The sequence below is a fragment of the Brevundimonas sp. 01N35 genome, assembly GCF_056399785.1.
Genome location: NZ_JBFTRZ010000003.1, coordinates 280,368 through 324,494, shown reverse-complemented (window position 1 = coordinate 324,494; position 44,127 = coordinate 280,368). Strand labels below are relative to the sequence as shown.

58 protein-coding genes and 1 pseudogene (1 of these 59 cut by a window edge) are annotated in these 44,127 nt (G+C 65.7%); 51 read left to right on the top strand and 8 right to left on the bottom strand.

What is annotated here, in order from left to right; all coding sequences use genetic code 11:
* The 4 genes and pseudogenes from tuf to AC1DJ5_RS04850 all read left to right on the top strand — a co-directional run.
* Window positions 1-891 (top strand): annotated as a pseudogene (gene tuf, locus AC1DJ5_RS04865) (elongation factor Tu); the annotation flags it as partial.
* Window positions 892-1,201: 310 nt separating this feature from the next.
* On the top strand, window positions 1,202-2,353 hold the full coding sequence (locus tag AC1DJ5_RS04860) for a GNAT family N-acetyltransferase (protein WP_477019851.1): 1,152 nt from the start codon (window positions 1,202-1,204) through the stop codon (window positions 2,351-2,353).
* A 14-nt stretch (window positions 2,354-2,367) separates the two neighbouring features.
* Window positions 2,368-3,276: a transcriptional regulator gene (locus AC1DJ5_RS04855; protein ID WP_477019850.1), complete on the top strand. Its 909-nt coding sequence runs from the start codon at window positions 2,368-2,370 to the stop codon at window positions 3,274-3,276.
* 101 nt (window positions 3,277-3,377) lie between these two features.
* A complete protein-coding gene (locus AC1DJ5_RS04850) occupies window positions 3,378-4,274 on the top strand; it encodes a GIN domain-containing protein (protein ID WP_477019849.1) in 897 nt (298 codons plus the stop codon).
* Between the two features lie 153 nt (window positions 4,275-4,427).
* Here AC1DJ5_RS04850 and AC1DJ5_RS04845 read toward each other — a convergent pair whose 3' ends face one another.
* Window positions 4,428-5,177 carry a porin gene (locus tag AC1DJ5_RS04845; protein ID WP_441456058.1) on the bottom strand — a complete coding sequence of 250 codons (750 nt, stop codon included), beginning with the start codon at window positions 5,175-5,177 and terminating at the stop codon, window positions 4,428-4,430.
* Window positions 5,178-5,774: 597 nt separating this feature from the next.
* Here AC1DJ5_RS04845 and rpsJ point away from each other — a divergent pair.
* The 31 genes from rpsJ (at window position 5,775) to AC1DJ5_RS04690 (ending at window position 22,640) form a co-directional block, all read left to right on the top strand.
* Complete coding sequence (rpsJ, locus tag AC1DJ5_RS04840) at window positions 5,775-6,080, top strand: 30S ribosomal protein S10 (protein ID WP_105563630.1); 306 nt, start codon at window positions 5,775-5,777, stop codon at window positions 6,078-6,080.
* A gap of 23 nt (window positions 6,081-6,103) precedes the next feature.
* A complete protein-coding gene (gene rplC / locus AC1DJ5_RS04835) occupies window positions 6,104-6,850 on the top strand; it encodes a 50S ribosomal protein L3 (RefSeq protein WP_477019848.1) in 747 nt (248 codons plus the stop codon).
* Window positions 6,850-7,488, top strand: coding sequence for a 50S ribosomal protein L4 (gene rplD / locus AC1DJ5_RS04830; protein ID WP_441456056.1), 639 nt, complete (start codon window positions 6,850-6,852; stop codon window positions 7,486-7,488). The genes rplC and rplD overlap by 1 nt, the downstream gene beginning before the upstream one ends.
* Window positions 7,488-7,793: a 50S ribosomal protein L23 gene (locus AC1DJ5_RS04825; RefSeq protein ID WP_105563633.1), complete on the top strand. Its 306-nt coding sequence runs from the start codon at window positions 7,488-7,490 to the stop codon at window positions 7,791-7,793. Before rplD ends, AC1DJ5_RS04825 begins: the two co-directional genes overlap by 1 nt.
* 4 nt (window positions 7,794-7,797) lie before the next feature.
* Window positions 7,798-8,634, top strand: a complete 837-nt coding sequence (gene rplB / locus AC1DJ5_RS04820; RefSeq protein ID WP_441456055.1) for a 50S ribosomal protein L2 — start codon at window positions 7,798-7,800, stop codon at window positions 8,632-8,634.
* A gap of 2 nt (window positions 8,635-8,636) precedes the next feature.
* Window positions 8,637-8,915: a 30S ribosomal protein S19 gene (gene rpsS / locus AC1DJ5_RS04815; protein WP_105563635.1), complete on the top strand. Its 279-nt coding sequence runs from the start codon at window positions 8,637-8,639 to the stop codon at window positions 8,913-8,915.
* Window positions 8,916-8,918: 3 nt separating this feature from the next.
* Entirely contained in the window at window positions 8,919-9,299 is a 381-nt protein-coding gene (gene rplV, locus AC1DJ5_RS04810) for a 50S ribosomal protein L22 (protein WP_409020433.1), read from the top strand.
* On the top strand, window positions 9,299-10,042 hold the full coding sequence (gene rpsC / locus AC1DJ5_RS04805) for a 30S ribosomal protein S3 (protein ID WP_114818615.1): 744 nt from the start codon (window positions 9,299-9,301) through the stop codon (window positions 10,040-10,042). The genes rplV and rpsC overlap by 1 nt, the downstream gene beginning before the upstream one ends.
* A gap of 6 nt (window positions 10,043-10,048) precedes the next feature.
* A complete protein-coding gene (rplP, locus tag AC1DJ5_RS04800) occupies window positions 10,049-10,489 on the top strand; it encodes a 50S ribosomal protein L16 (protein ID WP_441456054.1) in 441 nt (146 codons plus the stop codon).
* Window positions 10,486-10,683 (top strand): 50S ribosomal protein L29, encoded by a 198-nt coding sequence (rpmC, locus tag AC1DJ5_RS04795; RefSeq protein ID WP_105563639.1) that lies wholly within the window; start codon window positions 10,486-10,488, stop codon window positions 10,681-10,683. The genes rplP and rpmC overlap by 4 nt, the downstream gene beginning before the upstream one ends.
* A 10-nt stretch (window positions 10,684-10,693) precedes the next feature.
* The gene (rpsQ, locus tag AC1DJ5_RS04790; RefSeq protein ID WP_105563640.1) at window positions 10,694-10,936 is read left to right on the top strand and encodes a 30S ribosomal protein S17; all 243 of its coding nucleotides are present in this window, start codon (window positions 10,694-10,696) and stop codon (window positions 10,934-10,936) included.
* A gap of 19 nt (window positions 10,937-10,955) precedes the next feature.
* On the top strand, window positions 10,956-11,324 hold the full coding sequence (gene rplN / locus AC1DJ5_RS04785; protein WP_021698481.1) for a 50S ribosomal protein L14: 369 nt from the start codon (window positions 10,956-10,958) through the stop codon (window positions 11,322-11,324).
* A gap of 1 nt (window position 11,325) precedes the next feature.
* Window positions 11,326-11,634, top strand: a complete 309-nt coding sequence (rplX, locus tag AC1DJ5_RS04780; RefSeq protein WP_441456053.1) for a 50S ribosomal protein L24 — start codon at window positions 11,326-11,328, stop codon at window positions 11,632-11,634.
* On the top strand, window positions 11,634-12,194 hold the full coding sequence (gene rplE, locus AC1DJ5_RS04775) for a 50S ribosomal protein L5 (protein WP_441456052.1): 561 nt from the start codon (window positions 11,634-11,636) through the stop codon (window positions 12,192-12,194). The genes rplX and rplE overlap by 1 nt, the downstream gene beginning before the upstream one ends.
* 19 nt (window positions 12,195-12,213) lie before the next feature.
* A complete protein-coding gene (gene rpsN / locus AC1DJ5_RS04770; RefSeq protein WP_105563643.1) occupies window positions 12,214-12,519 on the top strand; it encodes a 30S ribosomal protein S14 in 306 nt (101 codons plus the stop codon).
* 15 nt (window positions 12,520-12,534) lie between these two features.
* Entirely contained in the window at window positions 12,535-12,933 is a 399-nt protein-coding gene (rpsH, locus tag AC1DJ5_RS04765; RefSeq protein WP_114818612.1) for a 30S ribosomal protein S8, read from the top strand.
* Window position 12,934: 1 nt separating this feature from the next.
* Entirely contained in the window at window positions 12,935-13,468 is a 534-nt protein-coding gene (gene rplF, locus AC1DJ5_RS04760) for a 50S ribosomal protein L6 (RefSeq protein WP_441456051.1), read from the top strand.
* Window positions 13,469-13,471: 3 nt separating this feature from the next.
* A complete protein-coding gene (gene rplR / locus AC1DJ5_RS04755; RefSeq protein ID WP_441456050.1) occupies window positions 13,472-13,828 on the top strand; it encodes a 50S ribosomal protein L18 in 357 nt (118 codons plus the stop codon).
* 12 nt (window positions 13,829-13,840) lie between these two features.
* Window positions 13,841-14,446, top strand: coding sequence for a 30S ribosomal protein S5 (gene rpsE, locus AC1DJ5_RS04750; protein WP_441456049.1), 606 nt, complete (start codon window positions 13,841-13,843; stop codon window positions 14,444-14,446).
* Window positions 14,447-14,451: 5 nt separating this feature from the next.
* Window positions 14,452-14,646 carry a 50S ribosomal protein L30 gene (gene rpmD / locus AC1DJ5_RS04745; RefSeq protein WP_441456048.1) on the top strand — a complete coding sequence of 65 codons (195 nt, stop codon included), beginning with the start codon at window positions 14,452-14,454 and terminating at the stop codon, window positions 14,644-14,646.
* 159 nt (window positions 14,647-14,805) lie between these two features.
* Window positions 14,806-15,399 carry a 50S ribosomal protein L15 gene (gene rplO / locus AC1DJ5_RS04740; RefSeq protein WP_441456047.1) on the top strand — a complete coding sequence of 198 codons (594 nt, stop codon included), beginning with the start codon at window positions 14,806-14,808 and terminating at the stop codon, window positions 15,397-15,399.
* A 147-nt stretch (window positions 15,400-15,546) separates the two neighbouring features.
* A complete protein-coding gene (gene secY, locus AC1DJ5_RS04735) occupies window positions 15,547-16,923 on the top strand; it encodes a preprotein translocase subunit SecY (RefSeq protein ID WP_477019847.1) in 1,377 nt (458 codons plus the stop codon).
* Window positions 16,924-16,947: 24 nt separating this feature from the next.
* Window positions 16,948-17,508, top strand: coding sequence for an adenylate kinase (locus tag AC1DJ5_RS04730; RefSeq protein ID WP_477019846.1), 561 nt, complete (start codon window positions 16,948-16,950; stop codon window positions 17,506-17,508).
* A 63-nt stretch (window positions 17,509-17,571) separates the two neighbouring features.
* A complete protein-coding gene (locus AC1DJ5_RS04725; RefSeq protein ID WP_441456044.1) occupies window positions 17,572-18,288 on the top strand; it encodes a TonB family protein in 717 nt (238 codons plus the stop codon).
* A gap of 113 nt (window positions 18,289-18,401) precedes the next feature.
* Window positions 18,402-19,148: a hypothetical protein gene (locus AC1DJ5_RS04720; protein WP_477019845.1), complete on the top strand. Its 747-nt coding sequence runs from the start codon at window positions 18,402-18,404 to the stop codon at window positions 19,146-19,148.
* A 109-nt stretch (window positions 19,149-19,257) separates the two neighbouring features.
* Window positions 19,258-19,626, top strand: a complete 369-nt coding sequence (rpsM, locus tag AC1DJ5_RS04715) for a 30S ribosomal protein S13 (RefSeq protein ID WP_114816471.1) — start codon at window positions 19,258-19,260, stop codon at window positions 19,624-19,626.
* A 14-nt stretch (window positions 19,627-19,640) separates the two neighbouring features.
* Window positions 19,641-20,030 carry a 30S ribosomal protein S11 gene (gene rpsK, locus AC1DJ5_RS04710; protein WP_441456042.1) on the top strand — a complete coding sequence of 130 codons (390 nt, stop codon included), beginning with the start codon at window positions 19,641-19,643 and terminating at the stop codon, window positions 20,028-20,030.
* Between the two features lie 85 nt (window positions 20,031-20,115).
* Window positions 20,116-21,135 (top strand): DNA-directed RNA polymerase subunit alpha, encoded by a 1,020-nt coding sequence (locus tag AC1DJ5_RS04705; RefSeq protein ID WP_441456041.1) that lies wholly within the window; start codon window positions 20,116-20,118, stop codon window positions 21,133-21,135.
* A 118-nt stretch (window positions 21,136-21,253) separates the two neighbouring features.
* Window positions 21,254-21,673 carry a 50S ribosomal protein L17 gene (rplQ, locus tag AC1DJ5_RS04700; RefSeq protein ID WP_441456040.1) on the top strand — a complete coding sequence of 140 codons (420 nt, stop codon included), beginning with the start codon at window positions 21,254-21,256 and terminating at the stop codon, window positions 21,671-21,673.
* A gap of 79 nt (window positions 21,674-21,752) precedes the next feature.
* Entirely contained in the window at window positions 21,753-22,130 is a 378-nt protein-coding gene (locus AC1DJ5_RS04695) for a DUF4180 domain-containing protein (RefSeq protein ID WP_477019844.1), read from the top strand.
* A 39-nt stretch (window positions 22,131-22,169) separates the two neighbouring features.
* Window positions 22,170-22,640 carry a GNAT family N-acetyltransferase gene (locus tag AC1DJ5_RS04690; protein WP_477019843.1) on the top strand — a complete coding sequence of 157 codons (471 nt, stop codon included), beginning with the start codon at window positions 22,170-22,172 and terminating at the stop codon, window positions 22,638-22,640.
* A 44-nt stretch (window positions 22,641-22,684) separates the two neighbouring features.
* Here the strand turns inward: AC1DJ5_RS04690 and AC1DJ5_RS04685 are convergent, their stop codons facing one another.
* Window positions 22,685-23,548 carry an ABC-2 transporter permease gene (locus AC1DJ5_RS04685; protein ID WP_477019842.1) on the bottom strand — a complete coding sequence of 288 codons (864 nt, stop codon included), beginning with the start codon at window positions 23,546-23,548 and terminating at the stop codon, window positions 22,685-22,687.
* Window positions 23,538-24,473 carry an ABC transporter ATP-binding protein gene (locus AC1DJ5_RS04680; RefSeq protein WP_477019841.1) on the bottom strand — a complete coding sequence of 312 codons (936 nt, stop codon included), beginning with the start codon at window positions 24,471-24,473 and terminating at the stop codon, window positions 23,538-23,540. Before AC1DJ5_RS04680 ends, AC1DJ5_RS04685 begins: the two co-directional genes overlap by 11 nt.
* A gap of 99 nt (window positions 24,474-24,572) precedes the next feature.
* Between AC1DJ5_RS04680 and AC1DJ5_RS04675 the strand changes: the two genes are divergently transcribed.
* Both AC1DJ5_RS04675 and AC1DJ5_RS04670 read left to right on the top strand, forming a co-directional pair.
* The gene (locus AC1DJ5_RS04675; protein WP_477019840.1) at window positions 24,573-25,814 is read left to right on the top strand and encodes an alkaline phosphatase family protein; all 1,242 of its coding nucleotides are present in this window, start codon (window positions 24,573-24,575) and stop codon (window positions 25,812-25,814) included.
* 142 nt (window positions 25,815-25,956) lie between these two features.
* On the top strand, window positions 25,957-27,345 hold the full coding sequence (locus AC1DJ5_RS04670) for a trypsin-like peptidase domain-containing protein (protein WP_477019839.1): 1,389 nt from the start codon (window positions 25,957-25,959) through the stop codon (window positions 27,343-27,345).
* A 159-nt stretch (window positions 27,346-27,504) separates the two neighbouring features.
* Here the strand turns inward: AC1DJ5_RS04670 and AC1DJ5_RS04665 are convergent, their stop codons facing one another.
* Together AC1DJ5_RS04665 and AC1DJ5_RS04660 are read right to left on the bottom strand one after the other, a co-directional pair.
* On the bottom strand, window positions 27,505-27,918 hold the full coding sequence (locus AC1DJ5_RS04665) for a VOC family protein (RefSeq protein ID WP_477019838.1): 414 nt from the start codon (window positions 27,916-27,918) through the stop codon (window positions 27,505-27,507).
* A gap of 29 nt (window positions 27,919-27,947) precedes the next feature.
* Entirely contained in the window at window positions 27,948-28,367 is a 420-nt protein-coding gene (locus AC1DJ5_RS04660) for a VOC family protein (protein WP_441456032.1), read from the bottom strand.
* Window positions 28,368-28,453: 86 nt separating this feature from the next.
* Here AC1DJ5_RS04660 and AC1DJ5_RS04655 point away from each other — a divergent pair, with 86 nt between their 5' ends.
* The 4 genes from AC1DJ5_RS04655 (at window position 28,454) to AC1DJ5_RS04640 (ending at window position 31,639) form a co-directional block, all read left to right on the top strand.
* Window positions 28,454-29,764, top strand: coding sequence for a replication-associated recombination protein A (locus AC1DJ5_RS04655; RefSeq protein WP_477019837.1), 1,311 nt, complete (start codon window positions 28,454-28,456; stop codon window positions 29,762-29,764).
* Between the two features lie 119 nt (window positions 29,765-29,883).
* Window positions 29,884-30,327, top strand: coding sequence for a hypothetical protein (locus AC1DJ5_RS04650; RefSeq protein WP_477019836.1), 444 nt, complete (start codon window positions 29,884-29,886; stop codon window positions 30,325-30,327).
* Window positions 30,328-30,338: 11 nt separating this feature from the next.
* On the top strand, window positions 30,339-31,067 hold the full coding sequence (locus AC1DJ5_RS04645) for an RluA family pseudouridine synthase (protein ID WP_477019835.1): 729 nt from the start codon (window positions 30,339-30,341) through the stop codon (window positions 31,065-31,067).
* Window positions 31,068-31,144: 77 nt separating this feature from the next.
* The gene (locus AC1DJ5_RS04640; protein WP_477019834.1) at window positions 31,145-31,639 is read left to right on the top strand and encodes a CC0125/CC1285 family lipoprotein; all 495 of its coding nucleotides are present in this window, start codon (window positions 31,145-31,147) and stop codon (window positions 31,637-31,639) included.
* Window positions 31,640-31,713: 74 nt separating this feature from the next.
* Here AC1DJ5_RS04640 and AC1DJ5_RS04635 read toward each other — a convergent pair whose 3' ends face one another.
* Window positions 31,714-32,250 carry a hypothetical protein gene (locus tag AC1DJ5_RS04635; protein WP_441456027.1) on the bottom strand — a complete coding sequence of 179 codons (537 nt, stop codon included), beginning with the start codon at window positions 32,248-32,250 and terminating at the stop codon, window positions 31,714-31,716.
* 257 nt (window positions 32,251-32,507) lie between these two features.
* On the opposite strand from AC1DJ5_RS04635, the gene AC1DJ5_RS04630 reads away from it, so the two are divergent.
* The 8 genes from AC1DJ5_RS04630 to AC1DJ5_RS04595 all read left to right on the top strand — a co-directional run bounded on the left by AC1DJ5_RS04630 (window position 32,508) and on the right by AC1DJ5_RS04595 (window position 40,769).
* Complete coding sequence (locus tag AC1DJ5_RS04630) at window positions 32,508-35,501, top strand: TonB-dependent receptor domain-containing protein (RefSeq protein WP_477019833.1); 2,994 nt, start codon at window positions 32,508-32,510, stop codon at window positions 35,499-35,501.
* A gap of 120 nt (window positions 35,502-35,621) precedes the next feature.
* On the top strand, window positions 35,622-36,020 hold the full coding sequence (crcB, locus tag AC1DJ5_RS04625) for a fluoride efflux transporter CrcB (RefSeq protein WP_477019832.1): 399 nt from the start codon (window positions 35,622-35,624) through the stop codon (window positions 36,018-36,020).
* The gene (locus AC1DJ5_RS04620) at window positions 36,017-37,012 is read left to right on the top strand and encodes an RluA family pseudouridine synthase (protein WP_477019831.1); all 996 of its coding nucleotides are present in this window, start codon (window positions 36,017-36,019) and stop codon (window positions 37,010-37,012) included. The genes crcB and AC1DJ5_RS04620 overlap by 4 nt, the downstream gene beginning before the upstream one ends.
* On the top strand, window positions 37,009-38,490 hold the full coding sequence (locus AC1DJ5_RS04615; protein ID WP_477019830.1) for a putative 2OG-Fe(II) oxygenase: 1,482 nt from the start codon (window positions 37,009-37,011) through the stop codon (window positions 38,488-38,490). The genes AC1DJ5_RS04620 and AC1DJ5_RS04615 overlap by 4 nt, the downstream gene beginning before the upstream one ends.
* Window positions 38,487-39,164 carry an HAD-IA family hydrolase gene (locus AC1DJ5_RS04610; protein WP_477019829.1) on the top strand — a complete coding sequence of 226 codons (678 nt, stop codon included), beginning with the start codon at window positions 38,487-38,489 and terminating at the stop codon, window positions 39,162-39,164. The genes AC1DJ5_RS04615 and AC1DJ5_RS04610 overlap by 4 nt, the downstream gene beginning before the upstream one ends.
* A 9-nt stretch (window positions 39,165-39,173) precedes the next feature.
* Window positions 39,174-39,938 (top strand): ATP12 family chaperone protein, encoded by a 765-nt coding sequence (locus tag AC1DJ5_RS04605; RefSeq protein WP_477019828.1) that lies wholly within the window; start codon window positions 39,174-39,176, stop codon window positions 39,936-39,938.
* 79 nt (window positions 39,939-40,017) lie between these two features.
* Window positions 40,018-40,473, top strand: a complete 456-nt coding sequence (locus tag AC1DJ5_RS04600; protein WP_477019827.1) for a hypothetical protein — start codon at window positions 40,018-40,020, stop codon at window positions 40,471-40,473.
* Window positions 40,470-40,769 carry a transcriptional regulator gene (locus AC1DJ5_RS04595; protein WP_441456019.1) on the top strand — a complete coding sequence of 100 codons (300 nt, stop codon included), beginning with the start codon at window positions 40,470-40,472 and terminating at the stop codon, window positions 40,767-40,769. The genes AC1DJ5_RS04600 and AC1DJ5_RS04595 overlap by 4 nt, the downstream gene beginning before the upstream one ends.
* Before the next feature lie 2 nt (window positions 40,770-40,771).
* Here AC1DJ5_RS04595 and AC1DJ5_RS04590 read toward each other — a convergent pair whose 3' ends face one another.
* Entirely contained in the window at window positions 40,772-41,539 is a 768-nt protein-coding gene (locus AC1DJ5_RS04590; RefSeq protein WP_477019826.1) for a pseudouridine synthase, read from the bottom strand.
* A gap of 311 nt (window positions 41,540-41,850) precedes the next feature.
* On the opposite strand from AC1DJ5_RS04590, the gene AC1DJ5_RS04585 reads away from it, so the two are divergent.
* Window positions 41,851-42,345: a hypothetical protein gene (locus tag AC1DJ5_RS04585; protein WP_441456017.1), complete on the top strand. Its 495-nt coding sequence runs from the start codon at window positions 41,851-41,853 to the stop codon at window positions 42,343-42,345.
* A 28-nt stretch (window positions 42,346-42,373) separates the two neighbouring features.
* Here the strand turns inward: AC1DJ5_RS04585 and AC1DJ5_RS04580 are convergent, their stop codons facing one another.
* On the bottom strand, window positions 42,374-43,000 hold the full coding sequence (locus AC1DJ5_RS04580) for a DUF938 domain-containing protein (protein WP_477019825.1): 627 nt from the start codon (window positions 42,998-43,000) through the stop codon (window positions 42,374-42,376).
* Window positions 43,001-43,209: 209 nt separating this feature from the next.
* Between AC1DJ5_RS04580 and AC1DJ5_RS04575 the strand changes: the two genes are divergently transcribed.
* Window positions 43,210-44,127: the 5' end (the start) of a phosphoenolpyruvate carboxykinase (GTP) gene (locus AC1DJ5_RS04575; protein WP_477019824.1), read on the top strand. Its footprint extends 939 nt past the window's final position; 918 of the gene's 1,857 nt are visible here — the first part of the coding sequence; its start codon is at window positions 43,210-43,212; its stop codon lies off the right edge, out of view.

Sequence of the window (44,127 nt, the reverse complement as noted above, 5' to 3'; positions counted from 1 at the left end):
ATGGCCAAGGAAAAGTTCGAACGTAACAAGCCGCACTGCAACATCGGCACGATCGGCCACGTTGACCACGGCAAGACGACGCTGACGGCTGCGATCACGATGACGCTGGCGAAGGCCGGCGGCGCGAAGGCGATGAACTACGCCGACATCGACGCCGCCCCGGAAGAAAAAGCCCGCGGCATCACGATCAACACCTCGCACGTGGAATATGAGACGGCCAACCGTCACTACGCCCACGTCGACTGCCCCGGCCACGCCGACTACGTGAAGAACATGATCACGGGCGCCGCTCAGATGGACGGCGCGATCCTGGTCTGCTCGGCCGCTGACGGCCCGATGCCGCAAACGCGCGAGCACATCCTGCTGTCGCGTCAGGTCGGCGTTCCGGCTCTGGTGGTCTTCCTGAACAAGGTCGACATGGTCGACGACGAAGAGCTGCTCGAGCTGGTCGAAATGGAAGTTCGTGAACTTCTGTCGTCCTACCAGTTCCCGGGCGACGACATCCCGGTCGTCAAGGGTTCGGCTCTGGCCGCCGTTGAAAACCGCGACGCCCACATCGGCGAAGAGCGCGTGCTGGAACTGATGGCCGCCGTCGACGCCTACATTCCGCAGCCGGAACGTCCGGTCGACATGCCCTTCCTGATGCCGGTCGAAGACGTGTTCTCGATCTCGGGCCGCGGCACCGTGGTCACGGGTCGCGTCGAGCGCGGCATCGTCAAGGTCGGTGAAGAAGTCGAAATCGTCGGCATCCGTCCGGTCCAGAAGACGACCTGCACGGGCGTCGAAATGTTCCGCAAGCTGCTGGACCAGGGTCAAGCCGGCGACAACGTGGGCGTGCTGCTGCGCGGCACCAAGCGTGAAGACGTCGAGCGCGGCGGCGTGGTGTCCAAGATCATCGCCTAAGCGATTGATCCGGGTCTTCGGACCCGAACAGTGCTGGCCTCAAGCAGCGCGCAAGCGCGATAGGCCTGCATAGAGCAAGCGTAACAGAGCGGCCCTCGGAGAAATCCGGGGGCCGTTTCTGCGTGCGGTGATCGGCGGCGGTCAAAGCCGGCTATCCCTTCCTGGGACAAGACGTTGGCGAAGGTCTGCGCTACGTCAGAAGGCGTTCACCATGGCGGTAAACCCTGCCGCAAGGGCACAGGTGCACAAGGGGGGGGCTGGAATGGATCTTGCTGTCCCTTCGCCCAAAGAGAGCCCCATGTCCGCTGCACTGACCCTCGAGATCCGCGCCCTTGACAGCCTGACGGGTGAGGAGCGCGCGCAGTGGAACGCCTGGGCCGCCGCGGATCCCGACCTGGCCAGTCCCTATTTCCGCGTGGAGTTCGCCGAGATCGCGGGGCGGGTCAGCCCGGGGGCGGCCCTGGCGCTCTTCCGTCGGCGCGGCGAGGTGGTCGGCTATTTTCCACATCAGCGGAGGGGCGGCGCAGTCCAGCCGATCGGCGCGCCCATGAATGACTATCATGGGGTCATCGGTCCACGCGACGCGCGCCCGACCCTGGGCGAGGTCGCCGGACTGCTCGATGGGGCCCGCTTCAGCGTCAACGGCTGGGTGGGGCCGGCGCCGGGGGCGCTGATGTCCGAAAGCTTCCGAACCACCATCCCGGAGGACGGCGGCTATGACGCCTGGTACGCCGCCCGCCGCCAGGCCTTCGGCAAATACTTCAAGGACAAGGAGCGCGCCCGGCGCAGCATGGCGACCGAGTTTGGACCCGTCGAGGCGCGGATCGGTCTGCGCGACGGGGCTCTGCTCGACGACCTGATCGTCCTGAAGCGCGAGCAGTATCGGCGGACCGGGCGGCACGACATCTTCGCCTGCGGCTGGACACGGGATCTGCTGCACGCGCTGATGGCGACGGATGGCGATGATTTCGGCGCCTCGATCGCGGTCCTGACCGCCGGGGGACGGGTGTGCGCGATGGAGTATTCGCTGCACGCCGGGCAACGGTTGCACTTCTGGTTCCCGGCCTATGTCCCGGCGCTGGCGCGGTGCTCGCCCGGCATCATGCTGAGCATGGAGACCATCCGTATGGGCGCGGAGCACGGCTATCGCGACTTCGACTACGGATTCGGCGGCGAGGCCTACAAGCGCTACTTCTGCGACACGGTTCAGCCCGTGGCGGAGGCGACGATCCTGAGGCCCGGGCTGTCGGCGGCCTTGGGCGGCGCCGCCGCCTCGCTGCTGAATCTGGCGGGGGCGGAGCGCGGCGCGCGCCTGCGCGCCAGCGTACGTCGGCGCTGGAACGCCATCGAGGCGTGCGAGACGAACAGCCTCGACCGCTTGCGGGGCGCGGCGACGGCCGCCCGGGCGGCCTTGTCCAAGGCGAAGGGCCGCGCGGGGGCCGCGTCATGAGGACAGAGAACTTCATGTCCCGGCGAGGCACCCGCTATCCCGGCCCGATCGGCGAGGCGGCGACCCACCCCCATGGTTTGATCGCGCAAGGGTTCGCCGAGGACGAAGCCCTGGCGGCGTTGCTGGACCGCTATCCGGCCGACCTGTTCGACATCAACCTCTACGACTACGACGACGAGGGGCAGGTTTCGCTGCGCACGGGCGCGCGGGGGCGGCTGGACGGCGGGCAACTGTTGGAGGCCATCCAGCAGGGGCGGCTGTGGGTCAATCTTCGCGGCGTCGAGACCGGCTGGCCGGAACTGTGGGCGGCGGCGATGGCCGAGTACCGCCAGATCCAACGGGCCTATCCGGGGCTGAAGGCGGTCAAGACCGCCGGCCAACTGATCCTGTCCTCGCCCAAGGCGGGGGCGCCCTATCACTTCGACGCGGCGGGCGTGGTGCTGTTCCACCTGCGCGGGCGCAAGCGGGTCTTCGTCTATCCGGGCGACGAAGCGCATCTGCCGGAGCGCAGCATGGAGCAGGTGGTGGCGCGCCAGACGACCGAGGAAGTCCCCTACAGCCGGGCCTTCGAGGACGATGCGCGGATCATGGACCTGGAGCCCGGGCAGGCGCTGACCTGGCCCCTGTATGCACCGCACCGGGTCGAGAATCTGGAGCGGTTCTGCGTCTCGCTGTCGATGGATTTCCAGACCTGGCCGTCTCGCTTCCGCAACGGCGCGCTCTACACCAACGCCGTGATACGCAGCCGGGGCGGTTCGCCCCGCTTCACCGAGCGGATGGGGCAGGGGGAACTGGCGGCGCGATGGGCGGCCTCGCTGGCCTTGCGCCGCATAGGGGCGTTGAAAAGCCGGATCGCGCATTTCGAGCGCGACTTTGAACCTGAGGTCGGGGCGGTCGACGGGGCAGGCGCGTTGCAGGGCTGATCGCGAAGCCCATTCTTACAACGACTTCATGACCTCGATTTAAAATGACTTGAGACCCGCTCGGGACCACCTTCAGCGCACAACTGGAGAGGGACACCGTTATGAAGATCGCCGTTTACGTCGCCGCCTCGGCCGCCGTTCTGAGCGCCCTGGCCGCGGCCCAGCCCGCCGCCGCGCAGGACGCCGAGATCCGCAACGCGGTGGCCCGCGTCATCGTCATCCCGGAGGACCGATCGGACATCGCCGTCGAGATCACCCGCGGTTCGGCGGACCTGCCGCAACTCACCGTTGAACGCCGGGGCAACAAGGTCCGGGTCGATGGCGGCCTGGGCCGTCGCCGCGGTCTGTTTCAGATCAGCAACGACAGCATCCGCAACTGCAACAGCGGCCCAGCCGACGGGCGCCAGCCCGGCGAGGGCGCGACGGTCGAGGTGAACGGGATGGGCCGTATTCGCCTTGAAGACGCGCCGCTGATCGTGCTGCGCACGCCGCGCGACGTGGACGTCAGTGCGGGCAGCGGGGTCTATGGAGCGATCGGTCGGGGGGCGCGGTCCGTCGACCTGGGCTCCGGCGGTTGCGGCACCTGGACCGTGGCCAATGTTGATGGTCGGCTTGAGATCGGCCTCGGCGGGTCCGGCATTGTGCGCGCAGGCGCCTCCCGTTCGCTGGAGGCCTCGGTCGGCGGGTCGGGCTCGATCCTTGCGGGCGTGACAGGTGACCTGGAGGCCAATGTCGGCGGCTCCGGCAATATCGTCGTCGCGGCCGTGAACGGCGCGGCTGACGTGTCCATCGGCGGCTCGGGCGACGTGACGATCCGCGGCGGTCGCGCCACGAAGCTGGAGGTGGCCATCGCCGGATCGGGCAATGTCAGGTTCGACGGAACCGCGAACAGTCTGGAGGCCTCCATCGCCGGTTCGGGCGATGTGCGCGTCGCCGAAGTGACCGGGCCGGTGTCGCGCTCGATCGTGGGTTCGGGCGAGGTGCGCATCGGACGCTGATCCGATCCCTTGCTGCGAGAGAAGGCCCGGGAGCGTGGAACCCCCCGGGCCTTTTTCGTGTCCGCAGCGGACCGCGCCGCCCCAAGAAAAAGCCCCGGCGGATTGCTCCGCCGGGGCTTCGTTCCGACCGGAGTCGGCAGGTATCCGTAGGGCTTAGAAGCCGCGGATGACCGGCAGGCCGGCCAGGGTGCGGCCCAGGTTGGCGCCGGCGCGGTCCAGCGACTGCAGGGTGCCGCCGAAGTTGTAGCGAGCGCCGATCATGAAGACGTCCGAGTCGACATCGACGTTGGCGAAGTCGGTCGAGACGCGCTGATACGTGCCGTGGACGCTGAACGGGCTGTTGGCGAACTGGTACTCGGCGCCGGCGCCGTAGGCCCAGACGTCGGCTTCGCCCAGATCGGCGTCGATGTTGCTGTACGAGACGCCAGCGTTCAGGCGCAGCGACGGGTTGACGTAGTAGGCAGCGTCGCCGCCGAAGGTCCAGGCGTCAGCGCCGTCCAGGTCGGTGTAGGACACCAGGCCCGTCAGGGTCGCGTTGGCCAGGTACTTCTGCACTTCAGCGCCGACCGTGAAGGTGTTGTCGTCGCCGAGGTCCGTGACGCCGACGAAGCCGCCGGCGCGCAGGTCCGAACCGAAGGTCTTGGTCAGGTGAGCAGCAGCAGCGGCCGTCGTGTCGTCGCCGAACTTGCTGTCAGCGTAGTTGACGGCGCCGTTGACGGTCACGGTCCATTCCGGGGCGACCTGGAAGGCGCCGACGCCGTCCAGTTGAGCGCCATCGGTCTTGAAGCCTTCGGTGTCCGTGTGGACGTAGCCGATGCCGGCCGAGCCGACGGCTTCTTGAGCGAAGGCGGGAGCGGCGATCAGGGTGGCGGCGGCGACCGAGGCGAGGAAGACGGTTTTCATTATGATTATCCTTTTTTTCGTACCGCCGGGTTCGCACCGCAGCGGTACGGCAGAGATAGGCCCCCATTCGCCGCTTTGCTGTAACGAACTTGTCATCTTTCAGCGGTTTGAGGCCGATGTTGCCGATGTGTGACGCATTGCGACATGTTTGTGTTGCTGGGCGGGGCGGAATGAGGCCAAGCCTTACGGGGGCGGTCATGTGGCCCCGCTTTCGCCGCAAGGGTTAAGCGAAGGCCATGAGCGCGACGGCTGCTTGCCTCTATATAATGCGCCCGCACGCCGCCTTCGTCCGGGTGGCGGCCTGGAGTCCCAAACCCCCGCTGCGCCGTGGTTTCAGCGCTTGACGGAAACGGAATCGGAGGGCATAAGCGCCCCTCTTGTTGGACCGGCTGTGCATCTTCGGGTGCAGACGCGGTTCGCAGGAACGACCTAAGTTACTGTTCTTTGCAGCATTCTTGGGATTTTATGGCCTTCGCGGAGTTCTGCGTGGGCCAATCGTTTTTGCGGATTTGCGTTCCTTGGGGCTCTGCCCGAGGCTTCGGTCTTTGAAATGGTTCACAGGGACGCGGTTCCGACCGCTTGGGAATAACAACCGATATGGATCAAAGCATCCGCATCAGGCTCAAGGCCTTCGATCATCGCGTCCTCGACTTTTCGACGCGCGAGATCGTCAACACCGCCAAGCGCACCGGGGCGACCGTTCGTGGTCCGATCCCGCTGCCGACCCTGATCGAAAAGTTCACCGTGAACCGCTCGCCGCACGTCGATAAGAAGTCGCGTGAGCAGTTTGAAATCCGCACGCACAAACGCGTGCTCGACATCATCGACCCCACCCCGCAAACCGTGGACGCGCTCATGAAGCTCGACCTGTCGGCCGGTGTGGACGTCGAGATCAAGATTTAAGAAAGAAAGAGGCGGGATCCGACATGCGTACGGGCGTGATCGCCAAGAAACTGGGTATGACGCGCGTCTTCGCTGAAGACGGCGCGCACATCCCGGTCACGGTTCTGCAGCTTGATGGCTGTCAGGTCGTGGGTCAGCGCACTCAAGAGCGGGACGGCTACGTCGCCCTGCAACTGGGTGCCGGAACCAAGAAGGCAAAAAACACCAACAAGGCTCAGCGCGAAGTTTTCGCCAAAGCCGAGGTTGAACCCAAACATTACGTGACTGAATTCCGCGTTGACGCGGAAGGTCTGCTGGACGTGGGCGCCGAACTTTCGGCTGATCACTTCCTGGCGGGTCAAAAGGTCGACATCCAGGGCGAGACCATCGGTAAGGGCTTCGCCGGCGCTATGAAGCGCTGGAACTTCGGCGGCCTGCGCGCCTCGCACGGCGTGTCGGTGTCTCACCGTTCGCACGGTTCGACCGGCCAGCGTCAGGACCCGGGTAAGACCTTCAAGGGCAAGAAGATGGCCGGCCACTACGGCCAGGAAGTCGTCACCCAGCAGAACCTCACCGTCGTCCGCGTGGACGCCGAGCGTGGCCTGATCCTGATCAAGGGCGCTGTCCCGGGTCACGACGGCAGCTACGTCAAGGTTCGCGACGCCGTTAAGAAGGCTCGTCCGGCTGAAGCTCCCTTCCCGGGCGCCGTCAAGCCGACGAAGGCTGCTCAACCCGCCTCGACCCCGGCTGAAGCGCCGGCCGTTGAAGCGACCGAAGGCGGTGAAGCGTAATGAAACTCTCTGTCATCAAGCTCGACGGCAAGGCCGCTGGCGACGTGGAACTGTCGGAAGCCGTCTTCGGCATCTCCGACATCCGCGGCGACCTGCTGGCTCGTTACGTCAACTGGCAACTGGCCAAGCGCCGCGCCGGTACGCACAAGGTTCAAACCCGCAACGAGAACTCTCGTACGGGCAAGAAGATGTACAAGCAAAAGGGCACCGGCGGCGCTCGTCACGGTTCGCGCCGTGCCCCGCAGTTCGTCGGCGGTTCGCGCGCCTTTGGTCCGGTTGTCCGTGACCACGGCTACTCGCTGCCGAAGAAGGTCCGCGCCCTGGCTCTGCGTCACGCGCTCAGCTCGAAGGTCAAGGCCGGCGATCTGATCGTCGTCGACAGCGTTTCGATCACCGAAGCCAAGACGGCCTCGCTGCGCGAGACCTTCGGCAAGCTCGGTTGGACCAAGGCTCTGATCATCGCTGGTCCGGAAGTCGAAACCAACTTCGGCCTGGCCGCTCGCAACATCCCGAACATCGACGTGCTGCCGAACGCCGGCCTAAACGTCTATGACATCCTTCGGGCCGACAAACTGGTGCTGACCAAGGCCGCCGTTGAGGCGATCGAGGCGCGCTTCGCTGAGAAGGAAGCCGCATAATGGCCGCCGCTCAACCCACCGCCAAACACTACGACACCATCCTGGCTCCGATCATCACGGAAAAAGCCACGATCCTGTCGGAGCAGAACAAGGTTGTGTTCCGCGTCGCCGGCACGGCGACCAAGGACGAGATCGCTGCTGCGGTCGAAAGCCTGTTCAAAGTCAACGTCCTCAAGGTCAACACCCTGGTTCAAAAGGGCAAGACCAAGCGCTTCCGGGGCATCCTGGGCCGTCGCGTGGACATCAAGAAAGCGATCGTGACGCTGGCCGATGGTCAGTCGATCGACGTCACGACGGGGCTCTAAGAAGATGGCTCTGAAGCATTACAATCCGACGTCGCCGGGCCGCCGCGCCCTGGTGCTGGTCGACCGGTCCGAGCTCCACAAGGGCCGTCCCGAGAAGTCGCTGACCGAAGGCCTGACGAAGTCCGGCGGTCGTGGTGCAGGTGGTCGTATCGCTGTCCGCTTCCGCGGCGGCGGCGCCAAGACCCTGTATCGCAAGATCGACTTCAAGCGTCGCAAGTTCGACGCCATCGGTACGGTCGAGCGTCTGGAATACGATCCGAACCGCACGGCTTTCATCGCTCTCGTGACCTACGAAGACGGTGAAAAGACCTACATCATCGCGCCGCAACGCCTTAAGGCCGGCGACACGGTGATCGCGGGCGAAAAGACCGACGTGAAGCCGGGTAACGCCATGCCGCTCCGTTCGATGCCGGTGGGTACGATCATCCACAACATCGAAATGAAGCCGGGCAAGGGCGCTCAGCTGGCCCGTTCGGCCGGCGCCTATGCTCAGCTGGTCGGCCGCGATCAGGGCTACGCCCAGATCCGTCTCGGCTCGGGCGAACTGCGTATGGTTCTGGACGGCTGCATGGCCACGGTGGGCGCGGTTTCGAACCCCGACCACATGAACCAGAACCTCGGCAAGGCCGGTCGCGTTCGTCACATGGGCTGGCGTCCGCACGTTCGCGGCGTCGCCATGAACCCGATCGACCACCCGCATGGTGGTGGTGAAGGCCGGACCTCTGGTGGTCGTACCCCGGTTACGCCGTGGGGCAAGGACACCAAGGGCACCCGCACCCGCAAGAACAAGGCTACGGATAAGTACATCATCCGTACTCGCCACGTGAAGAAGGCTCGCTAAGAATGGCCCGCTCCTCCTGGAAAGGCCCGTTTGTCGACGGGTATCTGCTCAAGAAGGCCGACGCCGTTCAAACGTCGGGCCGCAAGGATGTGATCAAGACCTGGTCGCGTCGTTCCACCATCCTGCCGCAGTTTGTCGGTCTGACCTTCGGCGTCCACAACGGCCAAAAGCACGTGCCGGTGATGGTCAACGAAGACATGGTCGGCATGAAGTTTGGCGAGTTCGCCCCGACCCGGAGCTTCCCGGGTCACGCGGCGGACAAGAAGGCCAAAAGGAAGTAACTGATGGCCAAGTCCAACAACCCCCGCCGCGTCGGCGCCACCGAGGCTCGCGCCAAGCTGGTCAACGTTCGCATCAGCCCTCAAAAGCTGAACCTGGTGGCCGCATCGATCCGCGGTCTGCCGGTTCAGAAGGCGCTGAACGAGCTTGAATTCAGCCGCAAGCGCATCGCCACCGACGTCCGCAAGGTTCTGTATTCGGCCGTTTCGAACGCCGAAAACAACCACAACCTCGACATCGACAATCTGATTGTCGCTGAAGCGTTCGTGGGCAAGAACCTGGTGATGAAGCGTTTCGCGAGCCGCGCTCGTGGTCGCTCGTCGCGCATCCTGAAACCGTTCAGCGAGATCACGATCGTGGTCCGTGAAGCCGGCGAGGCCGCCTGATGGGACAGAAAATCAATCCGGTCGGTCTGCGCCTCGGCGTGAACCGCACGTGGGACAGCCGCTGGTTCGCCGGCGGCGCCGACTACGCCCGCCTGCTGCACCAGGACCTGAAGCTGCGCACGTGGCTGAAGGAGCGCCTGCTCGCTGCCGGCGTCTCGCGCATCATCATCGAGCGTCCGCACAAGAAGTGCCGCGTGACGATCTACGCCGCCCGTCCGGGTGTCGTGATCGGCAAGAAGGGCGCTGACATCGAGAAGCTCCGCAAGGACATCTCGGCCCGCACTGAAGGCGAAGTTCACCTGAACATCGTCGAAGTCCGCAAGCCGGAAACCGACGCGCAGCTGATCGCTGAGAACATCGCGCAACAACTGGAACGCCGGATCGCTTTCCGTCGCGCCATGAAGCGTTCGATGCAGTCGGCGATGCGTCTGGGCGCCAAGGGCGTTCGGATCAATGTCGCCGGTCGTCTGGGCGGCGCTGAAATCGCTCGTATGGAATGGTACCGCGAAGGTCGCGTGCCGCTGCATACCCTGCGCGCCGACATCGACTATGGCTTCTATGAAGCCAAGACGACCTACGGCATCATTGGCGTGAAGGTCTGGGTCTTTAAGGGTGAAGTGCTCGAGCACGACCCGATGGCTCAGGACAAGCGCTGGGCCCTGGAAGCCTCGGGTCCGTCGTCCAACGAAGGCCGTGGCGGCCCCCGCGGTGATCGCGGTCCGCGCCGTGGTCGTGAGGGCTGATAGGCCATGTTGCAACCGAAAAAGACCAAGTACCGCAAGGCCTTCAAGGGCCGCATCCATGGCGCTGCCAAGGGTGGTTTCTCGCTGACTTTCGGCTCCTACGGCCTGAAGACGGTGGAACCGGAACGCATCACTGCACGTCAGATCGAGGCGGCTCGCCGCGCGATCACGCGTCAGATGAAGCGCCAGGGCCGCGTCTGGATCCGGGTCTTCCCGGATCTGCCCGTCACGGGCAAGCCGGCCGAAGTCCGGATGGGTAAGGGCAAGGGCGCCGTGGACCATTGGGCCGCGCGTTGCCACCCGGGCCGTATCCTGTTCGAAATCGACGGCGTGCCGGACGATGTGGCTCGCGAAGCACTGCGCCTCGGCGCGGCCAAGCTGCCGGTCCGCACCAAGGTGGTCACCCGCCTGGACGCCGGCATCGCTCACCTTGAGGAAGCGGCATGACCAAGATCGCCGATCTCCGGGGTCAAACCCCCGATCAACTGGCCGACGAGCTGCTGAAGCTCAAGAAGGAACAGTTCAACCTGCGCTTCCAGGCCGCTACCGGCCAGATGGAAAAGACTCACCGCGTTGGTGAAGTCCGCAAAGACATCGCTCGCATCTCCACGCTTCTGCGTGAGAAGCGCGCGGCGGTTTAAGGAAACACCTATGCCCAAACGTATTCTTGAAGGCGTGGTCGTGTCCGACAAGGGCGACAAGACGGTCGTCGTGAAGGTCGAGCGCACTCTGCTGCACCCGGTCCTGAAGAAGATCGTCCGTCTGTCCAAGAAGTACCACGCTCACGATGAGGGCAACGCCCTCAAAGTCGGCGACGTCGCACGCATCGTCGAGTGCGCCCCCAAGTCCAAGCTGAAGCGTTGGGAAGTCGTTTCCCCCGCCTCGGCTTCGTAAAAGAGAAGGATCGGATCCTATGATCCAGATGCAAACTAACCTGGAGGTCGCCGATAACTCGGGCGCCCGCCGGGTCATGTGCATCAAGGTGTTGGGCGGCTCCAAGCGCCGCTACGCCTCGGTGGGCGACACTATTGTCGCCTCGGTGAAGGAAGCTATTCCTCGCGGCCGCGTGAAGAAGGGCGACGTTGTTCGCGCTATCGTCGTGCGCACCGCCAAGGACATTCAGCGCAAGGACGGCTCGGTCATTCGTTTTGACAAGTCGGCCGCCGTCATCGTCAACAAGCAGAACGAGCCGGTCGGCACGCGGATCTTCGGCCCGGTTCCTCGCGAACTGCGCGCCAAGAACCACATGAAGATCATCTCGCTGGCTCCGGAGGTCCTGTAACATGGCCGCCAAGATCAAGAAGGGCGACAACGTTGTCGTCCTGGCCGGCAAGGACAAGGGCCGCACCGGCCAGGTGCTCCGCGTTCTCCCGACCGAAAACCGCGTCGTCGTGCAAGGCGTCAACATGGTTCAGCGCCACACGCGCCCGAGCCAGGCTGACCCGCAAGGCGGCATCAAGCACAAGGAAGCCTCGCTTCACCTGTCGAACGTCGCAGTCGCCGACGCCAACGGCAAGGCGACCCGCGTCGGCTTCAAGGTCGAAGGCGACGCCAAGGTTCGCTTCGCCAAGACCACGGGAGACGTCATCTAATGGCTGACACCAAGTACACGCCGCGTCTCAAGACCGAATATCAGGCTCGCATCCGCGCCGTCCTGAAAGAACAGTTCGGTTACACCAACGAGATGCAGATCCCCAAGCTGGACAAGATCGTCCTGAACATGGGTATCGGTGAAGCTGTCGCTGACTCCAAGAAGGCCAACGCGGCCCTCAAGGATCTGACGGCCATCGCCGGCCAGAAGGCTGTGCCGACCAAGGCTCGTAACTCCATCGCCGGCTTCAAGCTGCGTGAAGGCATGGTCATCGGCGGCAAGGTTACGCTGCGCGGCGCCCAGATGTACGAGTTCCTGGACCGGTTCATCACGATCGCGCTGCCGCGCGTGAAGGATTTCCGTGGCCTGAAAGGTACTTCGTTCGACGGTCGCGGCAACTACGCCACGGGTCTGAAGGAGCACATCGTGTTCCCCGAGATCAACTACGACCAGATCGACCAGATGTGGGGCATGGACATCGTCGTCTGCACCACGGCCAAGACCGATGCGGAAGCCAAGGCTCTCCTCACCGAGTTCAAGTTCCCGTTCGTGAAGAACTGAGCGGGAAGGGAAGAGAACAATGGCTAAGAAAAGCGCCGTAAACCGTAACGAAGCCGTCAAGGCCCTGGTTGCGAAGTATGCCGCGAAGCGGGCTGCCCTCAAGGCGACCGCCAACGATGAAAGCCTGCCGCTGGAGGAGCGCTTCGACGCGCGCCTGAAGCTGGCTGAGCTGCCGCGCAACTCCGCGCCGAGCCGTATTCGCAACCGTTGCGAAGTCACGGGTCGTCCGCGGGCTTTCTACCGCAAGCTCAAGATGAGCCGTATCGCCATGCGCGAACTCGGCAACCTGGGGCAAATCCCCGGCCTGACGAAGTCGAGCTGGTAAGGGGAGCGAACAGACATGATGATCAACGATCCCCTGAGCGACATGATCGCTCGCATCAAAAACGCGGCGACCCGCAAGCGTTCCAAGGTGCTGACCCCGGCCTCCCGTCTGCGCCAGCGCGTCCTCGACGTGCTGCAGGACGAAGGCTACATCCGCGGCTATTCGCTGGTTCAAAACCCCGGCGAGTTCCCGCAGTTCGAGATCGAGCTGAAGTACTTCGACGGCCAGCCGGTGATCGCTGAGATCGCCCGCGTGTCGAAGCCCGGCCGCCGCGTCTATTCGGCTATCAACGATCTGAAGCCGATCAAGAACGGCCTCGGCATCTCGATCCTTTCGACTTCGAAGGGCGTCATGTCTGACGCCAACGCCCGCGACGCTAACGTCGGCGGCGAAGTCCTCTGCAGGGTCTACTGATATGTCCCGTATTGGCAAGAAAACCATTGCTGTGCCGAAGGGCGTGACTGTCACGCTCAACGGCCAGACCGTCTCGGTCAAGGGTCCCAAGGGCGAACGCTCCTGGACCGTGGCCGAAGAAATCGAAGTCACCCAGGGCGAAGAGGGTCTGTCGCTGACCCCGCGTCTGGACACCCCGCGCGCTCGCGCCATGTGGGGTCTGTCGCGCACCCTGGTCGACAACATGGTCGTCGGCGTCACCGACGGCTTCGAGAAGACCCTGGAACTGGTCGGCGTGGGTTACCGCGCCGCCCTGAAGGGCCAGTCGCTGTCGCTGCAACTCGGCTTCTCGCATGAAGTCGACATCGCGCCGCCGGCCGGCATCACCTTCGTCGTGCCGAAGCAGACCGAGATCAAGATCTCGGGCTCTGACAAGCAGGCCGTCGGTGAGATCGCCGCCGTGATCCGCAAGCTGCGTCCGCCGGAGCCCTACAAGGGCAAGGGCGTGCGTTATTCGGGCGAAAAGGTCCGGCGCAAGGAAGGCAAGAAGAAGTAAGTCATGGCTCTTTCTCTTCAACAACTGGCCAAGCGCCGCGCCGAACGCAACCGTCGTCGCCTCAAGGCCGTCTCCAACGGCCGTCTGCGTCTGTCGGTCTTCCGTTCGGACAAGAACATCTCGGCTCAAATCATCGACGACGCCCAGGGCGTCACGGTGGCCGCCGCCTCGTCGCTGGAAGGCGGCAAGGGTTCCAAGGGCTCGGACGTCGCCGCTGCAGCCGCCATTGGCAAGCTGATCGCCGAACGCGCCAAGGAGAAGGGTGTCACCGACGTCGTCTTCGACCGCGGCGGCTACATCTATCACGGCCGCGTCAAGGCGCTGGCGGAGGCCGCGCGTGAAGCCGGCCTGAACTTCTAAGGGACGAGAAGCATGGCTCGTGAACCCCAACGCGGACAAGGTGGTCAGAACCGCGACCGCCGCGACCGTAACGCTCCCGCTGTTGACGGTCCGGATTCGGACATCGTCGAAAAGCTGGTGCACATCAACCGCGTCGCCGCCACCGTTAAGGGCGGACGTCGTTTCTCGTTCGCAGCCCTGATGGTTGTGGGCGACGGCAAGGGCCGGGTCGGCTTCGGTCATGGCAAGGCGCGTGAAGTGCCGGAAGCCATCCGCAAGGCGACTGAAGAAGCCAAGAAGACGATGATCCGCGTTCCGCTCCGCGAGAACCGCACCCTGCACCACGACGGCAACGGCCGTTGGGGCGCTGGCAAGATCATGATGCGCGCCGCCCCTCCCGGGACCGGCGTCATCGCTGGCGGTCCGATGCGTGCGGTCCTCGAAACCCTCGGCGTTCAAGACGTCGTGGGCAAGTCGACCGGCTCGTCGAACCCCTACAACATGATCCGTGCGACCTTCGAAGCTCTGAAGGTCCAATCGTCGCCGCGTCAGGTGGCCTCGAAGCGTGGCAAGAAGGTCTCCGACCTGATGGGCCGTCGCAACGATGGCGCATCGGCGCCTGAAGCTGTCGAGGGCTGATAGACATGGCCAAGCAAGAAAAAGCGACCGTCACGGTTCGCCAGACGGCCAGCCCGATCCGCCGCAAGGCTGATCAGCGCGCCACCCTGGCGGGCCTGGGTCTCAACCGCATCGGCCGCGAGTCGACGCTGGAAGACACCCCTTCGGTTCGTGGGATGATCGCCAAGGTCGCCCACATGCTCGAAGTCGTCGAGAAGTAAGCTGTTTCGCCCTCTCCCGTTCGCGGGGGAGGGCGTTTCGCTTTTGAAGAAGCATCTTGCGATGCTGCGATAGGCCGCCTAGAAGCGGCCTTCAATTTTTCCAACGCCGAGTCAGTGCCGCCTTGCGGTCTGGCGCTAGCACCCGAAAGGATCAGGCACATGAAACTGAACGAAATTCGCGACAACGAAGGCGCCCACAAGAAGCGTATGCGCGTCGGCCGTGGCCCGGGTTCGGGCAAGGGCAAGACCGCCGGTCGCGGCGTCAAGGGTCAGAAGTCGCGTTCGGGCGTCGCCATCGGCGGCTTCGAAGGCGGTCAAATGCCGCTGTACATGCGTATGCCCAAGCGCGGCTTCAACAACGCCAACGCTCTGAAGCTGGCCGAAGTGAACCTGTGGCGCGTGCAAGAGGCTATCGACGCCGGCAAGCTGGACGCCAAGGCTGAGATCAACGGCGCCGCCCTGGTGGCCGCCGGCGTGATCCGCCGCGTCAAGGACGGCGTGCGCGTGCTGGGCGAAGGCGAGCTGAAGGCCAAGCTGAACCTGGTCGTGTGGTCGGCCTCGGCCGGCGCCGTCAAGGCGATCGAAGCTGCTGGCGGTTCGGTCGAGCAACAGCGCATCGCCGCTGAAGCCAAGGCCGCCGCTCGCGTCGAGAAGCGCAACCTGGCCAAGGGCAAGGCTCCGGCGCCCAAGGCTCCGCTGGGCGACGCCAACAAGGTCTCGGCTCGCGCCAAGCGCGCCGCAGCCAAGGCCTAAATCGATGTCGTCATCCCGTGCGGGCGCTGCTGAGGCGGCGTTCGCCGGGATCGTCCGAACCGGGATGACGAAAATCATGAAAGCGGCCCTCGCAAGACGGCCGCTTTCCGCCTATCTGACGACGGGCATAGTCGTGGGGACCGCGTAATGGCTTCGGCCGCTGAACAACTCGCCGCCAATATGAACATGGGCTCGTTCGCGAAAGCGACCGAGCTGCACAAACGCCTGCTGTTCACGCTGGGCGCGCTGCTGGTCTATCGGATCGGCACCTATGTTCCGATTCCGGGCATCAATTCCGAGGCCTTCCTGGCCTTCTTCCAGAACCCTCAGGGCCAGCGCGGCATCCTGGACATGTTCAACATGTTCTCGGGCGGCGCGGTCGAGCGGATGGCCGTCTTCGCGCTGAACGTGATGCCGTACATCTCGGCCTCGATCATCGTGCAGCTGATGGGCGCGGTGTATCCGCCCTGGGAGAAGCTGAAGAAGGAAGGCGGCGAAAGCGGCCGCAAGCAGCTGAACCAGTACACCCGCTATCTGACGGTGTTCCTGGCCCTGGCCCAGTCCTTCGGCATCGCCGCTGGCCTGAACGCCCAGTCCGGCCTGATCGATCAGCCGGGCATCTTCTTCATCATCTCGACGGTCACCACCCTGACGGGCGGCACCATGTTCCTGATGTGGCTGGGTGAGCAGGTGACGGCGCGCGGCGTCGGCAACGGCATCTCGCTGATCATCTTCGCCGGCATCGTGGCGGTTCTGCCGTCGACGGTGGCGCGTCTGCTCGGTCTGGCCCAGCAGGGCCAGATGTCGGCCTTCGCCCTGCTGGCCATCGCCGTCATGGCCGTGGCCGTGATCGTCTTCATCGTCTTCATGGAGCGCGCCCAGCGCCGCCTTCTGATCCAGTATCCGAAGCGCCAGGAAGGCAACCGCATGACGGGCGGCGAACGCTCGTTCCTGCCGGTGAAGGTCAACACCGCCGGCGTCATTCCCGCCATCTTCGCCTCGTCGCTGCTGATGCTGCCGACGACGGTGGCCACCTTCACCGCCCAGGCCAACCTGCCTGAGTGGATGAGCTGGCTGCCGCTGGTGACGGCGCAGCTGACGCATGGCCAGCCGCTGTTCATGATCCTGTATGCGATCCTGATCGTCTTCTTCTGCTTCTTCTACACCTCGATCACCTTCAACCCCGAGGACACGGCCGAGAACCTGCGCAAGTACGGCGGCTTCCTGCCGGGGATCCGTCCGGGCAAGCGCACGGCCGAGTATCTGGACTATGTCCTGACTCGCCTGACGGTGATCGGCGCCGGCTATATCACCGCCGTCTGCCTGCTGCCGGAGTTCCTGGTCAGCCAGATGGGCAACAGCCTATACTTCGGCGGAACGTCGATCCTGATCGTCGTGTCGGTGACGATGGACACTGTCGCCCAGATCCAGTCCCAACTGCTGGCGCACCAGTACGAAGGTCTGATCAAGAAGGCCAAGCTGCGTGGTCGCGGCCGGGGCGGCTCCGCCCCCGCCCGGCGCTGATACTCGGGTAGGGGAGCCCGTACTATGAACCTGATCCTGTTCGGGCCGCCTGCGGCCGGCAAGGGCACGCAAGCCAAGCGGCTGGTCGACGGGCGCGGCATGATCCAGCTCTCGACTGGCGACATGCTGCGCGCGGCGATCGCTTCGGGCTCCGAGCTGGGGCTCAAGGTGAAGGACGTGTTGGCGCGCGGCGACCTCGTCACCGACGAGATCGTCATCGCCCTGATCGAGGACCGTCTGCCGGAGGCCGAGGCCGCCGGCGGCGCCATCTTCGACGGCTTCCCCCGCAACGTGGCCCAGGCGGAAGCCCTGGACGCGATGCTGGTCAAGCGCGGCGCCCAGATCGACCGGGTCGTTCGCCTAAAGGTCGACGACCAGGCGCTGACCGATCGGATCGCCAAGCGCTTCGCCGAGCAGGGCCGTCCGGACGACAATCCCGAGACCTTCAAGGATCGTCTGGCTGTGTATAACCGCCAGACCGCTCCGCTGCTTCCCTACTATGAGGCGCAGGGCAAGCTGACCGAGATCGACGGCATGGGCGATATCGCCACGGTCGCCGGCGCTATCGACGGCGCTCTGGCCTGAATTGCCTGATCTGAAGCGGCGTTCGGGCGTTAGGCTCGGGGCGACCGCATTCAGGAGGCGCTGTTGACCGACAGACCGACCTCGCGCCATCGCACTCTGGCGCGTTTCAGCGCGGCGGGCGTCGTCGGTCTGGCCCATGTCGGTCTCTTTCTTCTGCTCGGCCAGATTCAGGCGGATCGGCGGTTCGTTCCGCCCAATCCCCCCATCGTCGTGGACCTGATCCGGCCAGAACCGGTCCCCAAGCCGCCTCCGCTGCGTAGGCCGACCCCAACCATGGGCGGCGGCGCGCCCGCTGCGCCGTCGATTACCCGGCCCGCGCGACCCAGGCCCCTCCGACCTCTGCCAGAAATCACCGCGTCTGCGCGCCCGGCGCCGGAACAGCCGCTGGTTGTCGGGGCTGCGCCGTCTGCGTCGCCCGCTCCCGGTCCCGGCCAGGGCGGGCAGGGCGCCGGTGAGGGGGGAGGAACCGGGGCGGGCTTAGGGCGGGGCGCCGGAGACGGTCGGTTCCGCCTGTTGCGCGGACCGACCCTGGAGGAGTTGCGCCGGCTTCACCCGCCTGCGGCGTTTCGTCAGAGAATGGGCGGGCAGGCCGTCCTGTCTTGCCGCATCCGGCTCGACACGCGGCTGGAGGGCTGCCGCGTGGTGGATGAAGCGCCGCCCGGCATGGGATTTGGCGCCGCCGCCCTGGCGGCTGCGATCTATTTCCGTTTTCAGCCGCCCACGCGCGACGGCGTGCCGGTCGACGGGCAGGAGGTTCCCGTCGCCGTGCTTTGGCCGTGAGGCGGGGGGCGGCGTCGTCGGGCCCGGGGGCCGCTTGACCACCTGCGGCAGTTGGGCATGATGCGTCGTATTCCGGTGTTATTTTCATGCCGATGGAGAGATCGCTTGTGAGCGTGGCGACGCATCACGGTTCGGACCCCAGGCGACGCCTGGGCGCGGTCGTCGGGGTAGGCCTGATCCACGCCGTTCTGATCGCCGGCTTCGGCCTGAGCCGTCAGGACTTTCCGTTGGAGCCCGTTACGCCGCCGGTGTTCGACATTCTGATGATGCGGCTTCAGCCGCCGCCGCCCCAAGGGACGGACGCACAGCCGAGGGGAGGCGCGCCCGCGACCGCGTCGCGAATCCACAGGCCGCCCGATGCCCCGACGGAGACGGCGGAGTTGTCGGCGCCTCTGGTGCAGGCGCCGCTTCCCGCGCTTGAGGTCGGCCTCGCCGCCGTCCCGACCATCGAGCCGGGCATGGGGCGGGGCGGCGAAGGAACTGGGACGGGCGAGGGAGTCGGCGTGGGGGACGGCGCAGGTTCGGGCCGCGGGGCGGGGCCTGTTCTTGTCAGCGGTCCGCGCGGGGCCGTCATGTCGGCCAATGTTTCGGCCAGTTCCCTGACCTCGCTGCCCGGTCCCTACGCCGTGCTACAATGCTATATCCGGGTCGGCCGCGACCGGCTTGAGGATTGCCGTGTGAAGGACGAACATCCGTCCGGCGCGGGCGTGGGGGCGGCGGCGCTTCGGAAAGCCGAAGAGTTCCGCTATAGACCGCCCTTGGGCGTCGGGCGCTTCAACCGCCGTCATCGCCAGACGATCGCGGTCGCCTTTCCTGCTCCGCAGCCGATGCTCGCGAGCGGCGATGGGGGGCGGCATTGACGCAAATAGAATCCCCTGTATAAGAGCCGCTTCCGCGAAGGGCGCACACGCTCCTGGTCTGTTGACCGGAGCGGTTTCCGCGTCTGTTTAAGCGTATCTGGAGATTCTCGTGGCCCGTATCGCTGGCGTCAACATTCCGACCAACAAGCGCGTCGAAATCGCGCTTCAGTACATCCATGGCATCGGCGCACACGCCGCCAAGGAAATCACCGCGAAGGTCGGCATTGAGCCGGCTCGCCGCGTGAACCAGCTGACCGACGCAGAAGTCCTGCAGATCCGCGAAACGATCGACAAGGACCACACCGTCGAAGGTGACCTGCGCCGTGAGACGTCGATGAACATCAAGCGTCTGATGGACCTGGCCTGCTACCGCGGCCTGCGCCACCGTAAGGGCCTGCCGGTCCGCGGTCAGCGCACGCATACCAACGCCCGTACCCGCAAGGGTCCGGCCAAGCCGATCGCCGGCAAGAAGAAGTAAGAGAGGGCTGATCGATGGCCAAGGAAACGGGTCGCGTAAAGAAGCGCGAGCGCAAGAACATCACGTCGGGCGTCGCCCACGTGAACGCCTCTTTCAACAACACCATGATCACGATCACGGACGCCCAGGGGAACGCGATTTCCTGGTCTTCGGCCGGTCACATGGGCTTCAAGGGTTCGCGTAAGTCGACCCCTTACGCCGCCCAGATGGCTGCTGAAGACGCCGGCAAGAAGGCTCAAGAGCACGGCGTGAAGACGCTGGAAGTCAACGTCTCGGGTCCGGGTTCCGGCCGTGAGTCGGCGCTTCGCGCTCTGCAGGCCGTGGGTCTGACGATCACGACCATCCGCGACGTCACGCCGATGCCGCACAATGGTTGCCGTCCGCCCAAGCGCCGCCGCGTCTAAGCGAACCGCCTACCCCTTTCCCCGCCGGTTCCGACTGCCCTGAACGTGAGGGTGCGGAACCGGCGAAACCCGTTCGAGGGACTCTATGATCGAAAGAAATTGGCAAGAGCTGATCCGTCCCGAGAAGCCGCAAGTCGAGGGCGGATCCGACCCGCTGCGCAAGGCGCGTCTGGTCGCTGAGCCTCTCGAGCGCGGTTTCGGTGTGACGCTCGGCAACGCGCTTCGTCGCGTGCTGCTGTCGTCGCTGCAAGGCGCGGCTGTCACGGCCATCCAGATCGACGGCGTGGTCCACGAGTTCTCGTCGCTGGAAGGCGTTCGCGAGGACGTGGTCGACATCGTCCTGAACATCAAGCAACTGGCGCTGCGCATGCACGCCGAAGGCCCCAAGCGCATGACTCTGCGCGCCACGGGTCCCGGCGTCGTCACTGCTGGCCAGATCGAAGTCCCGGCTGACATCGAGGTTCTGAACCCCGATCACGTCATCTGCACCCTGGACGACGGCGCTTCGGTGCGCATGGAACTGACTGTCCAGAACGGCAAGGGCTACGTCGCCGCCGAACTGAACCGTCCCGAAGATGCGCCCATCGGCCTGATCGCCGTCGACGCCCTGTACTCGCCGGTCAAGCGCGTCGCCTATCGCGTCGAGCCGACCCGTCAGGGCCAGTCGATGGATTACGACAAGCTGATCCTAGAAGTCGAAACCAACGGCGCCGTCTCGCCGGTTGACGCGGTGGCCTATGCCGCCCGCATCCTGCAAGACCAGTTGCAGATCTTCATCACCTTCGACGAGCCGACCAAGGCGGTTGAGGCGACGGACGGCAAGCCCGACCTGCCCTTCAACCCGGCCCTGCTCAAGAAGGTCGACGAACTGGAGCTGTCGGTCCGTTCGGCCAACTGCCTGAAGAACGACAACATCGTCTATATCGGCGACCTGATCCAGAAGACCGAGGGCGAAATGCTTCGCACCCCGAACTTCGGCCGCAAGTCGCTGAACGAGATCAAGGAAGTTCTCGCGACGATGGGCCTGTCGCTCGGCATGGACGTGCCGAACTGGCCGCCCGAAAACATCGAAGATCTGGCCAAAAAGTTCGACGACCAGATCTGATCATCAACCCTCCGCCCAGCGCCCTTCGGGGCGCGGATGGGGCGGTTAGAATGAACAAGGCCCCAGGTCCCGCCCCTTAGTAAAGGCCGGAAACCAGGGTTGAGTAGGAGAGACCCCGATGCGCCACGGCGCCGCTTACCGCAAGCTCGGCCGTACGGTCAGCCACCGCCAAGCCATGTTCGCCAACATGGCCGCCTCGCTGATCAAGCACGAGCAGATCACGACGACCCTGCCCAAGGCGAAGGAACTGCGTCCCTTCGTCGAGAAGCTGGTCACCCTCGCCAAGAAAGGCGACCTGCACGCCCGTCGTCAGGCCATCAGCGCCGTCCGCGACGTGCCGCAAGTCGGCAAGCTGTTTGAAACGATCGGCCCGCGTTACGCCGAACGTCAAGGCGGCTATATCCGCATCATGAAGGCCGGCTTCCGTCACGGCGACAACGCCGCGATGGCCGTGATCGAGTTTGTTGATCGCGACGCCGCCGCCAAGGGCCTGGACTCGGGTCCGGTCTATGCGATCGAAGGCGACGACGAAGCCTGATCGGCTTCACCGTTTCCGGTGTAGAATAGAGAGGGCGGCGGGTTTCGGACCTGCCGCCCTTTTGCTTTTGGGGCGAGCGATGGACGACGCGATCCGGGTTCTGGCAGGCTGGCCGGTGTTCGTCTGCGCCAGCGATGGTCCGCGCCTGGAAGGCGAGGCCGACGCGCTGGACCTGATGGGGCGGCTGTGGGGGCTGGAGGCGGACTGGGTGGCGGTGCCGACGTCGCTTCTGGCCGAGGACTTCCTTCATCTGAGGACGGGCGTTCTGGGCGCGGTCGTGCAGAAGTTCGTCAACTATCGCCTGAAGCTGGCTGTGGTGGGGGACATCGCGGCCCCCGCGGCGGCCAGCGAAGCCCTGCGGGATTTCGTCCGCGAGGCGAACGCGGGGGACCATGTCTGGTTCGTCGCCGATCTCGCGGAACTGGAACAACGATTGGCTGCCCGCTCGGTCGGCTGATCCGTTGCCAGCGGCGGGCCTTGCCGCGATACAGGCCCTATGACCAGTACCCAAGACCGTATCGTCGCCTTCACCCCGGCCCATCGTGAGGCCTGGAAGCGGTTGAACACCGACTGGCTGGTGGAGGGCGGCTTCGCGCTGGAGGCCAAGGATCATCTGACCCTGGATGATCCCGAGGGACGAATCCTGAGCCAGGGCGGCCATATCTTCTTTGCGGAGCGGGAGGGCGTGCCGGTGGGCTGCTGCGGCCTGATCACCATGGCGGACGGGGGCTATGAGGTCACCAAGATGACCGTGACGCCGCAGGCGCGGGGCGGCGGGCTGGCGGTGCGCCTGCTGGAGGCCTGCGAGGCGGCGGCCCGGGCTGCGGGCGCGCACCGCCTCTATCTGGAAACCAGTTCGACCCTGGCGCCCGCAATCGCCCTTTATCATCGGTTCGGCTTTACAAACCTGCCGCCGCAGCCGACGCCCTATGCGCGCGCCGACGTCTGGATGGAGAAGCAGCTTTAGAGCTTGATCGGCTGGTGAAACGCTGCGCGATTTCGCTCTAGCCGCTACTCCTTGGACAGGTCCTGACGGCTGAACCAGGCGATGGCGGCGGCTAGGGGGGCGAGGCTCCACAGGGCCAGGCTGGCGATGGCCTTGACCATGACGCCAGCGGGCAGGGTGGAGGCTTCCATGCCGCCTTTGATCAGGGCCTTGAGCGTCTCGAACGCCGTGCCGGGCAGCAGCAGTTGGGTCAGCCAGTCGCCCGGCTCCAGCCCCAGCATGGGCGCGAATGGGCCGCCGAGGAAGAACTGGCCGACGTCGACCACCAGCGGGATGAACAGGGCCGCCAGCAGCGACCGCGTCAGCGTCGCCGCCAACAGGCTGATCATCAGGAACTGCACCACGCGCACGAAGGACAGCAGGAACAGCAGGCCGAACTGAGCCGCCTGCTGGGCGCCGAAGCCGAAGGTCATGGGGCGGTCGAAGATCAGGCCCTTCGCCACGTCGGACACCGAGCCGATCAGCAGGAAGACCAGCATGGCGGCCAGCGCCAGGAACTTCACCACGCCGACCTTGCCCAGCAGCAGATTGGGACGGGTGTTGCGGGCGCTGATCAGCCGCCAGGTCTCCCAGCGATAGTCTCCGGCATAGAGGGTGGCCGCGCCGATCAGCAGGAAGGCGAGGATGGCCGGATTGGCCAGATCGCCGGCGTTGCCCGCCAGTGACGCGCCGAGATCCAGCGAGCCGCCCAGCGACAGCTCGGGGGGCAGGTTGCCGCCGCTGATCTGCGCCGCTTTCGACTTGATCAGGAAGAAGCCGAGGATCGAGATCGCCAGCCCCACGATCGGGACGAAGAAGACGCTCCAGAAGACCGCGGTGCGGTTCTGAAGCAGGCGATAGGATTCGGAGCGGACGGCATCAGCCAGCATGGAGGGCCTCCCGGACCTGAGCATCGGTGCGCGCGGGGCCGGTCTCGGCCATGAAGACGCTTTCCAGATCGGCGCCGACCCAGCGGGCCTCGTCGATGTCGACGCCCTGTTCGATCAGGGCGCGCAGCAGGGCGGGGCCCTCGGCCCTGGGAATGGCGGCCAGAACGGCGTCGCCGTCGATCGTCCCCTTGTCGCCCAGCACGCTCATGATCCGGGCCAGGGGCGTGGCCGACAGGCGCAGGCGTTCGCCCGCCGCAGTCAGCTCGCTGACCTTGCCCTCGGCGGCCAGTTTGCCGCGATTGAAGATGGCCACGCGGTCGCAGACGCGCTGGACCTCGAGCAACTGGTGGCTGGCCAGGATGATGGTCACGCCGTCGTCGTCGGCCAGGGACCGGATCAGGGCGCGCATTTCCTGGATGCCGGGCGGGTCCATGCCGCTGGTCGGTTCATCGAGGATGACCAGGTCCGGCTTGGTCATCAGGGCGGCGGCGACGCCGAGGCGCTGCAACATGCCGACCGAGAAGCCGCGCACCCGGCGGTTCGCCGCTTCGGTCAGGCCGACCCGGTCCAGCCAGGCGTCGATGGCGGCTTCTTTTCTCATGCCCCGTTCTTGGCCGTGGGCCAGAGCCAGCCATTCCAGCACCTGGCGCGCGGTCAGATAGGGCGGAAAGCGGGGCGTCTCGATCATCGACCCCATGCGGCGCGTGACCGCGGGATCGCCCGTATGCTGGCCCAGGACCCGAACCTCGCCCTCCGTCGGACGGATCAGGCCCAGCAGGATGCGGAACAGGGTGGACTTGCCGGCGCCGTTCGGCCCCAACACGCCGTAAACCCCGCCGCGCGGGATGGAGAGGCTGAGCCCGTTCAGGGCGCGCACCGCGCCGTAGGTCTTGGTCAGGCCGGTCGTTTCGATAACAGCGGTCATGCAGCGGAGCTTGGCGCGATGGGGATAAGCCGACAAGCCGTCTTCTGTCTGTCGCAGATTAAGCTTAGGCAATCTTCCCGAAGTCGCTTCGGAGTTTTCATGTTTTCTCGCGTCGCGGGCCTGTGTCTGGCCCTGCTGCTGACGGCCTGCGCCACCCCTCCCGTCATCGGCCCTGATGCCGCCCCTGAATCACAGGCCGCGGTCGAGCCGCCGCTGGTCATGCTGATCTCCATCGACGGGTTCCGCGCCGACTATCTGGACCGGGGGATCACGCCGAACCTGTCGCGGATGGCGGGCGAGGGGGCGACGGGGCCGATGCGGCCGTCCTTCCCCAGCGTGACCTTCCCCAACCACTATACGCTGGTCACGGGCCTGCATCCTGATCATCACGGCATCATCGGCAACAACATGGTCGACGCCGAACTGGGCCGGTTCTCGCTGAGCGCCAAGGAGGCCGTGACCGACCGCCGCTGGTGGGATCAGGGTGAGCCGATCTGGGTCTCGGCCGAGAAGGCGGGGGTGAAGACCGCCACCATGTTCTGGCCGGGATCGGAAGCCGATATTCGCGGCGTGCGACCGGCGTACTGGACTTCCTTCGATCAGGAGACGCTGGGCGACGCGCGGGTGGACCGCGTGCTGGAATGGATGGACCTGCCTCAGGATCAGCGGCCGCAGCTGACGACCCTCTATTTCGACATCGTCGACACCCAAGGACACCGCTTCGGTCCCGCTTCGCCCGAGGCCGCCGAAGCGATCCGCTCGGTCGACGCCTCCATCGGCCGACTGGTCGAGGGGCTGAAGGCGCGCGGCCTATATGAGCGCACGGTTCTGGTGGTCGTGTCCGACCACGGCATGGCGGCGACCTCGCCCGAGCGGGTGCTGGTGCTGGACGACCTGATCGATCCGGCGGCGGTGCAGATCGTCTATTCCGGCGCGGTCAGCTTCCTGAACCCGGTCGCCGGTCGCGAGGCCGAGGTCGAGGCGGGCTTGCTGGGTTCGCGTCCCCATCTGGACTGCTGGAAGAAGAGCGAAATCCCGGCGCGTTTCGTCCTGGGCTCCAACCCGCGCGTGTCGGCCATCGTCTGCGCGGCGGAGCCGGGCTGGCTGCTGGCGACGCGGGCGCGGCCCGTGACCAAGCCGGGCGGAGCGCACGGCTATGACAACGTCTCGCCGGATATGGCGGCGATCTTCATCGCCCATGGTCCCAGCGTAATTCAGGGGCGGCGTCTGCGCGACCTGGACAGCGTGGACGTTCAGCCCTTCCTCGCCCGTCTGCTGGGCGTGGACGCGCCGCGCGGCGACGGCCGGCCCGAAGACACCCTGCCGGTGACGACGCACTGAAGTCGGGCGGCCCGGGAGCGGAACGAGGCGCAGTCACGGCCGTTTGATCGCGGCTGCGCCCCTCGCTTTACGGCGGCCTTGATCCTGTCGAAAAGCCGGGGCGGAATGGGATGAACGCCCAAGCTTCCAGAACCGGGACGAGATGAAAACTTCCAGACTGGCCATCGCCGCCGCCCTGATGCTGTCCGCCTGCGGCCAGCCCACCTCGTCCAAGGCGCAGGAAGGCGTCTTCGCCGAACAACCGCGTCAGGCGCCGCGCGACGCCGGAACGATGAAGTCCAGCTTCGCCCCCGTGGTGCGGGAGGCCGCCCCCGCCGTGGTCAATATCTCGGCGCGCGGGGTGCAGCAGGTCCGCGATCCCTTCTTCGAGATGTTCGGCGGCGGGCCGCAGTCGCGCGTGACCGGCTCGATCGGGTCGGGCGTCATCGTGCGCTCTGACGGCGTGGTGGTGACGAACAACCACGTCATCGAGAACATGCAGCAAATCCGCGTCACCCTGAACGACCGGCGAGAATACGCCGCCAAGGTCTTGCTGGCCGATGAGCGTTCCGACATTGCCGTGCTGCAACTGGAAGGCGTCGAGGGCAGGCTGCCGGTGCTGCGCATCGACGATCAGGAAGAACAGCAGGTCGGCGACCTGGTCCTGGCCATCGGCAATCCGTTTGGCGTCGGGCAGACGGTGACCAACGGCATCATCTCGGCCCTGAACCGAACCGAGACGGGCATCAACGATTCCGGCTCCTTCATCCAGACCGACGCCCCCATCAATCCCGGCAATTCCGGCGGGGCGCTGGTGGACATGGACGGCGACCTGATCGGCATCAACACCGCCATCTTCTCGCGCACCGGCTCCTCGACGGGCGTGGGCTTTGCGGTGCCGGCGACCATGGTCAAGCGCGTGGTCGATTCCGCCGTCGGGGGCGCCAAGTCCGTGGTGCGGCCTTGGCTGGGCGTGAGGGGCGACACCGTCAGCGCCGACATCGCCCGCAGCCTGGGCCTGTCGCGACCGCAGGGTCTGATCATCACCGACGTCTATCCGCAGGGGCCGGGCGCGCGCGCCGGTCTGCAGAAGGGCGACGTCATCACCGCCGTCGACGGGGCTGAGATCAACGATCAGGGCGGGCTAAATTTCCGCGTGGGCACCCGCTCGCCGGACGATACGGTCGTCGTGGCCGTCCTGCGGGGCGGCAAGACCCAGACGATCAACGCGCGGGTCTCGGCCCTGCCTGGAAAGGTCGAGGCAGGCGAGGAGGCTGTGGTCGCCCAGGGACCGTTGGCGGGGCTTCAGGGCGTGGCGCTGAACCCGGCGCTGGCCGACAGCCTGGGCGGCGATCCATTCACCAGCGGCGTGGTCGTAACCGGCGTGGCGAGCAACAGCGCCGCCGCAAAGATCGGCCTGAGCCGTCGCGATCTGATCCGTCAGGTCGACGGTCGGCCGGTGACCTCGGTCGCCGCCCTGGGCCGCGCGCAACGCGGGTCGGAAATTGTCATCGTGCGCGGCGGACGCCAACTGACCGGGCGTCTGCCGTAGGGGACATTTTCCTCCCCACTTGTGGGGAGGGGGGCCGCGACCCGAAGGGCGGCGCGTCGCAGCCAAGCCGTGGAGGGGCTGCTTCCATTGACCGGCGAAGCCCCTCCGTCACGTCGGCTTCGGCGCCGCGCCACCTCCCCATGGAATGGGGAGGAAAGGCTACTTGCCCTTCGCTGGCCCGACGATCGACCAGACGTGGCCGTAGGGATCGCGCAGCTTGCCGTGGCGGCCGTAGAATTCGTCGGCGGGAGGGCGCAGGGCGGTCGCGCCGGCCTGGATGGCGCGGTCGAACCAGCGGTCCGCGTCGTCGACCGACAGATTCACCGAACTGGTCGTGCCGCCCAGCGTCTCGGGCGAGGACGTGCCGACGACCTCGGCCATTTCGGGGAATTCGTCCGACAGCATCAATGAGCCGCCGTTCAGGCTGAGCGTGGCGTGGCCCAGTCGACCGTCGTCCATGTCGTAACGCTCGACCACCTCGGCGCCGAAAGCGCGGGCGTACCAGTCCAGCGCCTCTGGTCCGCGTTTGACCATCAGATAGGGGCTGAGCGGCGGGTAGGCGGGGTCGGACATGGCGCGTCTCCTTGTGTTGACGCCTTGGGTCAGCCCTTTTTCGGGCCGCCGATGGACCAGGTGTGGCCGAAGGGATCGCGGACCTGGCCGTAACGGTCGCCCCAGAACTGATCCGCCAGCGGCATGACCGGGACGGCGCCGGCCACCAGGGCGCGGGTCCACCATTCGTCGGGATCATCGACCTGAAGATGCAGGGTCACGCCCTTGGGCTGGATGTCGGCCTCGCCGGTCCATTCGGGAAATTCGTCAGCCAGCATGACGCTGGCGCCGTTGATCTTGAGGTGGGCGTGCATCAGCCGCTCGCCGTCCTCGGCAGGCATCCGCATGATCTCCTCGGCGCCGAAGGCCCGGCCGTAGAATTCGATTGCCGCCGTCCCGCCTTTCGACGGAATGGTCAGGTGAGGCGTGACGCCGCCGCTGGGGCCTTGGTTCGGCTGGGATTCGGACATGGGGTTTCCTCCGTCGGGCCGATACTAGTGCGTGTAATCGCCTGAACGAACGCCTATCTTTGCCGTTCCCCATCTCTGTCTGTTTCATGTCTGATCTGTTCGAAGCCTCCGGCATCCATCCTCCCGACGCCCCCCTGGCCGATCGTCTGCGCCCGCAGACGCTGGAACAGGTCGTGGGCCAAGACCACCTGCTGGGAGCGGGCGGGCCGATCCGTCGCATGATTGAGGCAGGGCGGCTCGGCTCCATGATCCTGTGGGGACCGCCCGGCACCGGCAAGACCACCATCGCCCGGCTGCTGGCCAAGGCGGCGGGCTATGAATACCAGTCGATCAGCGCCGTCTTTTCCGGCGTGGCCGATTTGAAGAAGGCGTTCGAGGCCGCGCGGATGCGCCGGGCCGCCGGGCAGCAGACCCTGTTGTTCGTGGACGAGATCCACCGCTTCAACCGCGCCCAGCAGGACGGCTTCCTGCCTTTCGTGGAGGAGGGGATCGTCACCCTGGTCGGAGCGACGACCGAAAATCCCTCGTTTGAGTTGAACGGCGCTCTGCTGTCGCGGTCGCAGGTCTATGTGCTGAAGCGCCTGGACGACGCGGCGCTGGATCAGTTGCTGGACCGGGCCGCCGCTCTGATGGACCGGCCCCTGCCGCTGACGCCCGAGGCGCGTCAGGCCATGCTGGCGCTGGCCGACGGCGACGGCCGCTATCTGCTGACCATGTCGGAGGTCTTGTTCGACCTGCCTGAGGGCGATCTGCTGGATGTGCAGGGCCTGGCCGGGGTGTTGCAGAAGCGCGCACCCGCTTACGACAAGTCGAGAGAAGAACACTATAACCTCATATCCGCGCTGCATAAATCGGTTCGCGGGTCGGACCCGGACGCGGCGCTGTATTGGCTGGCGCGGATGCTGAACGGGGGCGAGGACCCGCTCTATCTGGCGCGGCGGATCGTGCGGATGGCGGTCGAGGACATCGGCCAGGCCGACCCCCTGTCCATCCTGGTCGCCAACGCCGCCAAGGACACCTACGACTTTCTCGGCAGCCCCGAGGGCGAGCTGGCCTTGGCCCAGGCCGTCGTCCATCTGGCCACGGCGCCCAAGTCGGTCGGCGTCTATGAAGCCTTCAAGGCGGCCAGGAAGGCGGCGCACGAGACCGGGTCACTGATGCCGCCCGCCCACATCCGCAACGCCCCGACCAAGCTGATGAAGCAACTCGGCTACGGCAAGGGCTATCGGTACGACCCCGACACGCCCGAGGGCTTCTCGGGCGCCAACTTCTTCCCCGACGAAATGGAGCGCCGCACCTTCTACAAGCCCAAGGGCGAGGGCCACGAGGAGAAGGTCAAGGCGCGGCTGGAACGCTGGGCGGCGATGCGAGCGCGAGCGCAGGGCGGCGAGGGCTAAGCTTTCCTCCCCATTCCATGGGGAGGAAAGAAGCGCTCAAGCTCCATCTGATCGGCGTTCATTGTTAAGCGGGGCGGTTCCGGCATAGCCTGCCGCTGTCGAAACCTGGGGAGGGAATAATGACCGATATTGCAAGACGGGCGGCGACGCCCTGGCATCTGTGGGTCGTGGGCGTGCTGTCGTTGCTGTGGAACGGCTACGGCGCCTTTGACTACATCCAGTCCAATACGCGGGGCGAAGCCTACATGCGCGAATCCGGCTTCGGCGACGCCGCCGTTGCCTATTTCCATGCCATGCCGGCATGGATGTACGTGCCGTGGACCCTGGGCGTCTGGGGCGCGGTGCTGGGGTCGCTGTTGCTGTTGGCGCGCAGCCGCTGGGCTGTGCATGCCTTCGCCATCTCGCTGATCGGCGCCTTCGTCAGCGTGATCTACACCTACTTCATCGGAAACGGCCCCGCCGCGATCGGGCCGATGGTCCACATGCAACTGGTGATCCTGATCATCGCCCTGTTCCTGCTCTGGTACGCTTGGGCCATGGCGAAGAAGGCGGTCCTCCGCTAAAGGCTCGGCGGGTGAAAACCCGCCAGCCTGTCTCCCTGACCGAAGAAGAAATCGCCGCCGTCCGTTCGTGGGTCATCCACGAGGACGCGCACATCATCGCCTTCAACAAGCCCTCGGGCCTGTCGAGCCAGGGCGGCCGCATCCAGGCCAATACCCTGGACGACCTACTGTGGGCCTTCGCCCGCTCGAACGGGAAGCGGCCGGAACTTGTGCACCGGCTGGACCGCGACACCTCGGGCGTCATCCTGGCGGCCAAGACCAAGCCGGCGGCCAGTTTCCTGGGCAAGGCGATGCAGATGCGCCGGTTCCAGAAGACCTATCTGGCCCTGGTGTCCGCAGCACCCGAGCCCAAGTCCGGCCGGATCACCGCCGCTCTGCGCCGCGAAGAGATCGGGCGCGAAAGCTATATGCGCGTGGTCGAGTTTGACGCAGCCGGAGCACAGGGGGCGGTCAGCGGCTATCGCACCCTGGCATCCAGCGAGGACGGCGCTCTGGTCGAGTTGTCGCCGGAAACAGGGCGGATGCACCAACTGCGGGTCCACATGGCCTCTATCGGGCGGCCTCTTGTCGGCGACGTGCGCTATGGCGGGGCGCTGACCTTCGCCGGTCGCGGCGCTCCGCGCCTGATGCTGCACGCGGCCAAGCTGTCCTTCCCGCACCCCGAGAGCGGCGAGCGAATGACGCTGGAGGCGGCTCCGCCCGAGGACTTCGCCGCGCTGCGGACGGCGGCGGGTCTCTAGGCCGGTTCAGCGCCGGTTCAGCTTCAAGGCGGAACATCCAGTTCTGCTCGACGCTATTCGAGCAAGGAGATCGCCGCATGAAACGTCTTACCTTCGGCCTGATCGCGGCCTCGGCCCTCATGTTGACCGCCTGCGCCAGCCTGGCTCCCTACGGCCCGCAGCAAGCGGCGCGGGGGCAGGGGTTCAGCGAGCAGCGCATCGAAGCCAACCGCTTCCGCGTCACCTACAACGGGGTCGGTGCGCCGGGGCCGGTCGCGGATCGCGCCCTGTTCCGCGCCGCCCAACTGACCGTCGATCAGGGCTATGACTGGTTCGAGGTGACGCAGCGCTGGATCGACGGACGCCCCGACAGCGCCGGCGGCGTGCGCCCCAGTATCTCGATCGGCGCCGGCTCCAGCCGCTACGGCGGCTGGTCGACCTCGGGCGTCGGCGTGGGTCTGGGCTTCGACCTCAGCGGGCCTCAGCCGACCTCGACCACGCTCGAGATCGTCCTGGGACGCGGCCCGCGCCCGGGCCGCCCCGGCGCCTATGACGCGCGGGGTGTGCAGGACGCGATCCGACCTCGGCTTTAGAACGTGCAGGAAACGGTCGAGGCATAGCGGCCGGCACAGGAACTATTGCCAGAGAAATGTCTATTTCTTAGCCGTTACTGTCGCTTGGCCCGTACGGCGGGATTGTCTGCGACCTTGAGGAAATAGCTGCCCATGGCGGCTCGGCGTATTCTGACCGGCAGGCCCGCGGTCGCACGGAACTGAAGAGACGCGGTGTCGATCTGAGTCCAGATCGACCCGTCCGCCAGATAAAACGTCCATCCAGGGCCCGTTGCATAGGTTGCGCGCTCGAGTGTCGTCTCGACCTCGTCCAACCGCTCTGCTTGTCCGCCCAGCAGGCTGGGGAAGGCGGGGAGGGTAAAGCCGAACAGGGCGCGTCTCGCCTCTAGGACGCGTTCGCGTTCGACGACGACGATTTCGCCTTGGCGCTCGGCGACGCCCAGTGATTCGACGGCTGCGTCGTAGCAATCCACACGGGCAGCGCGTTCAGCGATGAGTTTGCACTCGAAAAGCCGTTGCATTTCCGCCGCTCTTGGCGACGGCGACACTCTCGCATAACCCTGGTCTGCGTGGAGGGAAATCGCCAAAAATGCGCAGGATGCGGCGAATATTTTTCCGTGAACAACGTTCATGAAAGGGTCCTTGTCGCGAATGGAGCGAAAAATAAGTCAAGTTGACCGATGCTATCGGCTCGCCGAAGCGTGTCCGCTTTGTGACATATGGGCCAACATCATCAGGCGGCTAAGTAATTTCGTGGCGTAAATTGGACGCCCTCGCGTAATCGGTTTGGGATTGGCGAGCGAATCTAATGATTGTTCGCGCCAGGATATGGGGGGCGGAAGCGGGGGACGGTCCCTTTGCTTTGTCGTCCGGACGTCAGGAGAGGGTTTTGAAATTGACCAACAAACGTGAACGGTTGCTGGCCACGACGATGATCGCCGGCTTTGCGCTGGCAGGTTTCGCCGCGCCGGCCATGGCCCAGTCTCAGGCTACGAACGATCAGGCTTCTCAGGTGGGCGACATCGTCGTCACCGGATCGCGCATCGCGCGTCAGGACTATCGGTCGACCAGCCCGATCGTCACGGTTTCCGCCGAGGACTTCCAGGCGACCGGCTCGGTCACCATCGACACGCTGATCAACGACCTGCCGCAGTTCACTCCGTCGATCTCTTCGACGTCGAACAACCCTTCGAACGGCGGCCAAGCCAACATCAACCTGCGTAACCTGGGGTCCAACCGCACCCTGGTCCTGATGAACGGCCGTCGCGTTGTTCCGTCGAACTCGGACGGTACGGTCGATGTGAACCTGATCCCGACGGCTCTGATCAAGAATGTCGAAGTCATCTCCGGCGGCGCCTCGGCGGCCTACGGGTCTGACGCTCTGGCCGGTGTGGCCAACTTCATTCTCAATGAGAACTTCCAGGGCGTTCAGTTCGACGCACAATATGGCGAGACCGACCGCAGCGACGGCAGGACCGAAAGCTATTCGGTGACCCTCGGCGGCAATTTCGACAACGACCGTGGCAACATGGTCCTGTCCCTGGCTCGTTCGACCCGAGGCACCATCTTTAACGGGGCTCGTGAGTTCTCGGCGGTTTCGGGGGCTTCGGGCACGTCGCCGCTGGGGTCGACGACTTTTGACAGCACCAACCTGCCTACTTTGGCCGCCATCCGCGCCTACTTCAACAACCCGACGCTGTCGAACACGGGCCAGTTCGGCTTCAATAACGACGGATCGATCTTCTCGTACACCGGCAAGCTGAATGTAAAAAATCCCGCCGGCGCCGGTCCTGAGTACACGGCTCCTGGGGCGAACTATACGTTCAACACGGGCCCGCTGAACTATCTTCAGCTTCCGCTCCAGCGTTACAACGTTTATAGCGCAGGTCGTTACAAGATCAACGACAGCGCCGAAGTGTACGCTAACGCACTGTTCACCCAGTATTCGTCTGACACTGAGCTGGCGGCCAGCCCGGCGGCCAGCGGAACCGGGTTCCGCGTACCGTCGACCAACCCCTTCATCACGGCGGACCTTCGCGCCCTGCTGAATACGCGTGCCAATCCGAACTCTTCGTTCGCACTGAACAAGCGGTTCACCTCGCTTGGGGGACGCCATTCGAACCAAGATTACAACATCTACCAGTTGACGACGGGCCTTCGCGGTCGCGTGCCGAATAGCGAATGGACCTATGACGTCTATGGCTCCTACGGGCGTGTGGCCAACGTCACCACCCAATCCGGCAACGTCTCGCGTTCCTCCGTTCAGCGCCTGTTGGATGATCCCTTCGGCGGTGCTGGCGGCGTTAAAAACGGCGCTACCATTCCGGAGCTCTGCAAAGGCGGCTTCAATCCGTTCGGCGTGACCCAGTTGTCGGCCGAGTGCATCAGCTACATCGGCCGTTCCGCTCGCAACCAGACGACGACCGAGCAACGCAACGTCGAAGCCTCGATGCAGGGCAAGGCGTTCGACCTGCCGGCCGGCGAAGTCCGGGTCGCCGTGGGCGCTCAGTACCGCCAGGATAACTTCGCCTTCGGCGCCGACTCTTCGCTTTCTCAGCAAAATGCGAGCACGGATCACCTGGGCGCTGATGGCAAGCCGGACGGTGGTAAGATCGGCGGATCGGAAATCGCGGGCTTCAACCCGGTGCCTTCGCTGAAGGGCAGCACCAACTCCAAGGAACTGTTCATCGAAGCGCTGGTGCCGGTGCTTGCGGATCTGCCGTTCGTCGAGAAGCTGGATCTGAACCTGGGCTATCGCTACGCCGACTACAGCACTGCAGGGGGCACCAAGGCCTATCGTGCCGAACTGGATTGGACCATCGCGGGCGGCGTGCGCGCTCGTGGCGGTTACAGCCGTTCGGTTCGGGCGCCTTCGATCGGCGAACTGTTTGCGACCGGCGGCACCAACTTCCCTGGGATCGGCGCGCCGTCGTTGAAGGGTACGGAGGGCGATCCTTGCGACAACCGCAGCAGCTTCCGCAACGGCGCTGACGCGGCCAAGGTCAAGGCGCTGTGCCTTGCCCAGGGCCTTTCTCCTCTGGCGATCGACAACTTCCAGTACTCGAACGCCCAGGTTGAGGGCGTGAGCGGCGGCAACCCCGGTCTGTTCGAAGAAACTTCGGACAGCTGGAATGCCGGTCTGGTCTATCAGTCGCGCTTCGCTTCACCCTGGCTGTCGGGCATCTCGGCGTCGGTCGATTACTATAACATCAAGATCACCGATGCGATCGGCTCGATCGCGGCTACGGACTCCCTTCAAGGCTGCTTCAACGTTACGGGTGAAAACCCGACCTTCGACGTCAACAACGGCTACTGCCAACTGTTCCGCCGTGATCCGCTGTCGGGCGGCATCGTCGGAGCGATCGAGCGTCAAGCGAACCTGGGAGCGATCGAGACTTCTGGCGTCGACTTCCAGGCTGACTGGGGCTTCAATATCGACGAAGTCGGCGGCGGCGACTGGGGCCGACTGCGGTTCAACACCGTGATCAGCTGGTTGTCCGAGTATAAGGACAACGTTGTTGAGGGCGGCGTCTTCACTGATCGTACCGGCACGATCGCCAGCTCGTTCGGCAAAACCTTCCCTGTGTGGAAGGCCCTGAGCTCGGTGACCTGGTCGGATGGCCCGTTCTCGGTCGGCGCGCGCTGGCGCCGTGTCGGCGAACTGACGGTTATCAATACCGACATCGTTCTGCCTTCGATCGACTACTTCGACCTGAACGGTTCGTGGTCGATCAACGACACCGTCTCTCTGCGCGCCGGTGTGAACAACCTCACTGACGAACAGCCCAACGTCTTCTCGCCGGGCGTTCAAGCGAACACCGACCCGTCGACCTACGACGTGCTGGGCCGTCGCTACTACGTCGGTCTGACCGCGCGCTTCTAAGCGGCAGATCTTCGACCACAAGAGAGGGGCGGCGGATTTCGATCCGCCGCCCTTTTTTGCGTTCGGGCGGCGGCGCCCCCGGGTCTTCGCCAAAGACCGCCGCCGGTGTAGAAGCGCGGCATGATGCAATTTGTTCTCGTCGCGTGCGGCGGCGCCCTGGGGGCCATGGCCCGCTATGGGCTGGGCCTGACGGTCGGGCGGCTGGCCCCCGGCGCGGCTTGGCCCTTGGCCACCTTCGCCGCCAACACCTCGGGCGGTCTGCTGATGGGGCTGCTGGTCGGTTGGCTGGCGCTGAAGGCGGGCGCGGGGCAGGAGAGCATCCGCCTGTTCGCCGCCGTGGGCGTGCTGGGCGGCTTCACCACCTTCTCGGCTTTTTCGCTGGAAGCGGCTTTGATGATCGAACGCCGTGAACTGGCCACGGCTTTCGTCTATGCGGTGGGTTCGGTGGTACTTTCCATCGCCGCCCTGTTCGTCGGCCTGATGATCGCGCGCAAACTGTTTACCGGAGTGGGCGCATGAGCCGCGAAGTCCAGACCCTCTATGTTGCTGAGGACGAACACGACATCCGCCTGGATCGGTGGTTCAAGCGCCGCTGGCCGCACCTGACCCATATCCAGGTGGAGAAGATGGCTCGCAGCGGCCAGATCCGCGTCGATGGTTCGCGGGTCAAGCCGCAGGACCGCCTGACCGCCGGCGCCGCCGTGCGCGTGCCGCCGCTGCCCGACGCCAATCCGCGCAAGCCCGGCGACCTGCATGAACTGACCGAGCGCGACGTGGCCTACGCCAAGTCGCTGGTCCTGTATGAAGATCACATGGTCATCGCCATTAACAAACCGCACGGCCTGGCCGTGCAGGGCGGCACCAAGACCACCAAGCACGTCGACCGCCTGTTGTCGGCCTGGGGCGAGGGCATGGACCGGCCGCGCCTGGTCCACCGTCTGGACCGCGACACCTCGGGCGTGCTGCTGCTGGGCAAGGGGCCCGAGGCGGCCAAGCGTCTGGCCGGCGCCTTCGCCCGGCGTCAGGCCAAGAAGACCTATTGGGCCATCGTCATCGGCACCCCCAAGCCCACGCACGGCCAGATCGACCTGGCGCTGAAGAAGACGGGCATCAACGACTATGAGATGATGCGCCCGGCCGAGCCCAAGGATCCCAAGGGCGAACCGGCCGAGACCGCCTTCGCCACCATCAGCCGCGCCGCCCACCGCGCGTCGTGGATGGCGCTGCGACCCTTCACCGGACGGACTCACCAGCTGCGCGCCCACATGGCGGCCATCGGCCACCCGATCCTGGGCGACCATAAATACGGCACCGACGCCTCCAAGCAGTTGAGCGGCGTGCTGAAGCTGCAACTGCACGCCCGCCGCATCGAACTGGACCACCCCGGCGGCGGCACCCTGATCGTCGAGGCCCCGCTGAGCCCCGAGATCAAGGCCGGCTTCGCCCACTTCGGCTTCTCCGAGGACGAAAGCGACGTCGATCCGTTCGAAGGGGTCAAGCGCCAGCGATGAGCCACGACGGCCGTTCCAGTCCCGAGCGCGCGGCCATCGACCGGCTGATCGCGGCTGGTCGCTATGAGGAGGCTCTGGCAGGCTTGCGCGCGGCGGCGAACCCGTCCACGACTTGGCCCCTTCAGGCTGACCTTCTCAAGCTTCTGGGACGGCTGGACGAGGCCTTGGCCCTGCGTGTCGCCCAGGCGAAGGCCAGGCCGATCAGCAGCGTGTCGGAGCATAATCTGGCGGCGCTTCTGGGCGATATGAGGCGGCATGTTGAGGCTGAGGCGGCGGTTCGGCGCGCCTTTGAAAAGGGCGGCGACGCGCCGGAAACCTGGCTGGTGCTGGCGCGGTCTCTGGCCGGGCAGGAGAAGTATGACGACGGCGAGCATGCCTATCGTCAGGCGGTTGCGCGGCGACCGGCCTATGTCGAAGCTCTGCGCGAACTGGCGCAACTGATCTGGATGCGGACGGCCGACGCTGCGCGCGCTCTGGCGCCGGTTCGCGACGCGCTGGATAGCGCACCCGGCGATAGTGGGTTGCGAGGCCTGCTCGGGCTGCTGATGGACTACACCGGTTCGGCGCCGCGCGAGGTCTGGGGCACCCTGGTCGAAGGCGGTGTGCGAAATCCGGCGATTGATCTGGCCGCCGCCAACGCCGCCTTGTCGTTCGACCTCGATCTGGCGCTCGATCATGCGCTGACGGCTGTGGCCGGGGCGCCGGGCCATCCGGTCGTGGCCTTGAAGCTGGCCGAGATTCGATTGGCGCGGGGCGAGCTGGATCACGTCTCCGCCTTGCTGGCGGCGACCGTCAGGTCGGCGGAGGATCAGAATTGGTTGTCGCTGCAAGCCACGTACGAACGGTTGTCGGGGGCGTCGGGCGCGGGACTGAACGACTATGGCGCCTTCGTGCAAGGCGGGACCATCGATACGCCCGAGGGATGGTCTGATCTGACCGCCTATCTCGACGATCTCGCGGTCGCTCTGCGGCGTCTGCACACCTTGCGGACCCATCCGGTCGGCCAGAGTCTGCGGCATGGCACCCAGACCCAGGTCGATCTGAAATCCAGCGACGACCCCGCTATCCGGGCCTTCTTCGTCGCCATCGATGGGCCGATAAGGCGCTATATGGAGCGGCTGGGCGCTGGCGACGATCCGTTGCGGCGTCGCAATACCGGGGGCTATCGCATCGCTGGCTGCTGGTCGGTGCAGTTGGCGCCCCATGGATACCATGCGCCTCATGTTCATCCCGAAGGCTGGCTGTCCTCGGCCTGCTATATCGACCTGCCGGCGGCGGTCGATGCGGGCGGGCGAGAGGGTTGGATCGGTTTTGGCGCGCCGCCGTTCGCCTGTGCTGCGCCCACGCCGCCTGAACATTTCGAGAAGCCGGAGCCGGGCAAGTTGGTGCTGTTTCCTTCCTATATGTGGCATGGAACCGTGCCGTTCTCGGGCGAAGAAACGCGCCTGACCATAGCCTTTGACGTGGTGCCGGCATGATGCGTCCGCTGGCAGTCTTCGACATCGACGGCACCCTGGTCGACAGCCGCGCCTCGATCTTTCGGGCATCGTGCGAGGCGGCGCAGGTTCTGGGTCTGCCCGAACCCAGCTATGACCGGGTGCGCCAGATCGTCGGCCTGACGCTGGACAAGGCGCTGCACGTGCTGGAGCCCAGCCTGACGGAGGCTGAACTGGCGGACTTCGTCGCTGCCTTCCAGGCCAGTTTCCGGGTGATGCATGAGGCGGGGCATGAGGAAGCGCTCTATCCCGGCGTCATGGAGACGCTGCGGCGGTTGAAGCGCGACGGCTGGCGGTTGTCGCTGGCGACGGGGCAGAATCGGCGCGGCGTGGCCCGCAATCTGGCGCGGCCGGAATGGAGCGAGTTGTTCCTGTCCAGCCATTGCGCGGCGGACGGTCCGGGCAAGCCCCACCCGGCCATGCTGCTCGCCGCCATGACGGCTTGCGGGGCCGATGCGGCTTCGACCACCATGATCGGCGACACATCGCATGATGTCAGAATGGCCCTGAACGCGGGCGTGCATCCGCTGGGCGTCGGCTGGGGCTTCCATACCTACGAGGAACAGGTCGCGGCGGGCGCCCGCCACGTCGCCGTCGACTGTCCTGATCTGGAGGCGGCGCTCGACCGCTTCGCCTCGATCGCCATTGCCGCTTAGAAGACCGTCATGTCCCACATCCCCCCGCTTGATCCCAACGTCGCCGCCCGCAAGGGTTTCCGCGAGTCCGAGGAGCGTATCAAACGCTTCTGGAAGTTGGCCGACGTCTTGGCAGATGAGGGCGGCTGGACCGTGCGTCTGGACGGCCGGACGCCCAAGACGCCGGCGGGAAACACCCTGACCCTGCCGACCGAGGCGGCTGCAAGGCTGGTGGCGGATGAATGGGCGGCGCAAGGCGAGTTCCTGGTTCCCGGGACCATGCCCGCCACCCGTCTGGCCTCGACCGCCATCGACCGGGTCAGCCAGACCCGCGAGCCGGTCGCCGCCGAAATCGCCGCCTACGCCGGGTCGGACGTCATCTGCTACCTGGCCGAGAATCCCGGATCGCTGGTGGCGCGTCAGCAGGCCGAGTGGGGGCCGTGGCGCGACTGGGCTGCGCGCGAACTGGACGTGGCCCTGCGCCCCGCCGAGGGCATCGTTCACCGGGCGCAGTCGCCTGAGGCTTTGGAGCGCGTGAAGGCGCTGGCGCTGGCGCTGGACGACCACGCCCTGACGGGACTGGCGACGGCAGTGCCGCTGCTGGGATCGGCGGTGCTGGGGCTGGCGGTGCAGCGTGGGGCGCTGTCTGGCGAGGCGGCGCTGGACCTGTCGCGTCTGGACGAGGCCTTCACCGAGAGCCGCTGGGGCGTGGACGAGGAGGCGGCGCTGCGCACGGCCGCCCACCGCGCAGAGGCGAGCTTGCTGCAGCGGTGGTTCGAGGCGTTGCGGTCTTAATTTTCCAATCTGGAAACCTATGACTTGACGATATGGAAAGTCAGTTTCATTTTCCTGTTTGGAAAGTGAGGAAGACGCCATGAACCCACACCAGAACGATGATCCCGCCGGCGCCTTGGCGGCCATCCGCCAGGCCCAGTCCGTCGTCCACGACAGGGTGGCGCAAGGGTCCTGGCGCTTTGACCTGATCTATTCGACTTTGGCCGCTGTGATGGTGGGCGGGCAGGCCGCGCCCTTGCCGTTCAACGTGCTGGCGTCCGGCGGCGGTGCTCTGGCGCTGATGCTGCTGATGCGGAGCTGGGCCCAGAAAAACGGGGTCATGGTGACAGGTGTGACGCCGAAGAAGGCGCGCTGGGTGGCCTTTGGGCTGGGCGGCCTGTTCCTGATCCTGATGGGGCTGTCGCTCTATGCCGACCGGCGGGGCGACATGATCTGGGCGCCGTTTGCGCTGGCGGCGATCGGCTTTGTCTGCGCCCTGGCCCTGTCGCGCCTATGGTTCAGGGTCTATCGCGCCGAGACGGGGGCCAAGGGATGAGCTTCGTCCCGCAGTTCGACCCTGTGATCCATGCGCCGGGCCGTTTGCAGATCTGCGCCATGCTGTCGGTGGCGGACGAGGTCGAGTTCGCGGTCGTCCGCGACGCCATCGTCGTGTCGGATTCCGTTTTGTCCAAACATGTGAAGCAACTGGAGGAGGCGGGCTATCTCAAGGTCCGCAAGGCAGCGGCGGCGGGGCGTCAGCGCACCTGGCTGGCGCTGACCCCGGCAGGCAAGAAGGCCTTCGCCGCCCATGTGTCGGAACTGACCCGGCTAGCCGGGATCGTCGCTGGCTGACCTCAGCCCATCTCGCCTCGGATCAGGGCGTCGCGTTCTTCGGTGGTGATCATCCGCCACTTGCCTTCGGGCAGGTTGTTCAGATGCACCGGGCCGACGCGGATGCGCAGCAGGTCGGTGACCTCCAGGTCGACCATTTCGCACATCCGGCGGATCTGACGGTTGCGGCCCTCGGTCAGGATGAAGCGCAGGCGGTTCTGGTCCATGCGCGACACGCGGGCGTATTTCAGGATACGGCCATCCAGCATCAGGCCGCGCCGCAGGGTGGCCAGCTTCTTCTCGGTCACGTCGCCTTCGATGCGGACGAGGTATTCCTTGTCCAGGCGCGATTGCGGCCCGATCACCGCCTTGGCCACGACCCCGTCGGACGACAGCATCAGCAGGCCGCGCGAGTCCTCGTCCAGACGGCCGATGGGGGGCAGGGAGGCGTCCTCGGCGGGCACGGCGCCCTCGCCGATGCGATTGGCCTCGGTCAGCAGGCGCACGGCCGGGATTTTGTCCGGCTCAGGCTGGCCCGAGACATAGCCCAGCGGCTTGTGGATCAGGATGGTGACGCCGGACGCCAGGGCCGCCTCGGCCCGATCGTTCAGGGTCAGGGTCTGGCCCGGCTCGATCTTGCGGCCGGCGTCGGTGACGCTCTCGCCGTCGATCGTGACCATGCCGGCGGCGATCAGGGCTTCGGCCTCGCGCCGCGAGCAGATGCCGGTCTGGCCCAGCCATTTGTTGATGCGAACAGGCTCGGGGCCGTCATAGGTGCGGGTGAAGGCCATGGGGTCCATCCTCGAAGATGCCGCTCTGTAGAAGGCCGGAGGCGGGGCAGGCAAGCGGCAGGATCGAACACCGGTCGAAAGATTTCGCGCGGCGCTTCTGAATATCACTGAGATCAGATGGCCGTGACCTGTCATTGACCCCCAGCGCAGGGAGACTATATGTGCAGTCACCCCATCGAACTGATCCAGATCGCGTCCGGCCGCGCCGTGACGCGGCGATTCTCGTTTTCAGTTCCCCCTAGGGGGCTTTTCGCCTGATCCAATCTGATCGGGCGATCGAATATTGAACGATAACCTTTGAAGGAGACGTCTTGAACGCTCAACGCAACACTTCGACCGCCCCCCGTCCTCGCCAGGGCTTCAGTCGCCCCGCGCCCATGCGTCTGCGCATGGGCCTGATCATGCGCAAGGGCATGGATTTCGGCCCGCTGGGCGACATGGAGAGCGCGCTTCGCTTCGACGGCGTGTCTTTGGCGCCGATCTCGACGGGCGACGCCAGTCTGATCAGCGGCGGCGTGACCGTTCTCGCCACGGCGACGGCTGACGACATCACGAGCGGACGGGTCAAGGGCGTGGTGGTTCCGGGCGGCGCGGCGGACGAGGCGGGCGTGGCCCATATCAAGGCGCTGCTGGTCCTGGCGAAGGCGCAAGCCCTGCCGGTGCTGGCCTTCGCCGACGGCGTGGCCCTGGCGGCCGAGGCATTCGGTGTCGCCGCTGAGGCGCCGGGCGCCGTCTTCCAGGGTGACAAGGTTGCTCTGATCAACGAGCGCGCCGAACTGTCGGCCGTGGTCGCGACGATTTCCTGATTGAGGACGCCTGATCGGGGAAGCCCGATCAGGCCCGCCTGAACAGAAGGCTGATGTTGTTGGCGGGCATTTCCGTCCGCAACGTCAGCGTCAGGCCGTGCGATCGGGCCAAGGCGATGACCTTGTCCCGATCGCGCAGGCCCCAGGCCGGATCGCGAGCTTTCAGACTGGCGTCGAAGGCTTCGTTGGACGGGGCCAGCGGAACCTCGGCCTCAAGGTAGGGGCCGTAGAGATAAAGCAGTCCGGCGGGGCGGGGCAGGACGCGTTCCGCCAGCGTCATCAATCCCTCGGTCGCCGCCCACGGGCTGATGTGGACCATGTTGATGCAGACGACCGCGTCGAACCCGACATCCGGCCAAGTGCGCTCGTCCATGCAGTCCAGCGCCAGCGGCGGCTGAAGGTTCGCCGATCCAGCGTTGGCGGCCCAGGCGGCGATGCTGGCGCGGGCGTCCGCGCTGGGATCGCTGGGCGTCCATGTCACGCCGGGCAGGGCGCTGGAAAAGGCCACGGCGTGCTGGCCGGATCCGGCCGCGATCTCGAGCACCCGCCCGCTTTTCGGCAGATGCGCGTGCAGCAGGCGCAGGATCGGCTCGGCGTTGCGAACCGAGGCGGGCGACGCCAGGGCGCCGTCGGGCAGGGCGGTGAGGGTGTCCATGGTGCGCACCCGGTCTTGATATCGTCGCGCAGAGCCAGCCGCGACCGGAAAACGTGCTGCAACGCACCAATTTTATTCCGCCAGAAGTGAATTCGGGCAACGGTTGACCTTGCGTCGCCTCCGATGGCATTGCGCCTGTAACAGGGCGTGATCAGCGCCCGACTCGTCACGGCGGCGACAGATCGTCGGGCGGCCCGGTTCAGGAGACCATGGTTGTGACTGCAGACGTATCGATTCCCGGACTTTACCCCGCCCCGACCTCCCATAAGGGGCTGGTCGCCTGGGTCGAGCAGATCGCGGCGCTGACCAAGCCGGACCGGGTTCACTGGTGCGACGGTTCGGAAGCGGAAAAGTCGGCTATCGTCGCGGACCTGATCGCCAAAGGCACGCTGAAGGCGCTGGATCAGTCCAAACGCCCCGGCTGCTACTATGCCGCCTCGGATCCCAAGGACGTGGCTCGGGTCGAGAGCCGCACCTTCATCTGCTCGGAAGACGAGGCCGACGCCGGTCCGACCAACAACTGGTCTGACCCGATCGAGATGCGTGACCGCCTCGACGGTCTGTTCGACGGGTGCATGGTCGGCCGCACCATGTATGTCGTGCCCTTCTGCATGGGCCCGCTGGGTTCGAAGATCTCGGCCCTGGGCGTCGAGATCACCGACAGCGGCTATGTCGCCGTGTCGATGGCCGTCATGACCCGCATGGGCAAGGGCGCGCTGGACATGCTGGGCGCCGACGGCGCCTTCGTGCCCGCCGTGCACACCCTGGGCGCGCCGCTGGCGCCGGGCGCGGAAGACGCGCCGTGGCCCTGCAACGACGACAAGTGGATCGTCCACTTCCCCGAAACCCGCGAGATCTGGTCCTACGGCTCGGGCTATGGCGGCAACGCCCTGCTGGGCAAGAAATGCTACGCCCTGCGCATCGCCTCGGTCATGGCTCGCGACGAGGGGTGGCTGGCCGAGCACATGCTGATCCTCAAGCTGACCAGCCCAGAGGGCGTGTCGAAATACGTCGCCGCCGCCTTCCCCTCGGCCTGCGGCAAGACCAACCTGGCCATGCTGCAACCGGCGTTGGACGGCTGGAAGGCTGAGACCATCGGCGACGACATCGCCTGGATGCGTTTCGGC

Excerpts from the sequence above, each read along its gene's own strand:
- AC1DJ5_RS04860 (WP_477019851.1), top strand. The coding sequence starts at position 1,202 with ATGTCCGCTGCACTGACCCTCGAGATCCGCGCCCTTGACAGCCTGACG.
- AC1DJ5_RS04855 (WP_477019850.1), top strand. The coding sequence starts at position 2,368 with ATGTCCCGGCGAGGCACCCGCTATCCCGGCCCGATCGGCGAGGCGGCG.
- AC1DJ5_RS04850 (WP_477019849.1), top strand. The coding sequence starts at position 3,378 with ATGAAGATCGCCGTTTACGTCGCCGCCTCGGCCGCCGTTCTGAGCGCC.
- AC1DJ5_RS04845 (WP_441456058.1), bottom strand. The coding sequence starts at position 5,177 with ATGAAAACCGTCTTCCTCGCCTCGGTCGCCGCCGCCACCCTGATCGCC.
- rpsJ (WP_105563630.1), top strand. The coding sequence starts at position 5,775 with ATGGATCAAAGCATCCGCATCAGGCTCAAGGCCTTCGATCATCGCGTC.
- rplC (WP_477019848.1), top strand. The coding sequence starts at position 6,104 with ATGCGTACGGGCGTGATCGCCAAGAAACTGGGTATGACGCGCGTCTTC.
- rplD (WP_441456056.1), top strand. The coding sequence starts at position 6,850 with ATGAAACTCTCTGTCATCAAGCTCGACGGCAAGGCCGCTGGCGACGTG.
- AC1DJ5_RS04825 (WP_105563633.1), top strand. The coding sequence starts at position 7,488 with ATGGCCGCCGCTCAACCCACCGCCAAACACTACGACACCATCCTGGCT.
- rplB (WP_441456055.1), top strand. The coding sequence starts at position 7,798 with ATGGCTCTGAAGCATTACAATCCGACGTCGCCGGGCCGCCGCGCCCTG.
- rpsS (WP_105563635.1), top strand. The coding sequence starts at position 8,637 with ATGGCCCGCTCCTCCTGGAAAGGCCCGTTTGTCGACGGGTATCTGCTC.
- rplV (WP_409020433.1), top strand. The coding sequence starts at position 8,919 with ATGGCCAAGTCCAACAACCCCCGCCGCGTCGGCGCCACCGAGGCTCGC.
- rpsC (WP_114818615.1), top strand. The coding sequence starts at position 9,299 with ATGGGACAGAAAATCAATCCGGTCGGTCTGCGCCTCGGCGTGAACCGC.
- rplP (WP_441456054.1), top strand. The coding sequence starts at position 10,049 with ATGTTGCAACCGAAAAAGACCAAGTACCGCAAGGCCTTCAAGGGCCGC.
- rpmC (WP_105563639.1), top strand. The coding sequence starts at position 10,486 with ATGACCAAGATCGCCGATCTCCGGGGTCAAACCCCCGATCAACTGGCC.
- rpsQ (WP_105563640.1), top strand. The coding sequence starts at position 10,694 with ATGCCCAAACGTATTCTTGAAGGCGTGGTCGTGTCCGACAAGGGCGAC.
- rplN (WP_021698481.1), top strand. The coding sequence starts at position 10,956 with ATGATCCAGATGCAAACTAACCTGGAGGTCGCCGATAACTCGGGCGCC.
- rplX (WP_441456053.1), top strand. The coding sequence starts at position 11,326 with ATGGCCGCCAAGATCAAGAAGGGCGACAACGTTGTCGTCCTGGCCGGC.
- rplE (WP_441456052.1), top strand. The coding sequence starts at position 11,634 with ATGGCTGACACCAAGTACACGCCGCGTCTCAAGACCGAATATCAGGCT.
- rpsN (WP_105563643.1), top strand. The coding sequence starts at position 12,214 with ATGGCTAAGAAAAGCGCCGTAAACCGTAACGAAGCCGTCAAGGCCCTG.
- rpsH (WP_114818612.1), top strand. The coding sequence starts at position 12,535 with ATGATGATCAACGATCCCCTGAGCGACATGATCGCTCGCATCAAAAAC.
- rplF (WP_441456051.1), top strand. The coding sequence starts at position 12,935 with ATGTCCCGTATTGGCAAGAAAACCATTGCTGTGCCGAAGGGCGTGACT.
- rplR (WP_441456050.1), top strand. The coding sequence starts at position 13,472 with ATGGCTCTTTCTCTTCAACAACTGGCCAAGCGCCGCGCCGAACGCAAC.
- rpsE (WP_441456049.1), top strand. The coding sequence starts at position 13,841 with ATGGCTCGTGAACCCCAACGCGGACAAGGTGGTCAGAACCGCGACCGC.
- rpmD (WP_441456048.1), top strand. The coding sequence starts at position 14,452 with ATGGCCAAGCAAGAAAAAGCGACCGTCACGGTTCGCCAGACGGCCAGC.
- rplO (WP_441456047.1), top strand. The coding sequence starts at position 14,806 with ATGAAACTGAACGAAATTCGCGACAACGAAGGCGCCCACAAGAAGCGT.
- secY (WP_477019847.1), top strand. The coding sequence starts at position 15,547 with ATGGCTTCGGCCGCTGAACAACTCGCCGCCAATATGAACATGGGCTCG.
- AC1DJ5_RS04730 (WP_477019846.1), top strand. The coding sequence starts at position 16,948 with ATGAACCTGATCCTGTTCGGGCCGCCTGCGGCCGGCAAGGGCACGCAA.
- rpsK (WP_441456042.1), top strand. The coding sequence starts at position 19,641 with ATGGCCAAGGAAACGGGTCGCGTAAAGAAGCGCGAGCGCAAGAACATC.
- AC1DJ5_RS04705 (WP_441456041.1), top strand. The coding sequence starts at position 20,116 with ATGATCGAAAGAAATTGGCAAGAGCTGATCCGTCCCGAGAAGCCGCAA.
- rplQ (WP_441456040.1), top strand. The coding sequence starts at position 21,254 with ATGCGCCACGGCGCCGCTTACCGCAAGCTCGGCCGTACGGTCAGCCAC.
- AC1DJ5_RS04695 (WP_477019844.1), top strand. The coding sequence starts at position 21,753 with ATGGACGACGCGATCCGGGTTCTGGCAGGCTGGCCGGTGTTCGTCTGC.
- AC1DJ5_RS04690 (WP_477019843.1), top strand. The coding sequence starts at position 22,170 with ATGACCAGTACCCAAGACCGTATCGTCGCCTTCACCCCGGCCCATCGT.
- AC1DJ5_RS04685 (WP_477019842.1), bottom strand. The coding sequence starts at position 23,548 with ATGCTGGCTGATGCCGTCCGCTCCGAATCCTATCGCCTGCTTCAGAAC.
- AC1DJ5_RS04680 (WP_477019841.1), bottom strand. The coding sequence starts at position 24,473 with ATGACCGCTGTTATCGAAACGACCGGCCTGACCAAGACCTACGGCGCG.
- AC1DJ5_RS04675 (WP_477019840.1), top strand. The coding sequence starts at position 24,573 with ATGTTTTCTCGCGTCGCGGGCCTGTGTCTGGCCCTGCTGCTGACGGCC.
- AC1DJ5_RS04670 (WP_477019839.1), top strand. The coding sequence starts at position 25,957 with ATGAAAACTTCCAGACTGGCCATCGCCGCCGCCCTGATGCTGTCCGCC.
- AC1DJ5_RS04665 (WP_477019838.1), bottom strand. The coding sequence starts at position 27,918 with ATGTCCGACCCCGCCTACCCGCCGCTCAGCCCCTATCTGATGGTCAAA.
- AC1DJ5_RS04660 (WP_441456032.1), bottom strand. The coding sequence starts at position 28,367 with ATGTCCGAATCCCAGCCGAACCAAGGCCCCAGCGGCGGCGTCACGCCT.
- AC1DJ5_RS04655 (WP_477019837.1), top strand. The coding sequence starts at position 28,454 with ATGTCTGATCTGTTCGAAGCCTCCGGCATCCATCCTCCCGACGCCCCC.
- AC1DJ5_RS04650 (WP_477019836.1), top strand. The coding sequence starts at position 29,884 with ATGACCGATATTGCAAGACGGGCGGCGACGCCCTGGCATCTGTGGGTC.
- AC1DJ5_RS04640 (WP_477019834.1), top strand. The coding sequence starts at position 31,145 with ATGAAACGTCTTACCTTCGGCCTGATCGCGGCCTCGGCCCTCATGTTG.
- AC1DJ5_RS04635 (WP_441456027.1), bottom strand. The coding sequence starts at position 32,250 with ATGAACGTTGTTCACGGAAAAATATTCGCCGCATCCTGCGCATTTTTG.
- crcB (WP_477019832.1), top strand. The coding sequence starts at position 35,622 with ATGATGCAATTTGTTCTCGTCGCGTGCGGCGGCGCCCTGGGGGCCATG.
- AC1DJ5_RS04620 (WP_477019831.1), top strand. The coding sequence starts at position 36,017 with ATGAGCCGCGAAGTCCAGACCCTCTATGTTGCTGAGGACGAACACGAC.
- AC1DJ5_RS04615 (WP_477019830.1), top strand. The coding sequence starts at position 37,009 with ATGAGCCACGACGGCCGTTCCAGTCCCGAGCGCGCGGCCATCGACCGG.
- AC1DJ5_RS04610 (WP_477019829.1), top strand. The coding sequence starts at position 38,487 with ATGATGCGTCCGCTGGCAGTCTTCGACATCGACGGCACCCTGGTCGAC.
- AC1DJ5_RS04605 (WP_477019828.1), top strand. The coding sequence starts at position 39,174 with ATGTCCCACATCCCCCCGCTTGATCCCAACGTCGCCGCCCGCAAGGGT.
- AC1DJ5_RS04600 (WP_477019827.1), top strand. The coding sequence starts at position 40,018 with ATGAACCCACACCAGAACGATGATCCCGCCGGCGCCTTGGCGGCCATC.
- AC1DJ5_RS04595 (WP_441456019.1), top strand. The coding sequence starts at position 40,470 with ATGAGCTTCGTCCCGCAGTTCGACCCTGTGATCCATGCGCCGGGCCGT.
- AC1DJ5_RS04590 (WP_477019826.1), bottom strand. The coding sequence starts at position 41,539 with ATGGCCTTCACCCGCACCTATGACGGCCCCGAGCCTGTTCGCATCAAC.
- AC1DJ5_RS04580 (WP_477019825.1), bottom strand. The coding sequence starts at position 43,000 with ATGGACACCCTCACCGCCCTGCCCGACGGCGCCCTGGCGTCGCCCGCC.